Below are 56,999 nucleotides of genomic sequence, written 5' to 3' on the forward strand. Positions count from 1 at the left end.
CCGACGCCGAAGCCGACGCCGAAGCCGACGCCGAAGCCGACGCCGAAGCCGAAGCCGAAGCCGACGCCGAAGCCGAAGCCGATTCCGCCACCGCCCAGGAGCCCGCGAAACAACCCAAACCTCGCGCCGCAGCGGGCATCGAATCCGAAGTGCTCGAGGCGTTCATCGCGCAGCATTATCTCGGCAACCGGGTGCCGCCCGTCCTCGTGGTCAGCCACGCGCCGGCCACGCGCGAACTCGTCGACGTATTGATCGAGCAGGCCGGGCATAAGGTCACCGTGCTGCGTCAACCGCAAGGCCAACGACGCGCGTGGCTCGCGATGGCCGAGCAGAACGCGCGGCTCGCGCTCGCGCGGCTCTTGTCGGAGCAGGGCTCGCAGCAGGCCCGCACGCGCGCGCTCATCGACACGCTCGGCATGGAGTGCGACGACCTCGCGCATGTGCGCATCGAGTGCTTCGACATCAGCCATACGATGGGCGAGGCGACGCAGGCGTCGTGCGTCGTGTATCACCATCACAAGATGCAGTCGTCGGAATATCGCCGCTACAACATCACCGGCATCACGCCCGGCGACGACTACGCGGCGATGCGCCAGGTTCTCACGCGCCGCTACGAGAAGATGGTCGAGCAGGCCGCCGCGAATGCCGTCGACGAAGCCACCGACTTGCAAAGCGACGCGGCCGACAATCCGCCGTTGACGCAGCAGGCCGGCGAACCGGTCGCGTCGGGCGGAATCTTGCCGAGCATCGTGTTGATCGACGGCGGCAAGGGCCAGGTCGAAATCGCGCGCCAGGTGTTCGCGGAGTTGGGGCTGGACACCGGCATGCTGGTCGGCGTCGCGAAGGGCGAGGGGCGCAAGGTCGGCCTCGAAACCCTGATTTTCGCCGACGGCCGCGCGCCGCTCGAACTCGGCAAGGAAAGCGCGGCACTGATGCTGGTCGCGCAGATCCGCGACGAAGCGCACCGCTTCGCCATCACCGGAATGCGCGCGAAGCGCGGCAAGACGCGCCAGACGTCGCGGCTCGAAGAACTCGAGGGCGTGGGCGCGAAACGGCGTCAGCGGCTGCTGGCGCGCTTTGGAGGATTGCGCGGCGTGGTCGCGGCGAGCGTCGAGGACCTGGCGAGCGTCGAGGGCATTTCGCAGGCGCTCGCCGAGCAGATCTATCGGCAATTGCACTGATTGGCTGTGCGCGCTGGATGGCGTCGTTCGACTGGAAAGTGGCTGCGAAGCGGCTACGAAGCGGCTACGTCTTGCGAAACGCGCGCGGACGCCGCCCGCGAGCCTGGCGCCGATTCCCGGCGCCGACGCCTCGCTTCCGGGCCGCTTTGCTTGTGGCAGGCACGGTGACACGGCACAATTGCAACTCTCCCGTCAGACGCTGCGCCTGCCCATGCCGTTCAATTTCCCGATTTTCCTGACCTGGCTGCGGATCGTTCTCATTCCGCTCGTCGTCGGCGTGTTTTATTTGCCCGACATGATGATGAGCCCCGCGCACCGCAATCTCGCGGCGGCGACCATCTTCGTGCTGGCCGCGCTGACCGACTGGTTCGACGGCTACCTCGCGCGCAAGTGGAATCAGACGTCGGCGTTCGGCGCGTTTCTCGATCCGGTCGCCGACAAGCTGATGGTGACCGCCGCGTTGCTCGTGCTCGTGCAGCTCGCGCGAATCGACTCGGCGATTGCGCTCGTGATCGTCGGGCGGGAGATCGCCATTTCGGCGCTGCGCGAATGGATGGCGCAGATCGGCGCGTCGAAGAGCGTCGCCGTGAATTCGCTCGGCAAGTTCAAGACCGCTTGCCAGATGGTCGCGATTCCGATGCTGCTGTTCAACGGCGTGTTGCCGTTCGGCGGCGGCGTGGCGATCGACACGCGCACGTGGGGCCTGTGGCTCATCTATCTCGCGGCCTTCCTGACCATCTGGTCGATGCTCTATTACATGAAGCTCGCGTGGCCGCAAATTCGCGAGCGGGGCGGGGCCGTCTGAGTGCGTTCGCTCGCTTGCGTGGCGGTTGCATGTCGGTCGCATGCCGGCGACAGACGGAGAGACGCGGCCACGTCGTGAGTGAAATCTGTTCAGTTAAAGAGATTCGCTAAAGGGGTTGACACGTTTCGGTCGTTTCTCCATAATCTCGTTTCTCCGATGCGCGCGGTTTCAAACATCGGGTGCAGTAGAGCGTAGTACGCAGCAGTAAGCAGTCAATACGCGGGAGTAGCTCAGTTGGTAGAGCGCAACCTTGCCAAGGTTGAGGTCGCGAGTTCGAGCCTCGTCTCCCGCTCCAGATTTTTGAAGCAGCGCGTTGTAGGTTTGGCGAATTAAGTTTTGCGAAGTAAGAGTGCAAGGCGTTGCGAAGCAGTGCAATGCGGGAGTAGCTCAGTTGGTAGAGCGCAACCTTGCCAAGGTTGAGGTCGCGAGTTCGAGCCTCGTCTCCCGCTCCATACATCAGGGGAAGCAACGCTTCCCTTTTTGTTTGGTGGACTTGAAGTTTGTCCACGAGACAAATCAGCGAATCTGCAGCTAGATTCCGATCCGCTTGCGGCGCGATAGCAAAGCGGTTATGCAGCGGCCTGCAAAGCCGTTTAGGCCGGTTCGACTCCGGCTCGCGCCTCCAGTAGTTGAAGTGCAGAAAAGCCCCGCCATGTCGGGGCTTTTCTTTTTTGCGCGTTCACAATCTCTTTGCCTTGCGTGTTGATTGCGATGCGCATCGCCGGCTACGCGACACGCGCGCGATCTGGCGCACAATGCAGGTTTCGTCCTCGTCATCAACGCGCATGTATCTACACATCCCCGGCACTAACGTGCGCCTGCTTGGCTCCATGCATCTCTTTCCCGCGTCGAGCCGCAGAACGCCGCCCTGGATCGAAGAAGCCTATGACTGGGCCGAAACGCTGGTCTTTGAATCCGATCCGCCGACGATCCTGCCGTTCCTCAAAGCCGATACACAAGCCGGCGCACAAGTTCTGCAATCGCTCGTTTCCGTCGACACCTGGACTCGTCTGCAAGCCGCCTGGCCCACGGAAGGTCCGTTGGCGCCGCTCGCGGAGCTTCGTCCGTGGGCCACGCTGATCGTTGCGCCGACACTTTTCCAGCAGCTTGTCGACGGCGTCGAGCCGCGCATGCTGCGGTGGGCGAATGCGCATGGCAAACCGTATCGGTATCTGGAGACGGCGAGCGAGGTCGCCGACGCGCTCGAGTCCATTCCGCTCGACACCGTCGCCGCCGCGCTCTCGCTGCTGATGTCCGATACCGGCGAGCCGCAGCGCACGCTCGAGCGCATGCATGCTGCATGGCTCGAAGGAGATCTGCCGGCGGTGGCTCGGATCGCCGATGAATCGCCGATCTTCACGTTGCCCGCAATCCGTCACGCGATTCTCGATGCGCGCAATCGCCTGTGGGCGCAGCGCGTGCGCGACCTGTTGCCGCAAGCGCAACGAACGCTGGTGGTGGTCGGCGCGCTGCATCTATGCGGGCCGGGCAACCTTGTCGAATGCCTCGGGCGGGGCCGCACAACCTATACTCGACGACGAGTAACGACGACGAGTCACGACGACGCTTCCGGGAACTTGTCCAGATGCGCAAAATCGCACGATTGACACAGCCCGGATTGCCCGCATTGCCACTGCCTTGCGCAAGATGGTCCCAGGGGACACGCCATGCATACACCACCGATTCCCAGCAACGAAAGCACGCGGCTCGACACGCTACGCGCACTGCATATTCTCGACACGCCGCCCGAAGAGCGCTTCGACCGCCTCACCCGGCTCGCGAAGCGTCTGTTCGGCGTGCCGATCGCGCTCGTCAGTCTCGTGGACGCGAACCGGCAATGGTTCAAGTCGTGTATCGGTTTGACAGCGAGCGAGACTTCGCGCGACGTCTCTTTCTGCGCGCATGCGATCCTCGACGATGACATCCTCGCCGTGCCCGACACGCTCGCCGACGAGCGCTTCCACGACAATCCGCTCGTGACCGAGGCGCCGAATATTCGCTTCTATGCCGGCTGTCCGCTGACCGTGCCGAACGGCAGCAGGCTCGGCACGCTATGCCTGATCGACGTGAAGCCGCGCGAGCTCGACGACGAAGAGCGCGAACTGCTGCGCGATCTCGCACGCATGGCCGAGCAGGAACTCGCGGCCGTGCAACTCGCCACGCTGGACGACCTGACATTGCTATCGAACCGGCGTGGTTTTTCCGCGCTCGCGCAGCATGCGCTGAATGTCTGCAAGCGGCTCGATAGGCCCGCGTCGCTGCTGTTCTTCGATCTCAACGATTTCAAGCAGATCAACGACACGTTCGGTCACGCGGAAGGCGATCGCGCGCTGAAGACTTTTGCCGACGTGCTGCGCGGCACGCTCCGCGAGAGCGACGTGATCGGGCGGCTGGGCGGCGACGAGTTCGTCGTCCTGCTCAGCGACACGGACGCCGCCGCCACCCAGGAAGTGACCGAGCGGCTCACGCTTTCACTCGACGAGCGCAATGCGCAGGCGCAACGCGGTTACAGCATTCGCTTCAGCGTGGGCCAGATCGAGTACGACGCGGCGCGGCACGGTTCCATCGCCGAATTGCTGTCCGCTGCCGATGCCGCGATGTACAGCCACAAACAGGCGTCGAAGGCGCGGGCCGCGCGCGAGGCGTGAGTATCTTCGATGGGTTGCGCTTCGTTGCCATTGGTTGCACACCGCCGCGCGCGGCATAATTGCGCGGTCGCCGCTCTAATGCGGTCATCACGCCGCACCATCAAACGGCGCACCTTTTTCTTTTAGCAAAGCTCTCATGACTGAACCGCAGCACACTGCCGCCGCCCGCGTCGCGGCACTCGACTGGCGCTGGAAAGCGTTCGACGAACTGACGAGCGCGGAGGTCTACGCGATGCTCGCCGCGCGTAGCGCTGTCTTCGTGATCGAGCAGAACTGCCTGTATGGCGATATCGACGGACTCGATCTCGACGCGTGGCACCTGCTCGCGTTCGGTACGGCTGCGGTTGCGTCCGCGCAAGCGCTCACGGGTGCCGCGCGTCCGCCGCTCGCCGGCTATCTGCGTGTGCTTCTGCCCGATGCCGACGACGCCGATATTCGCATCGGCCGTGTGCTGACGACCGCGGCATTTCGCGGCATCGGTCTTGGCAACGCGATGCTGGATCGTGCGATCGCGCATATTCGCAAGCAGTGGCCCGGCACGCCGATTCGCCTGCATGCGCAGGCCCATCTGCAAGGTTTCTATGGCGCGTTTGGTTTCGAGCCGGTGTCAGAAATTCACGAGGAAGACGGCATTCCGCACGTGTGGATGCGCTCGGCGTGATGGAGACTCGGCTGCGATGAGCGCACGCCTGAGCGGCGTGGGATAAGTAAGACCGCGCAAGCCGCGAGCAAGGCGCAAGCCGTGCGTTAGCCGCGCATCAGCAGCAAAGCCGACCACGGCAGCGCATTATAGCCCCGCCTCAACGCTGCCCCGCGTCGCTCGTCGAAGCCGCCTTCGCGGTGAGTGTGCCGCTCGTCGGCCTGCTCGCATTGGCCACCACCACCGCACGCCGTTCACCGCGCACGCGTCCGCGAGCCGACAGATGCATCCAGTGGCGCAACGCCACCAGCGCGCCGATCACGCTCATCATCGAGCCGGGGATCCACAGCAGCAGGCCGCCGATCTGTTGATCGCGCATCGGACTAAGCCAGGTGAACGCGCGGCCGCAGATCGAATAGATCGGATACAGCTCGCGCGGCGTGAAGAAGATGAACGCGCCGAGGACGATCTGCGGCGGAATCGCGGCAATCACCACCAGCACGCGCTTGCCGGGCGACAAACGCGCGGGCGGCGCGGGACGCGGATCGAGCACGAGCCACCAGAACAGCAGGCCGTCGATCACCATGCTCCAGTTCATCACGCGATAAAGCCGCCAGTCGAGCATCGCGACAAAATGGATCGGCGACATCAGCCAGAAGTAGATCAGTCCGACGAACAACGTCACCGCGACGACCGGATGCATCACGACGTCGATCAGCTTGCGCACGAACGGCATGGCGAGCGCGGGCCGCACGAAACGCTGGCGCCAGCCGAACGGAATGCCGGCGCGCAATGCCGCGCCCGGATACGACAGCGCGATAAAGAACGGTCCGAGATGATGCAGCACCAGATGCTGCGCGCGATGCATGAAAAACTCATGCTCGAAGAAATAGTCGAGCCGCGTGTGCAACGCGACGTACAACGCCACGAGCCCGAACCAGAAGGAAATGTGCCGCGCCACCGACACCTTCGCCTTGCGCGCGCCGCGCACGAACAGGACGGCGGGCAGCAGCAGAGCGACGACGACCGTCGGCGAAAATTCCCAGGGATCGAGCCAGTACAGCAGGTCCATTGCCGCGAATCGCTCCGCTTACTTCGTTTGCGCGGGCGACTTGACCGCGAAGGGCGTATCGAGCGTCGCGCCGTCGGAGAACTTCAGCTTCAGGTGCACGGTGTCGCCCGGCGCGATCTTGTGCTTCGCGTCTTCGAGCATCACGTGATAGCCGCCGGGCGCGATCGCGACCTGTCCGTGCGCGGGCACCGTGAGCTTGTCGACCATCACCATCTTCTGCGACGAACCGTTCGAGACCGTTTGATGCAGCATCGCGTCGCCGTAATCGCTGCTCGAAATATCGACGAGATCGAGCGGCTTGTCGCCCGCATTGACGAGCGTCACGTAGCCGGCCGCCGGCAGATTGTTCGGCAGCCAGCGCACCCATGCGTCTTTGGCGGTGATCGCTTGCGCGCCGGCGGCGTGGGCGGCGCTCGCGAAGGCGAGCGAAAGGGCGAGGGCGCCGGCAACAGCGGACAGCGTTCTGGTTTTACGGATGACGTGCGTGACGTGGTTGATCTTTGTCATGGCTGAAGGTCAGGAGCGTTGATCGACGATGCGTCGCAAGTCTTGGGCGATCGCATCGGGCGTGTCGTTATCGGTCGCGAGCAGGCGCGCGCGGCCTTCTGCGTCGAATACATAGACGGCGGAACTGTGCGTGACTTCATAGCTGCCGTTCGGGTCGCGCTTTTCCATCTGATAAGCAACGCGGTAGCGCTTCGCGAGCGACTCGATCTGGCGGTCGGTGCCGGTCAGCCCTTCGGCATGCTTCGAGTCGAATGCGCCGACATAGTCGTGCAGGGCTTGCGGTGTGTCGCGCGCCGGATCGACGGTGACGAACAGGATGCGCACCTTCTGCGCGTCGGGGCCGAGTTTGTCGAGCACCTGCATCAGCCGTCCCATCGTTTCGGGGCAGACGTCCGGGCAATGCGTGTAGCCGAAATAGACGAGCGATGTGCGGCCTTTGAACGACGCGCCGGTGACGGGCCGACCGTCGTCGCCCGTCAGCGAAAAATCGAGGTCCGGCAAATGGCCGCTCACGTTCGTCAAATGCCACGGCTCCGCGCGATTGGTGCAACCGGCAAGCGCGATCATGGCGACGAGCGCGCACGCTCCGAGCGTCGACATCGATCCACGCGCGCGGCCGCCGCGACGCGATGACGCGTGAGCAGGTTGCAGCCGTCGCAGTGAGATGATCGGGAACAAAGCAGGTATCAATGACTCGATTGTAGAGCGGCGCATTGCCGCCGCGCGCCCCGCGCTAGCTCGCACTCCGCCGTGCGCAGGTCGAGGCGGACGGTTCGCGATCATGGACAAAAATCGTCGTAACGCCAAAGTCTCGTGTGGCTGCGACTGTATCGCAAAATGACGGAAGGCGTCGCTCGCAGCCCACGGGCGCACGGCTTGCGAGGCAATTTGACGCACATGGCTGAAAGCGCGCTGAAGCCGGATCGTTTCCGTTTTGAATGCAATTCCACCGGGCGCGGGAAGGTCGCGCCGTCGCACCTGGCTTTCACGCTTGCCGCGCGGCCTGGTTTCTCGAAAAATTGATGGATGCGCGGTAAGATGCGCACACTTTTCCGGCTGCACAAGGCCGAAAGGCAAATTAACCCGATGCAAGCACTTCCGGCTTCCCTGTCTCCGAGCGAGACCGCGTTTTTCTTCGATTTCGACGGCACGCTCGTCGAACTCGCGCCCACGCCGGATGGCGTGCAGGTGCAACCTCGCGTCATTGAACTGCTTGGCGAACTGCGACGTTTGACGAACGGCGCGGTCGCCGTGGTGTCGGGGCGTGGTATCGACAGCATCGACGCTTTTCTCGGCATGCCCGATCTGCCGATTGCCGGTTTGCACGGCGCCGAGCGGCGCGACGCGAACGGCGACACGCAGCGCATCGGCTTTCACGACGAGCGGCTCTTGCGCATGGAGCAGGTGCTCGCCGAAGTCGTCAACGCGAACCCCGGCATGCTGCTCGAGATCAAGGGCGCGGCGCTCGCGCTGCACTATCGCAACGCGCCCGATCGCGAGACCGCTGCGCGCGAGGCGACGGAGCGGCTGGTCGCGGATTACCCGAACTCGTATGTGCTGCAGCCGGGCAAGATGGTCTACGAAATCAAGCCGAAGGATGTGGACAAAGGCCGCGCGCTGCGTGCGTTCCTCGACGAGCCGCCGTTTGTCGGACGCAAGCCGCTTTTTGCCGGCGACGATCTCACCGACGAGAAAGGCTTCGCGGTCGTCAACGAACGCAACGGACTGTCGATCAAGGTCGGCGCGGGCGACACGACGGCGCAAGCGCGCGTGGAGTCGGTGACCGCGCTGCTCGACTGGCTCGCGACAGTGGTCGCGGCCGCGCGTGGCGCATGACGCTCGCATCGCGCGCGCTGCAACGCATACAACGCGCACGACATAGCGCGACAACAACGTATTACATCGGGGACAGCGCTTCATGAGCCGACTCATTATCGTTTCGAACCGGGTCGCGCCGATCTCGGAGGGCGGCCCGGCGGCGGGCGGTCTCGCGGTCGGCGTGTACGACGCGCTGAAGGAAACGGGCGGCATGTGGTTCGGCTGGAGCGGCGAGGTGCTGAGCTCCGGCCAGCCCCAGATCAAGCTCGAAGAGCGCGGTCCGGTGACCTTCGCGACCATCGCGCTGATGCGCCGCGATTACGACCAGTACTACCGCGGCTTCTCGAACGCCACGCTGTGGCCGGCTTTCCACTATCGGGCCGATCTGGTGCAATACGACCGGCACGATTTCGGCGGCTACTGCCGCGTGAATGCATGGCTCGCCCAACAACTCGTGCCGCTCTTGCGCGACGACGACGTGATCTGGGTCCACGACTATCACCTGATCCCGTTTGCGGAGGCGCTGCGCGCGGCGGGCGTGAAGAACCGCATCGGCTTTTTCCTGCACATTCCGTTTCCCGCTTCGCAAGTGCTGCTCGCCGTGCCGCCGCATCGCGAACTCGTGCAAGCGCTGTGTTCGTTCGATCTGCTCGGTTTCCAGACGGCGCCGGATTTGCGCGCGTTCTGCGATTACATCGTCAACGAGGCGAACGGCACGGTCGACGCGTCGTCCGACGGCCAGCTCTCGATTCATGCGTTTGGCCGCACGCTGCGCGCCGCCGCTTACCCGATCGGCGTCTATCCGGACGAGATCGCCGAACTCGCGAAAGCGGGCGAGCGCGGCAAGCCGGTGCGCACGATGAAAGCGACGCTGCATTCGCGCAAGCTCATCATGAGCGTCGATCGCCTCGATTATTCGAAGGGACTCGTCGAGAGGTTCCGCGCCTTCGAGCGTCTGCTGGAACACGCGGCGGCGCAGCGCAACAAGGTGTCGTTCCTGCAGATCGCGCCGCCCACGCGCGCCGACATGCACGCGTATCAGGACATCCGTCTGCAACTGGAAGGGGAGTCGGGCCGCATCAACGGACGTTTCGCCGAACTCGACTGGACGCCGATTCTCTACATCCACAAACAATATGAGCGCTCGGTGCTTGCCGCGCTGTTTCGCACCGCGCACGTCGGCTACGTGACGCCTCTGCGCGACGGCATGAACCTCGTCGCGAAGGAATACGTATCGGCGCAGGACCCGGAGAATCCGGGCGTGCTCGTGCTGTCGCGCTTTGCCGGCGCCGCGCAGGAACTGGACGGCGCGCTGATCGTGAATCCTGTCGATATCGACGGCATGGCGGACGCGCTCGCGACGGCGCTCGAGATGCCGCTCGCGGAGCGCCAGGCGCGTCATCGCGACATGATGGCGCAACTGCGCGAGAACAATGTCTCGGTGTGGCGCGACAACTTCATGCGCGATTTGCAGAGCGCCAATGGTGCAGCACGCACCGCAAGCGCACGGCCGCGCGCCCGAGTGGGGAAAAAAACCGCGCGCGAGATTGTGGCGAGCTAGCGGCGGGACGCGACGCGCAGCACTCGCAATGACGATGCGGTAGCGAGCTCGTAAAGCCCGGCCCACAAAGCAGAAAAGCCGCTTTTTAGCGGCTTTTCTGTTGGTGAGTGACTGCGCTTAATGCGATGTGGCGCAATGCGGCGCGCGCCTCAGATCACATGCTGTTCATCGACCTTCTTGCCGCCCACATGCAGCGTCGTGCCCTTGCCGTATTGCTTCGAAAGCAGATCGCGATAGAGGCCGGGGCGCTGGCGCAGCTCTTCGGGACTGCCGTCGTCGATGACCTTGCCCGCGCTCATCACGATGATGCGGTCGAAGTTATGCAGCGTCGACAGGCGGTGCGCGATCGCGATCACCGTGCGGCCGACCATCAGCCGGTCGAGCGCCTTCTGGATCGCTTCTTCGGAGGCGCTATCCAGCGCCGAGGTGGCTTCGTCGAGCAGCAGGATCGGCGCGTTCTTCAGGATCGCGCGTGCGATCGCGATGCGCTGACGCTGTCCGCCCGACAGCTTCACGCCGCGGTCGCCGACGATCGTGTCGAACCCTTCCGGCATCGCCTCGATGAAGTCCGTGCAGCGCGCCTCGCGCGCCGCCGCCAGCACTTCGTCGCGGCTCGCTTCGGGGCGGCCATACGCAATGTTCTCGTACACCGTGCGATGGAACAGCGAAATATCCTGCGGCACGAGCGCGATGGTGTGGCGCAGGCTGTCTTGCGTGATCGTGGCGATGTCCTGCCCGTCGATCTTGATCGCGCCGCCTTGCGTCTCGTAGAAACGCTGGAGCAGGGCGAGCACCGTCGATTTGCCCGCGCCCGACTTGCCGATCAGCCCGACGCGCTGACCCGGTTCGATATGCAGATCGAAATGATCGAGGATCGGCCGGCGGCGCGGATACGCGAACGTCACGCTTTCGAAGTCGACGCGCCCGCCTTGCGGCACGAGTTCGGTGGCGCCGTCGCGATCGGGCATGCCGTGCGGCTCGAGCAGCGTGCGCACGGCTTCGGCGAGTCGCGCGACGTGCTGCGTGACGTCCACCAGTGCGACCGCGAGATCGCGCGTGCCGTGCAGAATCGTGAACCCGAGCGAGCTGACGAGCACGATGTCGCCCGAAGTCGCCTTGCCTTGATCCCACAACAGCAGCGCCCAGCCGAGCAGACCCGCCGACAGCAGCGCGGTGATCACCGCGTGCAGCAGGCGCAGCTTCTCGAGATACAGCAGGCTCTGCTGACGCGCGTCCATCTCGGCCTTGACCGTCGCGCCGAAACGCTGCTGCTCGCGAAACGTCATGCCGAACGCGCGCACGAGGCCCATGTTGCTGATGACGTCGACGAGCTCGCCGTCCACCGAGGCCGCTCTGGTCGCGAAATGGTGATGGCGCACCGAGCCGCGGCCGGCGAGCTTGTACAGCACCACCGACAGGATCGCCGAGCACAGCATCAGGCCGCCCGCCATCAGCGGGTTCACCGCGATGATCATGAAGATCGCGCCGAGCACGGCGATGCACGGCGGCAGAACGTTCCACGCCGTGGTGTTTTCGGCGGTGTAGACGGCGTTCGAGGTCGCGGTGATCCGGCTTGCCAGCATGCCGGGCTGCTTCTCGGCGTAGTAGGTCGGCGAATGTCCGCTCAGATACTGGAAGAGGTCGCGCCGCAAGTCGCCGGTCACGGCGACGAACGTATGCGCCGCGACCCAGCCGCCGACCCGCCACAGCAGGTTATCCGCCGCGATCAGTCCGACGAGGATCGCGAACGCACCCCACAGCGGCCCCGGATGATGCCGGCCGGTGCCGAGCACGTCGATAAGATGTTTGATCGCGTACTGCGAAGCGAGCGCACAGCCCACGGCCGCTACCACGCTGCACAGCACGATCGTATGAGCGAGCGGATGGCGGCGGATAAAACGGAAAAGGAACGCAAGCGGCCTGTGCGCATAGCTCGCGAGCTTTGCGTTTTCGGCGTTGCGCTGGGCGATGGTCAAATGTTCCAATTGATCGAGAGGTCGGTGTGGTTCGGAGGTGTGCATGCAAGCCATGGGCCACGCGAAAAAGCATCGCGGCGAAGCCAATGCTTCGCATTGTAAACATGCAAAGACGATTGCGCCCTGTGTATCCGGGCTTTTGGCGCGATTGATGTCGCGATGGACGTCCGCGATCTACCTCTTGCTCGACTGACTGCGGCGGCAGTGGTTCACGCGGATCGCGGAATATTTCGGGATATAATTACAAATTGCATTCAGCCCGGCGCTGAATTCTCTTCAACGGGTGCCGGTACGCTTGTGCAAGAACTTACAAAGCACGACCGTCGAGCCGGGGCAAGCATGCACGACGGCACAGCAGCAAGCCAGTCGTTACTGTAGAACTGCCTTGCAAAACAAGGGTTTGCAAAGTGTATCGCTGCTGTAACAAAGTAAAGTCTTTGAAATGTTGTGGTGCAGCGAGAATCCCGGCATTGATAATGCATGCGCTGTAGGCCCTGCCGAAATTTCTGACAGTTTGTCAACGTCGGGCACGTCTGTGCGTTTACCGCACAGGCATGGACGGCGACCGTCGTCCGGGCTATTTAAACTGAAGCGATCCTTCGCAGGCTATCTCGAGAGAATAGGCCCGCGCCGGCGTATCCGGCCCGACTGCCCTGGCGAGCAAGCGAGTCGCTTTTACCAAACGCAGTACTTTTGCCGGTTTTTTACGAGGAGTTCTTCATATGCGAATCGCTCAAATCGCTCCGTTGCACGAGGCGGTTCCTCCCAAGCTGTACGGTGGTACGGAACGTGTGGTGTCTTATCTGACCGAAGCGCTGGTCGAGCAGGGCCACGACGTCACGCTCTTTGCGAGCGGCGATTCGCAAACCTCGGCAAAGCTCGAAGCCTTCTGGCCGCAAGCACTGCGCCTCGACCCGACCATCCGCGACGTGATGGCGCCGCACATGCTGCTGCTCGAAGAAGTACGCCGCCGCGCGGAAGAATTCGATGTGCTGCATTTCCACATCGACTACTACCCGTTCTCGCTGTTCGCGCGCCAGCCGGTGCCGTTCGTGACCACGCTGCACGGCCGTCTCGATCTGCCGGAACTTCAGCCGATCTTCAACACGTTCAATGACGTGCCGGTCGTCTCGATCTCGGACAACCAGCGCATTCCGCTGCCGCAGGCAAACTGGCTGCAAACCGTCTATCACGGTCTGCCGGAAAACGTGCTCACGCCGATCAAGAACGTCGAGCCCGGCTACCTCGCATTCCTCGGCCGCGTCTCGCCGGAGAAGGGTCTTGACCGTGCGATCCGTATCGCCGGCCAGGCAGGCATGAAGCTCAAGGTCGCGGCCAAGATCGACAAGGCCGATCGTGCCTATTACGAAGAAGTGATCAAGCCGCTGATGGCGCTCCCGCACGTCGAATACATCGGCGAAATCGGCGAAGCCGAAAAGCGTGAGTTCCTCGGCAACGCGCATGCACTGGTGTTCCCGATCGACTGGCCGGAGCCCTTCGGTCTCGTGATGATCGAAGCAATGGCTTGCGGCACGCCGGTGATCGCGTTTAACCGCGGTTCGGTGCCGGAAGTGATCGACAACGGCGTGTCGGGCTTCGTCGTCGAAGACGAAATCAGCGCGGTCGCGGCGGTCAAGCGTCTGCACACGCTGTCGCGCGAAACGGTGCGCAAGTCGTTCGAAGCGCGTTTCTCGTCGAAGGTGATGGCGCAGAACTACGTCGCGACGTACGAAGAACTGCTGCGTCGCAAGCACCGCACGGTGCTGCGCGAAGTTAACGCAAACTAAACGGCAACCAGACCGGAAGCTGCCGGTCGAAGCAAACCGGTTCGGCGGATCAAGCGTGTTACAGCGCTTCGCCGGCCACCCGCAACGCCCCGCGTGCCACGCGCTCGCGGGGCGTTGTTGCATGCGCGCCGCGTTTTTTCGCGTTTCGCGATGCAAAGCGGGTGTTTCGCGACCGCCGCAGCAGCCGCCTTTCGTAATATCCCTATAATGGCCGTGCCGCAAATTTGGCTGCGGCGCCGCCGACGACAGGAGGATGCCTTGGCGAGAACGAAAGAGACGCGAGCGAATGCCGCGCCCGGCGCCGGAACGATTTTCGCGCTGCGCGCCATCGGTCTCGTGCTTCTCGCCCGCTGGCTGTTTTCCATGTCGGCGATGGATCTGACGACGTCGCTATCGGCGATGGCGTCGTCGCCGTGGGCGTGCGTCAACCTCGTCTTCCTGTTCCTGCTGATCTTCTTGCCGGGCGCGCGCGCCGTGGCCGAGCGTCCGTTCCATCCGCTGCCGCAATGGCTGCGGCAAGCGCTGCGTCTCTTTGCGTTCCTCGGGTTTCTGTTTGCGGTCTGGGTAGTCAGCGCGTTTGCGATGAGCGCCGGCTGGCGCCGCGCCGCGCAAACCGTGGCCGCGACCAACGGCTGGCTGCTGGTCGCACCGGCGCTCTACGCGGCGGTTCTGTGGATCTGCCGGCCGCGGCCGCTCTGGCGCACCAACATCGCCGCGCGACGCTTTGCGATCGGACGCTATGCGGTGTCTCTTGACCCGCTGACACGCACGGTGAGCGTATGGGCCGAGCGTCGCAAGGTGGGGCAGTACGACGCGCGCGAGCTCTCGGTGCGCTGGGCCGACGGTGCGGGCACGCGGTCTGCGGCGCCGCCCACGCCGGTGATCGCGCTGCATGCCGCAGGCGATGCGGTGACGTCGTCTGCGCCGCGCGCGAGCGGCGCGCCGTCGCTTGCGCGGGCCGCGTTTGGCCGTCGTCCGAAAATCGAATTGCTGTGGGATTCGCCTGCGGCCGCGGGTCACAACCGGCAGACCGTGTTTCGCGCCGCGTTGACGACCGAAGGCGATCGCGTCGCGGCACGCGCGCTCGACAGCACGTTGCGGCAAGTCTGAATCTGAAGCGCGCTGTGTGCCGTCGCTCACATGCCATGACGGACGAGCGCGTTGTAAAGTAAGCCGTGGTCGATAATGAAACCAGGACGCCGCCCGCGCTTGACGGCGGGCGAGCGATAACAACGATGTGCCGTGTCGTTAGCAGGAGTCGCTATGCTGGTTCGCTGGTTACTTGCCGCTCTTCATCTGCTTGCTTATGGCTTCGCGCTTGCGTCGATCCTGCGGCGCACGTGGTCGCTGCGTCGCGCGGCGGTGCCGGCCGCGCTGCGCTCCGTGTTCCGGGCCGACACGCGGTGGGGCCTGTCCGCGCTGGTGCTGATCGTGACGGGGCTGATGCGCGTTTTCGGTTCTTACGAGAAGGGCGCCGACTACTATCTCCACGAGCCGCTCTTTCACCTCAAGATGACGCTGCTCGTCATCATCATCCTGCTTGAAGTTCCGTCGATGCTCGCCTTGATGCGCTGGCGCGCGTCGATACGAAAGGGCGAGGCGCCGGACCTGCACAACGCACGCCGCTACGCGCACTTGAGCGTGATACAGACTGTCCTGCTGGTGCTGATGGTGTTCGCCGCGACCGGCATGGCGCGCGGCATCGGCTTGCCTGCGGGCGTGGTGTAAGCCGGCGGCGCGTCAACGGAATAGGCTTTGAATAAAGGCATTTCCGTGTGACGCGCGTCATCGTCGGCGTTCTTACTTGCCGACCAGCAGGCTCGAATCGTCAGTCGTCGAACTGCGCATGCGCGCCGTTTCCTGGCGGACGGGGACGGGCGGTTCGCTCAAGCCTTTGATCAACTCCAGTGCCTGCCGCTCGAAGAGCCGCCGGTACAGGCCGTTCTCGAGACCGATCAGCGTTTCGTGGCTGCCTTCTTCGATCACCTTGCCCTTGTCGAGCACGAGCAACCGGTCGAGTGCGCGCACGGTCGACAGGCGGTGCGCGACCACGAGCGTCGTGCGGCCGAGCATCAGCCGCTCCATCGCCTGCTGGATCAGTACTTCGCTTTCGCTGTCGAGGCTCGACGTCGCTTCGTCGAGAATCAGAATGCGGGCGTCGGCGAGAAACGCGCGCGCGATTGCCACACGCTGACGCTCGCCGCCCGACAGCTTGATGCCGCGCTCGCCGACCAGCGTGTCATAACCGCCGGGCAACGCGCTGATGAAGTCGTGCGCGTTCGCAAGCCGCGCGGCTCGCTCGATGTCGGCGCGGCTCGCGTCCGGACGCGCATAGGCGATGTTCTCCGCGAGCGAGCGATGAAACAGCACCGGCTCCTGCTGCACGATCGCAATCTGGCTGCGCAACGACGCCTGCCTGACCTGCGCGATGTCCTGACCGTCGATCGTGATGCGGCCTTCCGAAACGTCGTAAAGGCGCTGGATCAGCTTGATAAAGGTCGTCTTGCCCGAGCCCGAATGGCCGACCAGCCCGACGCGTTCGCCAGGCGCAATGCGCACGGAGAAGTCGCGGTACAGCGGCGTGGCGTTCGCCCCATAGTGGAAGGTGACGTGCTCGAAGCGGATCTCGCCTTTGCCAATTGCGATCGGACCGGCGCCCGGCCGATCTTCGATACCGAGCGGCTGGCGCTCCAGCGACACGAGTTCTTCCATGTCGTTGACGGAGCGCTGCAAGTTGCGAATGTGCATGCCCACGTCGCGCAAATAGCCTTGCAGCATGAAGAACATCGTCAGCGCGAACGTGATGTCGCCGACGCTCGCCTCGCCGCGCAGCCACAGCATCAGAGCGGCGCCTAGGATGGCCGTCTGGATCGCCACCAGCATCGCGCCCTGCACGCCGCCGTTGATCGTGCCGCGAATCCACGTGCGCCGCGTGCGTTCGCGCCATTTGCCGATCACGCGCGCAAGCAGTACTTCCTCGCGCTCTTCCGCGCCGAAGGCCTTGACCACGCCGTTGCAGCTCACCGCGTCCGCGAGCGCGCCGCCCATGCGCGTGTCCCACGCATTCGCGAGGCGCGCGGCGGGCGCGACATAGCCGAGCGACAGCGCGACCGTTACCGTGATGTAGATCAGCGAGCCGATGCCGACCACCGCGCCCATCATCGGCCAGCGCCAGCCGAGCAGCAGCGTCGCGCCAACCAGCATGATCAGCGACGGAAACAGTGCGATCAGCAGCGTGTCGTTCAGCAGGTCGAGCGCCCACATGCCGCGCGTGATTTTGCGCACGGTAGAGCCCGCGAAGCTGTTCGCATGCCAGTCGGTCGAAAACCGCTGCACGCGATGAAACGCGTTGGCGGCGATCTCGCTCATCATCTTCAGCGTCAGCTTGATGATGTTGAAGTACATGCCTTGCCGCAGCAAGGTCGCGCCGAGGCCGAGCGCGCCGAGCACGCAAAACGCCGTGATGGCCGCGTGCCAGGCGCTGCCGCGCGCGGCCGGGCCGGACGCGATGGCGTCGACGAGGTGGCCGGCGAACATCGGCGTCAGCACGTCCGCCACCGCTGAGAGCATGACGAGCGCCGCAATGACGACGATGCGCCACGGCTGTTTCGCCCAGTGAATGAAGGTGAAGCCGAGGACATCCTTAAAGGCTTGTCCGCGAAAGTCGAGTTTTTTTCCGGTCATTTTTCGACAACCCCGGCGCGCATGGCGCAACGGGGTTCCAGTCAAAAGCAGGATGAAGAGATAGTCGAAGCACGCGGTTAAACCGCAATGAAGCTGCGGCAATGAAACTGCGGGCAACAAGCCTGCGGAGCGAGCGGTGGACCATCTGGAATTGCGCGGCGCGCCTGCTTCGGCTGCACCGCGGATGGCGACAGGTCAGTGACCCGTCAGCGGCGACTCAGGAAACAACTGAGAGGCAAACGCGAGCGCCGCGGGACCATGTCAGGGACGGCCATATGCACTGCAAACATGTGACGCCTCCCTGTGGTCAATGAGGTGGAGAAAGTAGACGGGGCGAATGCCCGAACACCGACTATATCAGCGCTGTTTTGCCGTCGCAATCGACGAGGTTTCGGTGTTGACGGCACGGCCGATTACGGAGCCGCAAAACCGGATGCCAATACAACGACAAGACAGCGCGCCAAAACGGAAAAGGGCTCACGCATTTCTACGTGAGCCCTTTGTCTTCGGTGATCGACGCACCAAGAATCTGGTGGGTAGTACTGGGATCGAACCAGTGACCCCTGCCGTGTGAAGGCAGTGCTCTACCGCTGAGCTAACCACCCGAAGAGATTGAGATTATCTCAGGCATTGCCGAACTCGTCCAGCACTTTTTAAGCGGCTTGCTCATCCGACACGGCCGACACGGGCGCAGGTTCGAGACGCCATACGCTCGTGCCTTTGATCGCCTTGTCGAGGCCGTCGAGAACTTCCTGATGCGCGGCGAGCTCGTCGTCGCTGGCCGCGATCACCACGAGATCCAGCGATTCGATCGCCACGCGCGGCGCATGCGCTTCGCCGCCGGCGTGCGATTCGCCGAGCATGTCGATGACGAGGCTTTCCTGGCCGCGCGTCATCGCAAGATAAACCTCGGCGAGCAGTTCCGAGTCGAGCAGCGCGCCGTGCAGCGTGCGGTGCGCGTTACTGATGCCGAAGCGATCGCAGAGCGCGTCGAGCGAATTGCGCTTGCCGGGGAACATCTGCTTGGCGCGCGCGAGCGTGTCGATGATCTCGCCGCAATACGTGCTCACGGGCGGCAGGCCGAGCAACGCGAATTCGGCGTCGAGAAAGCCGATGTCGAAGGGCGCGTTGTGAATGATCAGGTCCGCGCCCTGGATAAAGTCGCGAATCTGGTCGGCGATGTCGGCGAACTTCGGCTTGTCGCTGAGGAATTCGGTGGTCAGGCCGTGGACCGCCAACGCGCCGGGATCGCTGTCCCGTTCAGGATTGATGTAGAAGTGCAGGTTGTTGCCGGTGAGCCGCCGGTTCACCAGTTCGACGCAGCCCAGTTCGAGGATGCGGTCGCCGGTGCGGGCGTTCAGGCCGGTCGTTTCAGTATCGAGGATCAGTTGACGCATATCGGTTTTAGCTTTGCCTCAGAAGTTGCAGCCGCAAACAAGCAGCAAAAGAACGCGCGGGCCGGCGGCTTGGCGTCATAGTTCCGCGAGCGACGCGACGCCGCGGTTGGCGAGCTGATCGGCGCGCTCGTTCTCCGGGTGCCCGTTATGGCCGCGCACCCAGCGCCATTCGATTTCGTGCTGCGCGACGAGCGCGTCGAGCCGCTTCCACAAATCCGCGTTCTTGACCGGCTGCTTCGCCGCCGTGACCCAGCCTTTCTTTTTCCAGCCGTGAATCCACTCGCTGATGCCTTTCTGCACGTACTGCGAATCGGTGTGCACGACGGCCTTGCATGGACGCTTGAGCGCTTCGAGCGCGGAAATCACGCCCATCAGCTCCATGCGGTTGTTGGTCGTATTCGCTTCGCCGCCGAACAGCTCTTTTTCCTGATCGCCGAAGCGCAAAAGCGCGCCCCAGCCGCCGGGGCCGGGGTTGCCCTTGCAGGCGCCGTCCGTATAAATGTCGATGATGTTCGCTGTCATTGAGTGTGGTTGCGTGTATTCGGTGTGGCGGCGGGCGCGAGGCCCGCGGCGAGGACGGGTTTCTTCACCTTCAGCGGTCCGACGAGGCGCATGCCGCGCACGCGCTTGATCGCCTTGATCATGTAAGTCGCGCCGAAAATCGGCCACCAGCGGTCGCCGGCGGCTTCCATGAAGCCGTAGCGGGAGAGCCACTGGTCGCTGTCGAGCGGCGGACGATAGCAGCCGAAGCGCCCGCGTTCAAGGTCGAAACCAAGCAGCTTGATCCAGTCCTTAAGACGCGTGAAGGCGATCAGATCGACGGCGGCGGGCACGAACGGCCGGCCGGTCATCTTGCCGACCGATTGCCGCGCGCCCCAGAGCGACAACGAGTTGAAGCCGAGAATGATCAGTTGGCCTTCCGGCATCAGCACGCGTTCGGCTTCGCGCAGCAGGCGGTGCGGGTCGCTCGTGAATTCGAGCGTGTGCGGCATCACGATCAGGTCGACGCTCTGCGCCTCGAACGGCAGATCGAGCAGATCGCACCAGACGGCACTGCGCCCCGTTGGCGAAGGCAGCGGCGCAAACGCGCCGCGCGCCGGGCCGTGCGTCGCGCCGTGCGTCGGATTGCCCGCTCCGTTGCCGGCGTGCGCGTCCGCGCGCGGGAAGCTGTAGGGCGCGCTCGCGCCGCTGGCGGCGTCCAGCACCAGCCCGCGGCAGGGCATGCGATTTTCGCGCAAGGCGTCGAGCTGCGGCAGGCCGAGTTGCAGTGCGTGGTAGCCGAACACGTCCGACACCACACGGTCGAGCTGGGTCTGTTCCCACTCGAGCACGTAACGGCCAGGCGGCGAATCCGTCCAGGCGGGCCAGTCTATAATCGCTCGGTCAGTCATATCAAAGAATGCGTCGCCTATGAATGCGCTCGAGTACGTACCGGTCCCGGCGTTTGAAGACAATTACATCTGGGTCGTTTCCGACGGACACCACGCGGTAGTCGTCGATCCGGGCGAGGCCGCTCCGGTTCGCGCCTATCTGGCCAAACGCGGGTGGCGGCTGAGCGCTATTTTACTCACGCACCATCATCAAGACCACGTCGGCGGGGTGGCCGATCTGCTGAACGGCCAGGACGTTCCCGTCTACGGGCCCGCCGGTGAAGCGATCGAGCGTGTCACGCAGCGTCTTGAAAATGGCGATCGGGTGACGATTGCCGCGCCTGCGCTCGAACTGAGCGTGCTGGACGTGCCAGGTCATACGAGCGGCCACATCGCCTATTTTCAGGCGGCTGATCCCGGCGGCACGCCTCATGTGTTTTGCGGCGATACGCTGTTCGCTTGCGGATGCGGCCGGCTGTTCGAAGGCACGCCGCAGCAGATGCTGGCGTCGCTCGACTCGCTCGCCGCGTTGCCCGGCGAAACGCAAGTGCACTGCGCGCACGAATATACGCTCTCCAACATCCGCTTCGCGCTCGCCTGCGAGCCGGGCAACGCCGACTTGCAAGCGTGGCGCGACCAGGCGGCCGACTTGCGAGCCCGCAATCTGCCGACGCTGCCCACCACCATTGCCCACGAACGCGCGGTGAATCCTTTCCTGCGGGCCGGCAATCCCGCCGTCCAGGCAGCCCTGCAGGAGCAGTTGCACGAGAAAGTATCGGACCGGCTTGGAGCGTTCACGCTGATGCGCGAATGGAAGAACCGCTTCCGGTGACCGGGTCGGCCCTGGGGTCTTCCTCAAGCGAAGAATCGGAAGAATTCGCCAAGCCTTAGATTTGCTTGATTTTTTCGTCAATTTCCAATTGACGTAGACGTTAGGGTTTCGTACTATCGGCTGCAAATTCCAGCCCTTGTGGAAGCCGAGACGTTCATGCGATTTATCTTTAGTGCGTTGCTGGTCCTGACGCTCGCCGCCTGCGCGAGCCAGGGACCAACGACGGTCAGCCCCACCACCGCAACAAATCCCGCCAGTCAGCAAGCCGTAGCAGACGCACTTCGCAAGACAGCCACCGCCAAGGAAACCATCAACGTCGACAAAGGCTCAGTCACGCAGTTGACGAGCGCGGACGCCGACTTGTGGGGCCGTATTCGCCGTGGTTTCCAGATGCCCGACCTGCAGACCGACCTGGTCGACATGCAGGTCAACTGGTATGCGCAGCGTCCCGATTACGTGCAGCGCATGACCGAGCGCTCGCAGAAGTACCTGTACCACATCGTCGAGGAGCTCGAGGCGCGTCATATGCCGACCGAGCTCGCGTTGCTGCCGTTCATCGAGTCGGCGTACAGCCCGCAGGCGTTGTCGGTCGCGAAGGCGGCCGGCATGTGGCAGTTCATGCCGGGCACCGGCCGCACCTACAACCTCAAGCAGAACATGTGGCAGGACGAGCGCCGCGACGTGCTGGCTTCGACCAGCGCCGCGCTCGACTATCTGTCGCGTCTGCATGACATGTTCGGCGACTGGCAGCTCGCGCTCGCGGCGTACAACTGGGGCGAGGGCAACGTGCAGCGCGCCATCGCGCGTAACGAAGCGGCGGGCTTGCCGACCGACTATCTGAGCCTGCGCATGCCGAACGAGACGCGCAACTACGTGCCGAAGCTGCAGGCCGTCAAGAACATCGTGATGAACCCGCAGATGTACGGGCTCGCGCTGCCGTCCATTCCGAATCACCCGTATTTCGTGACCGTCACCACGTCGCACGATATCGACGTGGACATGGCCGCCAAGCTCGCCAATCTGCCGCTCGACGAATTCCGCTCGCTGAACCCGTCGTTCAGGAAGCCGGTCATTCTCGGCGCGACGCAGCCGCAAATCCTGCTGCCGTTCGACAATGCGAGCGCGTTCGAGCGCAATCTGAAAACGTATTCGGGTTCGCTGTCGTCGTGGACCACGTACACGGTCACCGAGCGTTCGGCGCCCGCGGCGATTGCGCAAAAAATCGGTGTCGACGCCGACACGCTGATGGAAGTGAACAAGATTCCGGTCGGCATGCGTCTTAAGCCGGGCTCCACGATCGTCGTGCCGCGCGGTTCGGACGACGACGAGGACATCAGCGCGGACGTCGCGGAAAGCGCCGTGCTCGCGATGGAGCCGGACGTCCCCGATACGCGCAAGATGCTGATCCGCGTGCGCCGCAATCAGTCGATGGCGGCTATCGCGCTGCGCTACGGTGTATCCGTCGGACAGTTGAAGGCGTGGAACCGGACGCATCGCGACAGCGTGTCGCGCGGCCAGGTCGTCGTGCTGCACGTGCCGGTCGGCCGGGCGGTCCCGAGCGAACCGGGGCCGGAGCGCATCGCGACCGACGTCGAAGGTGGCGGCGTCCAGAAGATCGGCACGCGCGTCGGCGGCTCGAAGCGCGAAGCGCGCAGCGAGAGGACGAAAGGGCGCGGACATTCGGCGGCGGTGGTGAAGGTGTCCGAGCCGGTGGCGAAGGGCGGCAAGTCGAAAGCGTCCGCGGCGCCTGCCGGCAAGGTGACGAAGGTATCGGCTTCCACTTCCAGCAAGAGCAGCAAGAGCACGAAGAAGAGCAACTGATGCAGGTTAATGCTGGTTGATGCGCCGATCCGGTTTTGACCGACGCACAACCTGCCGCAATCTGAGATGAAATGAGTTTTCGACGCCGTCGCCCTGTGGTGACGGCGTTTTTCATTGTGCGCCGTACGACAGTTGGTGCTTGCCTACCGGCCGGGGCGTGCTACTGCCGTCGGGCGCCAGGCGCGACGATGCGCGAATCTTTCCTCCGCGATTTCGATCCCGCCGCCGGGCGTCTTGACGCTATCCCGAAACGGCCGCCGCGCATAAGCCCGGCAACCGCGCAAGCCGCTCGCAGCAAGGCTTTGACCCGCCGGGCGAGCACCGCCACGCCCCCGTCCAGCCATCTCGGATTTGGAGAGAACGGCGGTTTCCGGCTATAATTCCAAGGTTTGAGCTTATCAACCCGCACCCTAGCGCCTACCTCTCCCATACCGTTCATCCGCCGCGCGCCACAGGCGTAGCAAGAAGGGCCCGCACCTCGCCGATCCGTCCACACAATGGACCCATCGTGCGCCCCTTGCGACGTCAACGGCAGTACGCGAGCGAGTCTGCGCGCGCATCCCGTGATGCTGTTCGCTGCGGCTCGCAAACCGGATAGGCAGGTCGGCAACAGGGTGTTCCCCCAAGGAGTCTCCCGTGTTGCCGTCATTTTCTCCCGCTCTGCTCGCGCTCGCCGACGGCACGGTCTTTCGTGGTTATTCGATCGGCGCCCCCGGGCATACCATCGGCGAAGTCGTGTTCAACACGGCTATCACCGGCTATCAGGAAATCCTGACTGACCCGAGCTACGCGCGCCAGATCGTCACCCTCACGTATCCGCACATCGGCAATGTCGGCGTCAACGCCGAAGACGTCGAAGCGACGAAAGTCCATGCCGCCGGGCTGATCATTCGCGATCTGCCGGTCCTCGCGTCGAACTTCCGCATGGAGCGCACGCTCAGCCAGTATCTGCAGGACGAAGGCGTGGTCGCCATCGCCGGCCTCGACACCCGCAAGCTGACCCGCGTTCTGCGCGACAAGGGCGCGCAGAACGGCGCGATTCTCGCCGGTTCGGACGACGAAGCAAAGGCCATCGAACTCGCGCGTTCGTTCCCGGGCCTCTCGGGCATGGACCTCGCGAAGGTCGTGTCGACGAAGGAAACCTACGAGTGGACGCAAACCGAATGGCGTCTCGGCAGCGGCTACGGCAAGCAGAACGCGCCGAAGTACCGCGTCGTCGCGTTCGATTACGGCGTCAAGTACAACATCCTTCGCATGCTGGCGGAGCGCGGTTGCCACGTCACCGTGCTGCCGGCGCAAGCTACCGCGGCTGATGCGCTCGCGCTCAATCCGGACGGCATCTTCCTGTCGAACGGCCCCGGCGACCCGGAGCCGTGCGACTACGCGATCAAGGCAACCAAAGAGCTGATCGAGCGCGGCATTCCGACCTTCGGCATCTGCCTCGGCCATCAGATCATGGGCCTCGCGCTCGGCGCGAAAACCGTGAAGATGAAGACCGGTCACCACGGCGCGAATCATCCGGTGAAAGACCTGGAAGACGGGCGCGTGGTCATCACGTCGCAGAACCACGGTTTTGCTGTCGATGCGAACACGCTGCCCGCCAATGCCCGCGTCACGCATGTGTCGCTCTTCGACGGCACGCTGCAAGGCTTCGCGCTCTCCGACAAGCCGGCTTTCTGCTTCCAGGGTCACCCGGAAGCATCGCCGGGCCCGCACGACATCGCGTATCTGTTCGACCGCTTTACCGGATTGATGGACGCGAAGAAGGCCGGCAAGACCGCGGCGGCGTAAGAACGCACGCCGCGGCAAGCCCGGCGGCAAGCCCGGAATCAGGCAGCCAGAAGCAAAGCGCGCGCAACGCCCACGCGGCGCGCGCCGACGGAAAGAATTCAGGAATACATTAGCGAGAGCGTTATGCCCAAGCGGACAGACATCAAGAGCATTCTCATTATCGGCGCGGGTCCGATCATCATCGGCCAGGCGTGCGAGTTCGATTACTCGGGCGCGCAGGCATGCAAGGCGCTGCGTGAGGAAGGCTACAAGGTCATCCTCGTCAACAGCAATCCGGCGACGATCATGACCGACCCGAACACGGCCGACGTGACCTACATCGAGCCGATTACGTGGGAAGTGGTCGAGCGCATCATCGCGAAGGAGCGCCCGGACGCAATCTTGCCGACCATGGGCGGCCAGACCGCGCTGAACTGCGCGCTCGATCTCCACGCGCATGGCGTGCTCACGAAGTACAACGTCGAGCTGATCGGCGCGTCGCCGGAAGCCATCGACAAGGCGGAAGACCGCCAGAAATTCAAAGACGCGATGACGAAGATCGGCCTCGGTTCGGCCAAGTCGGGCACCGCGCATTCGATGGAAGAAGCGCTGTCGGTGCAAGCGGACATCGCGGCACAAACCGGCAGCGGCGGCTATCCGGTCGTGATCCGCCCGTCGTTCACGCTCGGCGGCTCGGGCGGCGGCATCGCGTACAACCGCGAAGAATTCGAAGAGATCTGCAAGCGCGGCCTCGATCTGTCGCCCACGCGCGAGCTGCTGATCGAAGAATCGCTGCTCGGCTGGAAAGAGTACGAGATGGAAGTGGTCCGCGACAAGAAGGACAACTGCATCATCGTCTGCTCGATCGAAAATCTGGACCCGATGGGCATCCACACCGGCGACTCGATCACCGTCGCGCCGGCGCAAACGCTCACCGACAAGGAATATCAGGTGCTGCGTAACGCGTCGCTCGCGGTGCTGCGCGAAATCGGCGTGGACACGGGCGGCTCGAACGTGCAGTTCTCGATCAATCCGAAAGACGGCCGGATGATCGTGATCGAAATGAACCCGCGCGTGTCGCGTTCGTCGGCGTTGGCGTCGAAGGCCACCGGCTTCCCGATCGCCAAGGTCGCGGCCAAGCTGGCGGTCGGCTACACGCTCGACGAGCTCAAGAACGAAATCACCGGCGGCCAGACGCCGGCTTCGTTCGAACCGACTATCGACTACGTCGTCACCAAGATTCCGCGCTTTGCGTTCGAGAAATTCCGCGAAGCTGATTCGCGCCTGACCACGCAAATGAAGTCGGTCGGCGAAGTCATGGCGATTGGCCGCACCTTCCAGGAATCCTTCCAGAAGGCGCTGCGCGGTCTTGAAGTCGGCGTCGACGGTCTGGACGAAAAGACCACGAACCGCGACGAGATCATCCGCGAAATCGGCGAAGCCGGCCCGGACCGTATCTGGTACGTGGGCGACGCGTTCCGTATCGGCATGACGGCGCATGAAATTTTCGAAGAGACGTCTATCGACCCGTGGTTCCTCGCGCAGATCGAACAGGTCGTGCTGAAGGAAAAGGCGCTGGCCGGCCGCACGCTCGCGAGCCTTTCGAAGGAAGAGCTCAAGTATCTGAAGCAGAGCGGCTTCTCCGACCGGCGTCTCGCGAAGCTCGTCGGCGCGAAGCCCGCTGAAGTGCGCGCGCGCCGCATCGAGTTGAATGTGCGTCCGGTGTACAAGCGCGTCGACACGTGCGCGGCGGAGTTCGCGACGAAAACCGCGTACATGTACTCGACCTACGAGGAAGAGTGCGAAGCGAACCCGACGAACAACAAGAAGATCATGGTGCTGGGCGGCGGCCCGAACCGGATCGGCCAGGGCATCGAGTTCGACTACTGCTGCGTGCACGCCGCGCTCGCCATGCGCGAAGACGGCTACGAAACGATCATGGTCAACTGCAACCCTGAAACCGTTTCGACCGACTACGACACGTCCGACCGTCTGTACTTCGAATCGCTCACGCTTGAAGACGTGCTCGAAATCGTCGACAAGGAAAAGCCGGTCGGCGTGATCGTGCAATACGGCGGCCAGACGCCGCTGAAGCTCGCGCTCGACCTTGAAGCGAACGGAGTGCCGATCATCGGCACGTCGCCGGACATGATCGACGCCGCCGAAGACCGCGAGCGTTTCCAGAAGCTGCTGCAAGACCTCGGCCTGCGTCAGCCGCCGAACCGCACCGCGCGCGCCGAAGACGAAGCGCTGAAGCTCGCCGACGAAATCGGTTATCCGCTCGTCGTGCGTCCGTCGTACGTGCTGGGCGGCCGCGCGATGGAAATCGTCCACGAACCGCGCGATCTCGAGCGCTACATGCGCGAGGCCGTGAAGGTATCGAACGATTCGCCGGTGCTGCTCGACCGCTTCCTGAACGACGCGATCGAATGCGACGTGGACTGCATTTCGGACGGCGAGGCGGTGTTCATCGGCGGCGTGATGGAGCACATCGAACAGGCGGGCGTGCACTCGGGCGACTCCGCTTGCTCTCTGCCGCCGTACTCGCTGTCGAAGGAAACCGTGGCTGAGCTCAAGCGCCAGACCGGCGCGATGGCGAAGGCGCTGAACGTGATCGGTCTGATGAACGTGCAGTTCGCGATTCAGCAAGTGCCGCAGGCGGACGGCTCGAAAGAAGACGTCATCTACGTGCTGGAAGTGAACCCGCGCGCCTCGCGCACGGTGCCGTACGTGTCGAAGGCGACCAGCCTGCCGCTCGCCAAGATCGCGGCGCGAGCAATGGTCGGCCAGAAGCTCGCGCAGCAAGGCGTGACGAAGGAAATCGAGCCGCCGTACTTCAGCGTGAAGGAAGCGGTGTTCCCGTTCGTCAAGTTCCCGGCAGTCGATCCGGTGCTCGGACCCGAAATGCGTTCGACCGGCGAAGTGATGGGCGTGGGCCGCACGTTCGGCGAAGCGCTCTTCAAGTCGCAGCTCGCGGCGGGCTCGCGTCTGCCGGAGTCGGGCACGGTGCTGCTGACGGTGATGGACGCCGACAAGCCGAAGGCCGTCGAAGTCGCGCGCATGCTGCACGAACTCGGTTATCCGATCGTCGCCACCAAGGGTACGGCAGCCGCGATCGAAGCGGCCGGCGTGCCGGTGAAGGTCGTCAACAAGGTGAAGGACGGCCGTCCGCACATCGTCGACATGATCAAGAACGGCGAGATCGCGCTGGTCTTCACGACCGTCGACGAAACGCGCGCGGCGATTGCCGATTCGCGTTCGATCCGCATGAGCGCGCAGGCCAACAAGGTCACGTACTACACGACGATGTCGGGCGCGCGCGCGGCGGTCGAAGGCTTGCGCTACCTGAAGGACCTGGAAGTCTATGATTTACAAGGTTTGCACGCTCGCCTAAACTAAGGCTTCGAATACCTGTCCAGGATGTAAGTGCCGCGGTTAAGCGGCGTTTCGCAGGTGCTGTGGTCCGGGTTTTCCTCCGGCCGCCGGCTCCCGCGAAATGCACTTAACCGCGGTGATTTTTTTTACGGCCGTTTTTTGTTCCAAAGCGCTCCCATCTGCCGCTTTAGCGCCAGATCCCAAAAAGGGCCGGGAGGGTTTGGAGCGGCCCGGCGTTTTTTCGAGAGTTGTTTATGAGCACTATTCCATTGACCAAGCGCGGCGCAGACATGCTGCGCGACGAATTGCAGCGGCTGAAATCGGTCGAGCGCCCCGCCGTGATCAACTCGATCGCGGAAGCGCGCGCGCAGGGCGATCTGTCCGAAAACGCGGAATACGATGCCGCAAAAGAGAAGCAGGGCTTTATCGAAGGCCGCATCGCCGAAATCGAATCGAAGCTGGCGGGCGCGCAGGTGATCGACCCGTCGCAGGTTGAGGCGGACGGCCGCGTGGTGTTCGGCGCGACCGTCGAACTGGAAGACCTGGACTCGGGCGCATCGGTCAAATATCAGATCGTCGGCGACGACGAAGCGGACATCGACCATGGCCTGATCTCCATCAGCTCGCCGATTGCGCGCGCGCTGATCGGCAAGTCCGAAGGCGATGTCGCGTCCGTGCAGGCGCCAGGCGGCGTGCGCGAGTACGAAATCATCGCGGTCAGCTACGTTTGAAGGCGACTCCGGTGTCACTGATGCCGCATCGAATCTTTCGTCTGCTGACAGTTGTGTGGGTCGGCAGTCTGCTGACTATCGGCTATGCAGTCGCGCCGGTGCTGTTCACGTCGCTCGACCGGTCGACGGCGGGCGCGGTGGCGGCGCAACTGTTTCGCATTGAAGGTCTGCTTGGCGCGGTCTGCGGCATTTTGCTGCTCGGTCTCGCCAACGTGGTGATCCGACGCGGCGGCAACGCATACCGGCGCTTGCGCTGGCTGGTGGCCGGCATGCTGGTCTGTGTGCTGGTCGGTTATTTCGCGTTGCAGCCCTTCATGAACGCGATGCGCGTGGCCGCGCTGGAAGCCGGCACGGACATCGCGCATTCCGCCTATGCGGCACGCTTCGGCATGCTGCACGGCGTTTCGAGCGTGTTCTACCTGATCGAAAGCCTGCTTGGCATTGTGCTCGTGTGGAAATTGCCCGTGGGCACGGGAGCCGGCGCCGCGCAGCAGGGCGCTCGCGACGATGTGTCCGGAAAAGTAGCGGGCTAGGAAGGCTGGCGGTTGCGGCAGGCGCCGCACGCAGCGCAGGCAAGGTGCGGCTCGCGCCGCACCGTTAATCAGCCTGCCTGTTTCAATCGATTATTTCGACTGCTTATTTCGACTGCTTATTTCGACTGATGCGCGCGCTTCGCGCTGGTTTGCCGCTTCTTCGCGCGCTTGATGTTGCCGCCTTGCGTGACGCGCTCGTTGCCGCGCACCAGCACGGCTTTCGCCTTCGGCTTGCGCATGGGCACTTCGCTCGGCTTCACGACCTTGACGACGCGCGGCGCGCGGCCCTTGCCGGGGTTGGCTTCGACAGCGGCTTCGCGGGCGCTCGGCAGTGCGCCGCGTTTGCCTTTTATCGCGGGTTGCGCGGCGGCTTCGGGCTTCCAGATGACCAGCAGCTTGCCGATATGCTGGATCGGCGCGGCGTTCAGCTTGTCGCAGATCTGCTCGTAGATCGCGATGCGCTCTTCGCGTTCGTCGCCGAACACGCGGATCTTGATCAGCTGATGAGCGGCGAGGTGGACCTTGATCTCGGCGAGCACGGCGTCGGTCAAACCTTCGGCGCCGACGAGCACGACCGGTTTGAGCGCATGTGCTTGGGAGCGCAACTCGGCGCGTTGGTCGGAAGAGACTTTGAGGGCGGGCATGTGAAGTGGGAGACTCGACTAAAATGGCGGCACCTGCGCTCCCCAGTCCGTCTTTCGGCGAATTGGAGCGGAACACGATTGGGACACTGCGGCAGGCGGCGCGTCAGGACAACAGAATCGCGGATAACTGCCAGTTTTCTGGCGGGAGCCGCGCGAATTAACCGCGTATTATCCGCTAAAGCGTGACATGACGCAGCAAGAGTTCAACGTTTAATGGCAAAAAACAAGTTTAATACGGCGTGGCTGCACGACCACATCAACGATCCCTACGTGAAAATGGCGCAGCGGGAAGGCTATCGCGCCCGCGCCGCCTACAAGCTGAAGGAAATCGATGAGCAGGACAAGCTGATCCGGCCGGGGCAGGTCATCGTCGATCTCGGTTCGACGCCGGGCAGCTGGAGCCAGTACGCGCGCAACAAACTGGCAAAAGGGTCGCAGCGCGACGCGGAGCGTCAGGGCGGGATCGACGGCACGATCATCGCGCTCGACCTTCTGCCGATGGAACCGGTCGCCGACGTCCACTTCATTCAGGGCGACTTCCGCGAGGAAGCCGTGCTCGGCCAACTGGAAGAATTAGTCGGAGAGCGGCAAGTCGATCTTGTAATTTCGGATATGGCGCCCAACCTGTCGGGAGTGGCATTGGCGGATGCGGCGCGAATCGAGCATTTGTGCGATCTCGCGCTGGAATTTTCGCAAAATCACCTGAAACCGGATGGAGCCCTTTTAGTCAAATGCTTTCACGGCAGCGGTTACAGCCAGATTGTCGAAAAGTTCAAGCGCCAGTTCAAGGTGGTGGCTGCCCGCAAGCCCAAGGCTTCGCGGGACAAGTCGTCGGAAACGTTTATTTTGGGTAAGCATCTGAAAAGGCCCGCGTAGGGCGCCGCGTAGTCCCCGCCATGCTATTTCTGTGGTAGCGAAACCTTATGGCAGGGGTCTGCGGACTGGATTAGAATGCTTTCGTGGTGCCGCAAGGCAAATGTAGGCGCCCGTCTAAGTGAAGGAGTGGTGCTTTGAACAACAATATGTTTTCGAAGGCAGCAGTGTGGCTGGTTATCGCACTGGTGCTATTTACGGTGTTCAAGCAGTTCGACAAGCCCCGTGTCCAGGAAGGCGTTTCCTATTCGCAGTTCATGGACGACGCGAAGAACGGCAAAGTCAAGAACGTCATTGTCCAGGGGCGGAACCTCACGGTCACTCCAGCAGACGGCCAGAAGTACCAGATCGTGTCGCCGGGCGACATCTGGATGGTCGGCGATCTGATGAAGTACGGCGTTCAGGTAAGCGGCAAGGCTGACGACGAACCCAATGCGCTGGTTTCCGCGCTGTATTACCTCGGGCCGACGATCCTCATTATCGGTTTCTGGTTCTACATGATGCGACAGATGCAGGGAGGCGGGAAAGGCGGCGCCTTCTCGTTCGGCAAGTCGCGCGCGCGTCTGATCGACGAAAACAACAACGCAATCAATTTCACCGACGTCGCCGGTTGCGACGAAGCGAAGGAAGAAGTCTCCGAACTGGTCGATTTCCTGCGCGACCCGCAGAAGTTTCAGAAGCTCGGCGGCCGTATTCCGCGTGGCGTGCTCCTCGTCGGCCCACCGGGAACGGGTAAGACGCTGCTTGCTCGCGCCATCGCGGGCGAAGCGAAAGTGCCGTTCTTCAGCATTTCGGGTTCGGACTTCGTCGAAATGTTCGTCGGTGTCGGCGCGGCTCGTGTGCGCGACATGTTCGAGCAGGCGAAGAAGCACGCACCGTGCATCGTGTTCATCGACGAAATCGACGCGGTCGGCCGTCATCGCGGCGCCGGCATGGGCGGCGGTAACGACGAGCGCGAGCAGACGCTGAATCAGATGCTCGTCGAAATGGACGGCTTCGAGGCGAACTCGGGCGTCATCGTGATTGCCGCAACGAACCGTTCGGACGTGCTCGACAAGGCGCTGCTGCGTCCGGGCCGTTTCGACCGCCAGGTGTACGTCGGTCTGCCGGACATTCGCGGCCGCGAACACATCATGAAGGTTCACCTGCGCAAGGTGCCGATCTCGAACGACGTCGACGCAGCGGTCATCGCGCGCGGCACGCCGGGCTTTTCGGGCGCCGATCTGGCGAACCTCGTGAACGAAGCGGCATTGTTCGCGGCACGCCGCGGCAAGCGCATCGTCGAAATGACGGATTTCGAAGACGCGAAGGACAAGATCTTCATGGGTCCGGAGCGCAAGTCGGCCGTGATCCGCGAAGAGTCGAAGCGCGCTACCGCGTATCACGAGTCGGGCCACGCAGTCATCGCGAAGCTGCTGCCGAAGGCCGATCCGGTGCACAAGGTCACGATCATTCCGCGTGGCCGCGCATTGGGCGTCACGTGGCAGTTGCCGGAGCACGACAACGAAACGTACTCGAAAGACTATCTGCTTGACCGTCTTGCGATTCTGTTCGGCGGCCGCGTTGCGGAAGAGTTGTTCCTGAACCTGATCAGCACGGGCGCGTCGGACGACTTCAACAAGGCCACGCAAACCGCGCGCGCCATGGTCGCTCGCTTCGGCATGACCGACGCGTTGGGACCGATGGTCTACGTGGACGACGAAAACGACGCCACGCCGTTTGGTCGCGGCTTCACGCGGACCATTTCGGAAGCCACGCAGCAGAAGGTCGACGCGGAAATCCGCCGCGTGCTGGACGAGCAGTACAACCTCGCGAAGCGCCTGCTGGACGAAAACCGCGACAAGGTCGAGGCAATGACCGCCGCGCTGATGGAGTGGGAAACGATCGACGCCGATCAGATCAACGACATCATGGCAGGACGTCCGCCGCGCTCGCCGAAGAGCTCGCCGCCGTCGGCAAGCGACGCGTCGTCGGGCGGCAGCCCCGGTACAGAAGTCAAGCCGGGTAGCGCGACCGCGCCGGCCTGATCGGCTGGCAGTAGAAAGTGCGGGCCGGTGTGTTTCACACCGGCCCGTTTTGCATTTATCCGCCTATTCGCCTTCACGCTACGTGTCTACCGCCGCTTTCTCTCCTTCCACCATCCCCGAGCCGTTGCAGTGCGGGCGGTTCAAGCTGAGCTTCGAACGCCCGTTGGTCATGGGCATCCTGAACGTCACGCCCGATTCTTTCTCCGACGGCGGCCAGTACGCGATGCGCGCCGATGCGTTGCGCCAGGCGGAGCGCATGATGCTCGAAGGCGCGGACATCATCGACATTGGCGGCGAATCGACGCGCCCCGGCGCGCCGCCCGTGCCGCTCGACGAAGAACTCGAGCGCGTGATCCCGCTTATCGAGCAACTGCGTGGCGCCAACGTGCCGCTCTCGGTCGACACCTACAAGCCCGAAGTGATGCGGCATGCACTGAGCGCGGGCGCCGATCTGATCAACGACATCTGGGGCTTTCGCATGCCCGGTGCCGTGGATGCGGTGCGCGACAGCGACTGCGGCCTGTGCGTGATGCACATGCTGGGCGAGCCGCAGACCATGCAGCTCGGCGAGCCGGCTTACGGCGATGTCGTCGGCGAAGTCAGGCAGTTTCTGGAGGAACGCGTGGCGGTGCTTACGCAGGCGGGCATCGCGCGTGGCCGGATCAGCGTGGACCCCGGCTTTGGTTTCGGCAAGGCCGTGGTCGAGCACAATTACGCGCTGCTCGCGCGGCTGGCAGACACCGCGCCGCGGGCAGAGCCGCCGTATCCGATCCTCGCGGGCATGTCGCGCAAATCGATGATCGGCGCCGTCACCGGTCGCGCGGCGCCGGAGCGCGTCGCGGGCAGCATCGCCACGGCGGTGTTGGCTGCGGAACGCGGCGCGGCAATCCTGCGCGTGCACGACGTCGCGCAAACAGTAGACGCATTGAAAGTCTGGGCAGCTCTGCGCGACGCGGCGAATGGCGCCGGCCCGCGCGGTTGAGCCCAAAGCAAGGAGGAATATAAAAGATGGCACGTCGTTATTTCGGCACGGACGGTATTCGGGGCAAGGTCGGCGAAGGGCCTATTACGCCGGAATTTGTATTGCGGCTCGGCTATGCAGCGGGCAAGGTGCTCGTCGGCGCGGACCGCTGGGCGCGCACGGGCACGCGGCCCACGGTGCTGATCGGCAAGGACACGCGGGTGTCGGGCTACATGCTCGAGGCCGCGCTCGAGGCGGGTTTCTCGGCGGCGGGCGTCGACGTGATGCTGGCCGGCCCGATGCCGACGCCGGGCATCGCCTATCTGACGCGCGCGCTGCGGCTCGCGGCCGGCGTCGTGATCAGCGCGTCGCACAATCCGTATTACGACAACGGCATCAAGTTCTTTTCCGCCGACGGCAACAAGCTGCCGGACGACGTCGAATCGCAGATCGAAGAGCACCTCGAGTTGCCGCTCGCCTGCGCGGCGTCGGAGCAACTCGGCAAGGCGCGGCGTCTCGACGACGCAGCGGGCCGCTACATCGAGTTTTGCAAGAGCACGTTTCCGGCCGCGTTCGATTTGCGCGGGCTGAAGCTGGTGGTCGATTGCGCGCACGGCGCCGCGTATGACGTCGCGCCGCACGTCTTTCACGAGCTGGGCGCCGAGGTCATTCCGATCGGCGTCGCGCCGAACGGCTTCAATATCAACGACGGCGTCGGCGCGACCGCGCCCGATGCGCTGGTGCGCGCGGTGCGGGCGAATCACGCGGACCTCGGCATCGCGCTCGACGGCGACGCCGACCGTCTGCAGGTCGTCGACGCGGCAGGACGCCTCTACAACGGCGACGAACTGCTGTACGTGCTGGTGAAGGACCGCATCGCGACCGACGGCAAGGTGGAAGGCGCGGTCGGAACCTTGATGACCAATATGGCCGTCGAGGTCGCGTTGCAGGCGGCGGGCGTCAAGTTCGTGCGCGCGGCAGTCGGCGACCGCTACGTGCTCGAGCAGTTGCGCGAGCACGGCTGGCAGCTCGGCGCGGAGGGGTCCGGCCACATTCTGTCGCTCGACCGCCATTCGACGGGCGACGGCATCGTCTCCGCGCTTCTCGTGCTCGCCGCGATGAAGCGCAGCGAAAGAACGCTTTCCGAACTGCTCGACGGCGTCACGCTGTTCCCGCAGAAGCTGATCAACGTGCGCATGAAGCCGGACGCCGACTGGAAGGGCAGCGACGCTATCCGGCGTGCGATTGCGAGCGCGGAAGACGCGCTCAATGGCCGCGGGCGCGTGCTGATTCGCGCGTCGGGCACGGAGCCGGTGCTGCGCGTGATGGTCGAGGCGGAACACGTCGACGATGCGCTGCGCCACGCGGAAGCGATCGCGGCCGCGGTGAAGCAGGCGACGGCGTAAGCGGTCACTCACCTGCGAGCGTGGCGGCTGTGTGTCGCCCTGCTTGTCTGTAGGACCGTGGGCGTTTTCCGCCGCAGTTGCCTGACGGAACGCGCCCGCCAAACCGCATATCTGCCCTGGCTTAGGCGCGTCTACGGATCTTTCTACTCATTCGCGGTCGCCGCGCTCGGCCGGCACGCGTGCATTCGCCCACTGGCGTACCCGGAAGCCCGCAGCCGCCACACCCGCCTCTTTGCCCCGGCGCAAGAGCGCCTTCCAGCCGGACCGTCCCGTCCTGGTCGCATCCGCAAACGTTCGCGCCCCATCTTTTTCGCCTAATCTCTACAAGGCACGGCCAAACCGCCACCAAGCCACCGATCTACCCGCGCAAACGCCTTTCACATTAGTAACCCCACTGTCACACGCGTTTCACGGTTAGTCACGTTACTGTCACAAAGAGACCCTAAGCTTCGCGGTGTTCAGTTATCCGCTCACACCGCTCACACCTTGGAGGTTTCGATGAAATTGATGCAAACCGTGTTCGCTGGCGTCGCTGGCGCGTTCTTCGCGATGGCCGCAAACGCAGCAGACATCACCGGCGCGGGCAGCACCTTCGCAGCACCGATCTACACGAAGTGGGCCGACGCCTATCAGAAGTCCGGCGGCGGCAAGGTTAACTACCAGGGCATCGGCTCGTCGGGCGGCGTGAAGCAGATCATCGCCAAGACGGTCGATTTCGCCGGTTCCGACGCTCCGCTGAAGGACGACGAACTCGCGAAAGACGGCCTGTTCCAGTTCCCGACGGTGGTGGGCGGCGTGGTGCCGGTCGTCAACGTGCCGGGCGTGAAGCCGGCTGAACTGGTGCTGTCGGGCGAAGTGCTGGGCGACATCTATCTGGGCAAGATCAAGAAGTGGAACGATCCGGCGATCGTTGCACTGAACCCGAAGGTCAAGCTGCCCGACACGGACATCGCCGTGGTGCGCCGCGCCGACGGTTCGGGCACGAGCTTCATCTGGACGAACTACCTGTCGAAGGTCAACACGGAATGGAAGTCGAAGGTCGGTGAAGGTTCGACGGTCAACTGGCCGACGGGCACGGGCGGCAAGGGCAACGACGGCGTCGCGGCTTTCGTGCAACGCCTGCCGGGCGCAATCGGTTACGTCGAATGGGCGTACGCGAAGCAGAACCACATGACCTACGTCGCGCTGAAGAATTCGACGGGCACGGTGGTCGAGCCGAAGACGGACACGTTCAAGGCAGCGGCAGCGGGCGCGGACTGGTCGAAGTCGTTCTATCAGATCCTGACGAACGAGCCGGGCAAGAACGCATGGCCGATCGTCGGCGCAACCTTCGTGCTGTTGCACACGACGCAGGAAAAGGCGCCGCAAGGCAGCGAAACGCTGAAGTTCTTCGACTGGGCGTTCAAGAACGGCACGCAGGCCGCGAACGATCTGGACTACATCTCGCTGCCGGAATCGGTCGTGTCGGAAATCAAGACGCAGTGGAAGTCGAAGGTGAAGGACGCTTCGGGCAAGCCGATCGCCGAGTAAGCACCGCCCCCGCAGTAATGGGCAACCGCTTCACGTAACACATTGGCCGTCCTCGCGTGAGGACGGCCAATGGCATTGACCGGCGCCGCTTTCATCGGCCGAACCTGGCGGGCGCCAGCGTCATCAGTGCATGTACGCACCACCTGCATCATCCGCCGCGCGACATACGTCGCATGGCAACTGGAAAAGGTCCATCAGGCTCTTATGTCCGACATCCAATTAGCGTCAGGCGCAACGGGAGCGACGCCGCCAGGCAGCGCCTCGCAGCAGAAAGCGCCCAGCCGCGCCGGCGACGTGATCTTCGGCGGCCTTGCGCGCCTCGCCGCCATCGTTACGCTGTTGCTGCTCGGCGGCATCATTGTGTCGCTCGTCGTCGCTTCCATGCCGTCGATCAGGCAGTTCGGCCTCAGCTTCCTCTGGAACGCCGAATGGGACCCGCCCAGCAAGCAGTTCGGCGCGCTGGTGCCGATCTACGGCACGATCGCCACGTCGATCATTGCACTCATCATCGCGGTGCCTGTGAGCTTCGGCATCGCGCTCTTTCTGACCGAACTCTCGCCCGCGTGGCTGCGCCGGCCGCTCGGCATCGCGATCGAACTGCTGGCCGCGATTCCGTCGATCGTCTACGGCATGTGGGGTCTGCTCGTGTTCGCACCGATCTTCGCGACGTGGTTCGAGAAGCCGCTCGGCGCGGTGCTGGGCGGCATTCCGGTGATCGGCGCGCTGTTCCAGGGCGCGCCCATCGGCATCGGCATTCTGTGCGCCGGCGTGATCCTCGCGATCATGATTATTCCGTACATCGCTTCGGTGATGCGCGACGTCTTCGAAGTCACGCCCGTGCTGCTGAAGGAATCGGCGTACGGCATCGGCTGCACGACGTGGGAAGTGATGTGGAAGATCGTGCTGCCCTTCACGAAGAGCGGAGTGATCGGCGGCGTGATGCTCGGCCTCGGCCGCGCGCTCGGCGAAACGATGGCCGTGACCTTCGTGATCGGCAATACGAATCTGCTCGACAACGTGTCGCTCTTTTCGCCGGGCAACAGCATCACGTCGGCGCTCGCCAATGAATTCGCCGAAGCCGATCCGGGCCTGCATACGTCGGCGCTGATGGAGCTCGGCCTGATCCTCTTTGTGATTACCTTTATCGTGCTGGCGATTTCCAAGGTCATGCTGCTGCGTCTCGAGAAAGGGGAGGGCGCGAAATGAGCCGGACCACCTTGAACATGCCGGGTTCGAACGATGCGGCCGCGCTCGAAAAAATGCGCGTGCGTCTGCAAGGACGCCGCCGCCTGCAAAACGCGATCGCGTTGACGCTGTCGCTCGCGGCAATGGCCTTCGGTCTGCTGTGGCTGGTCTGGATTCTGTACACGACGCTGCGTCTGGGCATCGGCGGCTTGTCGGTCGAACTGTTCACGCAGTCCACGCCGCCGCCGAATACCGATGGCGGCGGTCTCGCCAACGCGATCGTCGGCAGCTTGATGCTGGTTGTGCTCGCAACATTCGTCGGCACGCCGATCGGCATTCTCGCCGGCGTCTATCTCGCGGAATACGGGCAGAAGGGCTGGCTCGCGAGCGTCACGCGCTTCATCAACGACATTCTGTTGTCGGCGCCGTCGATCGTCGTCGGTCTCTTCGTCTATGCGCTCGTCGTGGCGAAGATGGGCCACTTCAGCGGCTGGGCCGGCGTGTTCGCGCTCGCGCTGCTGCAGATTCCGATCGTGATCCGCACCACCGAAAACATGCTGAAACTCGTGCCGAACGCGCTGCGTGAAGCGGCGTTCGCACTCGGCACGCCGAAGTGGAAGATGGTGCTGTCGATCACGTTGAAGGCGTCGATTGCGGGCATCGTCACCGGCGTGCTGCTCGCGGTTGCACGCATTGCAGGCGAAACGGCGCCGCTGCTTTTCACCGCGTTGTCGAACCAGTTTTTCTCGGCGGATATGAGCCAGCCGGTGGCCAATCTGCCCGTCACGATCTACAAGTTTGCGATGAGCCCGTTCGCGCAGTGGCAATCGCTCGCGTGGGCCGGCGTCTTCCTGATCACGCTCGCGGTGCTCGGACTGAACATCCTCGCGCGCACGATCTTTTCGAACAAGTAAGGGCGGAGTGTAATCCGATGAACATGGCAGAAACTCAACTCAATCCGATCTCGCGTCCCACTGCGCCCGCCGGTTTCGATCCTGCACAAAGCGGCCAGGAGCCGTCGCCGTCGCGTCCGAAGATCGAGGTCAACGACCTGAACTTCTTCTACGGCAAGTATCACGCGCTGAAGAACATCAACCTGCAGATTCCCGAAGGAAAGGTGACCGCGTTCATCGGTCCGTCGGGCTGCGGAAAGTCGACGCTGCTGCGCACGTTCAACAAGATGTACGCGCTGTATCCCGAGCAACGCGCCGAAGGCGAGATCCTGATGGACGGCGAAAACCTGCTGACGTCCAAGCGCGATATTTCGTTGCTGCGCGCGCGCATCGGCATGGTGTTTCAGAAGCCGACGCCGTTCCCGATGTCGATCTACGACAACATCGCGTTCGGCGTGAAGATGTTCGAATCGCTGCCGCGCTCCGAGATGGACGACCGCGTCGAATGGGCGCTCACGAAGGCCGCGCTCTGGAACGAAGTGAAGGACAAGCTCGGCCAGAGCGGCTACGGTTTGTCGGGCGGCCAGCAGCAGCGTTTGTGCATCGCGCGCGGCATTGCGATCCGTCCTGAAGTGCTGCTGCTCGACGAGCCTTGCTCGGCGCTGGACCCGATTTCGACAGGCCGTATCGAAGAACTGATCGCCGAATTGAAGAGCGATTACACGGTCGTGATCGTCACGCACAACATGCAACAGGCGGCCCGCTGTTCGGACTACACTGCCTATATGTACCTGGGCGAACTGATCGAATTCGGCGACACCGAAAAGATCTTCATCAAGCCGGTCCGTAAAGAAACGGAAGACTACATTACAGGCCGCTTCGGCTAATTCGCCGGGCAAAACAACGGAGTACGACATGTCCGATAAACATTTGTCCAGCCAGTTCGACGCCGACCTGAACCTGGTTTCCTCGAAGGTGCTCGAAATGGGCGGCCTCGTCGAATCGCAGATCGTCAACGCGATGCAGGCGCTCAACGAATTCGACCTCGACATCGCCGAGCAGGTGATCGCCGCCGAAGAGCGTCTGAACAAAATGGAAGTCGAGATCGACGAGGAATGCAGCAACATCATCGCGCGCCGTCAGCCGGCCGCGCGTGACTTGCGTCTGTTGATCGCGATCTCGAAGACCATCACGAACCTCGAGCGCGCCGGCGACGAAGCCGAGAAAATCGCCAAGCGCACCAAGCGTCTGATGGAAGACGGCGCGTCGCGCACCATCAATATCGCCGAGATCAAATTGTCGGGCGAAATGGCGGTGTCGATTCTGCGCCGCGCGCTCGACGCGTTCGCGCGTCTCGACACGGTGGCCGCCGCGCAAATCGTGCGCGACGATAAAGCGATCGACGAAGAATTCCGCGCGTTCGTGCGCAAGCTGATTTCGTACATGACCGAAGATCCGCGTTCCATTTCGGTGGGCCTCGATTTTCTGTTCATTGCGAAGGCGATCGAACGGATCGGCGACCACGCGAAGAACATCGCCGAATTTATTATTTACATCGTGAAGGGCACGGACGTGCGGCACAAGTCGCGCGACGCGCTCGAACGCGAAGCGCTCAGTTAATCCAGAGATAAGGACCAGAGGTGCCGATGCCCAGCAGCATTCTCGTCATTGAAGATGAGCCCGCCATTTCCGAATTGATTTCGGTGAATCTTCAACACGCCGGACACTGCCCGATTCGCGCGTACAACGCGGAACAGGCGCAGAACCTGATCAGCGATGTACTGCCCGACCTCGTGCTGCTCGACTGGATGCTGCCCGGCAAGTCGGGCATTGCGTTCGCGCGCGACCTGCGCAACAACGAACGCACGAAGCACATTCCGATCATCATGCTGACCGCGCGCGGCGACGAGCAGGACAAGGTGCTCGGCCTCGAAATCGGCGCGGACGACTACGTCACCAAACCGTTTTCGCCGAAGGAACTGATGGCGCGCATCAAGGCGGTGCTGCGCCGCCGCGCGCCGCAATTGACCGAAGACGTGGTCGCGATCAACGGATTGAAGCTCGATCCGGCAACGCATCGCGTGGCCGCGCATGCCGAAGGCAGCGAGATCAAGCTCGATCTCGGTCCGACCGAATTCCGTCTGCTGCACTTTTTCATGACGCACCCGGAGCGCGTGCACAGCCGCACGCAACTGCTCGATCAGGTGTGGGGCGATCACGTGTTCGTCGAAGAGCGTACCGTCGACGTGCATATCAAGCGTCTGCGCGCGGCGCTCAAGCCGGCAGGTTGCGATGCTATGATCGAGACGGTCCGCGGCAGCGGCTACCGCCTGGCCAAGAGCGCCTGATCTCAGCTTGATCCTGCGCGATCTCTTGCAGCGGCGGCGCGCACGCCGTTTTCTTCGATCGTTTTAGACCATGAACATCATCTGGGCGCGCTCCGTCGTTTCGATCGTGCTGCTCGCCATCCTGTGCGTGGTGGTCGGCGCATTAGTGAACGTGAAGGCGGCATTGATCCTCGCGGTCGTCATGCTGCTTTTGCAGAGCCTCTTCGGCACTTTCCATAAAGAGCGTTTGTGGCGTTTGCTCGACGCGCCGGTGTACGGCGAAGTGCCGAGCGCCCCCGGCATCTGGGGCGAAATCTACTACCGTTTGCATAAGCTCGCGAAGCGCTGGCATGCGCAGGTGCGCCAGGTGGAGCAGCAGCATTCGCGCTTCATTCAGGCTATTCAGGCGTCGCCGAACGGCGTCGCGATGCTCGACGATCACGATCAGATCGAGTGGTGCAATGCCATTTCCGAAGAACATTTCGGGCTCGACGCGAAGCGCGATTTGCGTCAGCACATCACGCATCTGGTGCGTCAGCCGGACTTCGTGCGCTATCTGAATTCGCACCAGTACGAGCAGATGCTGATCATGCGCGGCATGGGCGAGAAGCGGCAGAACGTGCTGTCCGTGCAGGTGTTTCCTTATGGCGAGAATCGCAAGCTGGTGCTGTCGCAAGACATCACCGAACTCGAGCGCACCGACGCGATGCGCCGCGATTTCGTCGCCAACGTGTCGCATGAACTGAAGACGCCGCTTACGGTTCTGTCGGGCTTTCTCGAAACGATGCGCGAGCTGCCGTTAAGCGAAGCGGAACGCGCGCGTTATCTGGAACTGATGGAGCAGCAGGCGTCGCGCATGCGCCATATCGTGAACGATCTGCTGGTGCTCGCCAAACTCGAGGGCGACAACAAGCCGCCGAGCGATCAGATGATCGACATGCGCGCGGTATTGCGGCATCTGCGCGACGACGCCGAGAGCCTGTCGAGCGACCACCACATCATCACGTTCGAAGCGGACGAAGGGCTGACCGTGACGGGCGTCGAAACCGAACTTTTGAGCGCGTTCGGCAATCTCGTGACCAACGCGATTCGTTATACGCCCGACGGCGGCGCGATCAGAGTGAGCTGGCAGACGCAAGGCGGCGCCGCAGTGTTCTCGGTGACCGATAGCGGCCTCGGCATTCCGGCCGCGGACATTCCGCGGCTCACGGAGCGCTTTTATCGCGTGGACCGCAGCCGCTCGCGCGACACCGGCGGCACGGGCCTCGGACTCGCGATCGTCAAGCATGTGCTGCAACGGCACGACGCGCAGCTCGACGTGAAAAGCGAGGAAGGGCGGGGCAGTACGTTTAGCGTGAAGTTTCCGTTGTATCGCACGACGCGCCGGCAACCGGCGCATGCATAACAGCGCCCCTGTCAAAGACAAAGCCCGCTAAGGAAGCCCGCTAACCAAGCGGGCTTTTTTTATGCATCAGCGCACCCGCATGTGGCGGGTGCCAACACTCACGAGCAGAACTTCGCCAGCAGACTCATCTGCGCGTTGCGCGACGACTTGCCGGGCCGCCGCCGACGATAATGCCCGTCGCTTTGCATGAGCCACGCCGACTGATTGTCGCCGAGAAACGCGGAGAGCCCCTCGGCGATCACACGCCGCTTCAGCCGCCGGTTATTAACCGGAAACGACACTTCGACGCGGCGGAAGAAGTTGCGATCCATCCAGTCCGCACTCGACAGATACACCTGCTCGCGGCCGTCGTCGTAGAAATAATAGATGCGATGATGTTCGAGAAAGCGCCCGACAATCGAGCGCACCGTGATGTTCTCCGACAAACCCGGCACGCCCGGCTGCAACGAGCATACGCCGCGCACGATCAGATCGATCTTCACGCCCGCCTGCGATGCTTCGTACAACTCCGCGATCACCGTGGGTTCGAGCAACGCGTTCATCTTCGCGACGATGCGCGCCTTCTTGCCCGCACGCGCATGCTCGGCTTCGGCACGAATCGCCTCGACGAGTTTCGGATGCAGTGTGAACGGCGATTGCCACAACTCGTGCAGCTTCAGTTCGCCGCCGATGCCGGTCAGTTGCTGGAATACATGATGCACGTCCTCGCAGATCTTCTGGTCCGCTGTCATCAGGCCGAAGTCGGTATAAAGACGCGCGGTGCGCGGATGATAATTGCCGGTGCCGAGATGCACGTAACGCTTGAGCGTCGTCTTGCCGCCCACCGTCGCGCGCCGCACGATCAGCATCATCTTCGCGTGGCACTTGTGGCCGACCACGCCATAGACCACATGCGCGCCGACCGCTTCGAGTTGCGAAGCCCAGTTGATATTCGTTTCTTCGTCGAAGCGCGCAAGCAGTTCGACCACGACCGTCACTTCCTTGCCGTTGCGCGCGGCTTGCATGAGCGCGTCCATTAACGGCGAATCGGTGCCCGTGCGGTAGATGGTCTGCTTGATCGCGACCACGTTCGGATCCTTGGCCGCCTGCAACAACAGTTCGAGCACCGGCTGAAAACTCTCGTACGGATGATGCAGCAGCACGTCGCCCTGATCGATCACGTCGAACATGCTCGCGGCATTCGCGATATGCGCGGGAATAGCCGGAATGTGCGGCACGAACTTGAGGTCCGGCCGATCGACCATCTCCGGCAACTGCATCAAACGCACGAGATTAACCGGACCGTCCGCGTAATAACAGTCCTTGTTCGAGAGGCTGCTTTCGTCGAGCAGACGCCGCACGACATGCGCTGGCGTTTCCGCCGATACTTCGAGCCGCACCGCATTGCCCAGATGCCGCGCGGGCAACTCGCCCTGCAGCGCGACACGCAGATTGGTGATTTCGTCTTCATCGACGAAGAGTTCGCTATTGCGCGTGATGCGAAACTGATTGCAGCTACGCACGACGAGATTCGGAAACAGCTCGCCGACAAAGCGTTGCAGCAGCGAGCTCAGCAGAACGAAACCATGCGGATAGCCCGACAGTTCCTGCGGCATGCGCACGAGCCGCGGCAACGCGCGCGGCGCCTGCACGATGCCCATCATCGCCTGACGGCCGAAGGCGTCCTTGCCTTCCAGTTCAACGACGAAGTTCAGGCTCTTGTTGAGCACGCGCGGAAACGGATGCGCCGGATCGAGGCCGATCGGCGTGAGCACCGGCAGCAGTTCGTCGAAGAAATAATTGCGCGCCCATTCGGTCTGCGCCTCGTTCCATGCTTCGGTGCCGTGAAAATAGATGCCTTCCGCTTCGAGCGCGGTAAGCACGGTGTCGTGCAACATCGTGTACTGCCGATGCACGAGCTTTTGCGCACGCTCGACCACAAGGTCGTACACATGCTGCAGCGACATGCCGTCCGGCGACAGTGCGCCTGGGTTGTCGCGCATCTGCTCCTGCAATCCGGCCATGCGGACTTCGAAGAATTCGTCGAGATTGCTACTGGTGATGCAGATGAAACGCAGGCGTTCGAGCAAAGGAACGGCGGGGTCGGCAGCTTGCGCCAACACGCGCTCGTTGAAACCCAGAATGCCCAGCTCGCGATTCAATAAGGGGTAGCGGATGGACATCGGCAGCGAGAATGGAATTTCGGGTATAGGGGCGGAAAGACGCTCGGAAATTCTCACAATATGATGACATTGTTATGACATTCTCAATGTTATAAATTCTACGCTGTCTTCCTCGCGTGTCGTCAAGCTGACGCAGTGAGTATGGGACCATGGGGCAACCCCATTTTCGCGAGGTGGACATCGTGAGCTCCGGTACGCTTAGAATGGCGTCTTTGAACAGCGCGGCCGGTCGCAAGGCGCCCGGAGCCTCGGGCGGAGGTTCCGCCTTGCTCACATCCACCGCTGCCGCGCTCGCGCGCATGGAGTCCGCATACCCGATGGTCAATACCCCACAACTCCTTGCCGCCGTCGATCTCGGTTCGAATAGCTTCCGGCTGATCGTCGGCCGCGTCGAGGAAACCGACGCCGGCAGCCAGATCTATCAGGTCGATGCGTTGCGCGAGCCGGTGCGGCTCGCCGCCGGATTGTCGCGCGACAAAATGCTCGACCGCGCGTCGCAGGTGCGCGGCTGGGACGCGCTGAAACGCTTCGGCGAGCGGCTGCGCGACTTTCATCCCGATCACGTGCGCGCCGTCGCAACCAACACGCTGCGCATCGCGAAGAATGCCGGCGAATTCCTCGGCGAGGCGCAAGCGGCGCTCGGCTTCCCGATCGAAGTGATCGCGGGCCGCGAGGAAGCGCGGCTCATTTACGCCGGCGCTGCGCACTCCGTGCCGGCGAGTGCGGGCAAGCGGCTCGTGGTGGATATCGGCGGCGGCTCGACGGAGTTCATCATCGGTTCGCATTACACGCCGATCAAGATGGAGAGCCTGTATATCGGCTGCGTGAGCCATAGCCGCACGTTTTTCCCGGCAGGCAACGTCGACGAATACACGATGCGTCAGGCCGAACTCGCCGCGGGCCGGGAAATCCAGATCATTTCGTCCGAATACAAGAAGACCGGTTGGGAGCAGGCCATTGGTTCGTCGGGCACCGCGCGCGCGCTCGCCGAACTGGTCGAGGCAAACGGCTTCAACGATGCAGGTGTCACGCACGGCATTTCGCGCGGCGGCCTGGAGCGCCTGAAGCGCGCGCTGATCAAGGCGGAGAACGTCAACCGGCTGAAGCTCGTCGCGCTGAAGGGCGACCGCATTCCGGTGCTGGCCGGCGGTCTGTCGATCATGATCGCGGTGTTCGACGAACTGGGCGTCGATTACGTCGATACGACGGACGGCGCATTGCGTCTGGGCGTGCTCTACGACCTGCTCGGCCGTTCGCAGCACGAAGACATGCGCACGGTCACCGTCGAAGGCTTCATGCGCCGCTATGGCGTGGATCGCGCGCAGGCGGGGCGCATCGGCGAGCTTGCCGTGCGCTTCTACGATCAGTTCGACGAACCGGACGAAGAACGTCGCGTCGAGAATCGCATGTTCCTCGGCTGGGCGGCGGCGCTGCATGAGATCGGCTTGTCGATCTCGCACAGCGCGTATCACAAGCATTCGGCGTACATCGCGAGCAACGCGGACATGCCCGGCTTTTCGCGCACCGACCAGGCGCGGCTCGCGGCGCTCGTGCTCGGTCACGCGGGCAAGCTCGGCAAGCTGTCGCAAACGCGCGAGGTCGAGTGGCCGCTGCTGTTCTGCTTGCGGCTCGCGGCGCTGCTGTGCCGCCGGCGTGCGGATGTGGGTCTGCCTGGCATCTCGGTCGCGCAGGCCAACGGCGGTTATGAAGTGCGTTTACCGAATGAGTGGGTCGCTAATAATCCGTTGACCGACTACAGCCTGATCCAGGAAGCCGCGGAGTGGGAAAAGGTTGGGATTCCGTATCGAGTGGTTTATACGGACGAGTGACGCATCTGCTTTTCGTTTTGCCAGCCTTTGGCAAAGCAGCTAGAAGATGAAGAAAAGCCCGGTTTTTACCGGGCTTTTCTGTCCATGCGGAGGTTGTGCGCTCAGCGCGGCATGGCATCGCCGAGGAAGTGCCGCGCGTAACGCGCATTGATGTCGGACAGGCGGAACAGCGTCAGGAAATCGGCCGTGTTGAAGTCGGGGTCCCATGCCGGCGCACCGCAAATTTTCGCGCCGAGACGCAGATAGCCTTTGACGAGCGGCGGCGGCGCCACGTTGGCGCCGGTTTGCAGTTCGTCGACGGGCAACGGCGTGTGGGGAAACGCGCGATATTCGGGCGCGGTCAGCGCGCTGTCGCGCAGCGAGCAATACAGGTTCGCGGCGTAGTGGCCGCCGTCGACCATCGCGACGCTCGCGCAGCCGAGCATCGTCTCGTAGCCGTTGTGCTGCATGTAAGCCGCGAGGCCCGCCCACAGCGACATGATCACCGAGCCGCTGCGATAGTCGGGATGCACGCACGAGCGGCCTACTTCGACCATCTTCGCGCGCAGGTGCGTGAGACGCGAGACGTCGAACTCGCTTTCCGCATACAGACGCCCGATGCGCGCCGCCTGGTGCGGCGGCAATGCGCGATACGTGCCGACCACCTTGAGCGTGTCGAGATCGCGCACCAGCAGGTGATCGCAATACGGATCGAACGAATCCACGTCGAGACCGGCGGGACCGGAAAGGCGTGCGCCCATTTCATCGGCGAACACACGGTAACGCAGACGCTGCGCCTCGCGGAGTTCTTCGTCGGTGCGAGCCCACGTGACTCGCAGCCGATGCTGCGCGGTGACCGTCTCTTCAGCGCGGGGCAGGCGGCGGGACTCGAAGATCGAAGCGAGGGGCAGGGTGGGCGTCGGCAGTTCTCGCATTGGGCGTCCTGGTCGAAAAAAGGATGAGTCTTTTTTCGCCAATGTAGTAACGCGTGGTGACGCTCGCATGGCAAAGCTGTGACGATTGGATGACTGCCTGTAAGGGGCAGTGGAGGAATCGTGCGGGGAGGCGGTTTGTGAGGCGCTCCTTGAGGCGCATGCGCGCTTGTTTTATGTGCTGCGGTGCTGCCGCTGCGGTCTTTGCGGCTTGCGGTTTGCGGCCGCGGTTTGCGCGCGGCCTGTGAACTGGTTCAGACCAGCTCGGGCGTGATGGCCGCGTGCAGCACCGCCTGATCGTCGCCGTGGCGCTCCCGGCTCGCGATCCACCATAGGCCGGCTTTCTTGATTGGCCAGCTTGCGTCGCTGCTCGCGAGCAGTCTCGCGGCGACGTGGCCGAGCGTCGGCTGATGACCGACGATCACCACCGTTTCGGCGATGCCTTTCGGCCAGCCGGCGGCGGTCAGCACATCGAGCGCACTGGCATTCGGCGCGAGTTCGCGCACGACGCGGTACTGGTCGCTCAGCGTCTCCGCGGTCTGGATGGTGCGCACGGCGGGACTCGCGAGGATCACGGCGTCGTCGGGCAGGCGCGTGCGCAGCCACTTCGCGACGTTTTGCGCCTGCTTGCGGCCACGCGTGGTGAGCGCGCGGGCGAGATCCGTGGAGGCGTAGTCTTCGGCTTCGGCGTGACGCCAGAGAATCAGATTCATGCGGGCTCCTTTTCTCGAGTCTGAGTGCGGCGAGGGGGCGCGGAGGGGCGAGTTTGGCGGTGTGCTCTGTCCGTGTCCACTGTCGCATGCGGGTGCGGCGGGTTGCAAGGCGGGTGAGGCGGCTTGCCTTGTCACCTCGTCTCGTCTCGTTGCTCGCGTCGAGCGTTCGAATGTCTTACTAGCAGATCGCGGTCCTGAATGCCGCCGGCGGCGGACGCCCAAAAGCAAAAACCCGCGAAGCCGAAGGCTACGCGGGTTCTGTGATGCGCTTAATGCTTGATGCCAATTTCGTGGTCGGAGCGAAAGGATTCGAACCTTCGACCCTCTGATCCCAAATCAGATGCGCTACCAGGCTGCGCTACGCTCCGACGAATCCGAGATTCTACGTGGCTTTAGGTGCCAGAGTCAATCGCGAATTGCGTCGGAGCAAAGTTAGCCGCGTCATATGCGCCCGAGCACCAGCAACACGATGACGATGATCAGCACGACGCCGAGCACGCCGGTCGGGCGGTAGCCCCAACCGCTGCTATACGGCCAGGTCGGCAGCGCACCGATCAGCAGCAGGATAAGCACGATGAGCAGGATGGTTCCGATCGTCATTTGAGTTCTCCCTCTCGGCCCGAAAGGGTGCTGGGCCGCAGTCTGGTTGATCCGGCGCACATTGCTTGTCGCGACAGGCGACGCGCAACGCACGCGCTCCTTGCAGCCTGCGAATCAGCAACGCGCGTGCCCAAGGAGTTGTCGAGGAGGGGGCGAGGGGCGACGAGGGGCGACGGTAGAGCGACGAGCAAGAGCGCCGCTTGGCGCGCGCGGCCACGCGGACGAGATCACTCGACGACCAGAAGCGGATCAGACGCCAGCTCTAGCGAATGCCTTCAAGAAACAAAATCACGCGAACAAAACGACACCGTCCCGCGAGCGCGGGCTCATCTGCAAATGAACGGCGCCAGCCGCGGTTTCAATGCCGGCGACGCATCCAATGCGGCATATGCGGATGCTGATGACTTATCCAGTGATGCAGCATGCCTTCGCCATGTTCGCGTCGATAGGTTCTCGATTCGAAGATGGACAGTGCCAGCAGCACCGCGAGGCCTACTCCGAGTCCGACCAGACCGGCGATCGATTCAGCGTCCATGGCAGTCTCCTTTCACGTTCGGCTGTGACTTTATAGTAGGTCAAGCATCGCGAAATGGCAGAGCCGGCTGCGCGCGCGGCGTCATGGAATGCGCGTTGCGGGTAGACTTCCGCGCTCCCGTCGTGCACACCTTTTCGTTAGAGAGATCAGCGTCTATGTTCCGCGTTTCGATGATTGCATTGCTGCTCGCCGCCGGCGTCGCCGGCTGTGCGGATGGACCGTCCGCGCATCGCGCCGGCCCGCCGAAGGACCCCGCCGATTATCACGGCGTGCCCACCGATACCCACCCGCCCGCGATGGTGCCCGCGCCCGTCGCGCGCTGAGCCTGAGTTGAGTGTTCGTTGAGTTTGCGTCTGCGATAAAGCGAAGCGTCGATGCGGGCACACCGGCGCTTCTGACCCACGCACACTGTTTGCGCGGAATGCGAGGGCTGCAGGCATTCTAGAGCCGCGTCCCTGCGGGATATGTGTGCGCTTGTTTCAAGGCGTAACGGGGAAGGCGGCGAAGCGAGGGCCGGCCAATGGGGAGGCAACAACGAGGCAACAACGAGGCAACAACGAGGCAACAACGAGGCAACAACGAGGCAACAACGAGGCAACAACGAGGCAACGACGAGGCAACGACGAGGCAACGACGAGGCAACGACGAGGCAACGACGAGGCAACGACGAGGCAACGACGAGGCAACGACGATGCAGCCCCGATACAGCGGCGATGCAACCGCAGCGCAGAGCGTATCCGCACTTTTGTGGGCGAGGCAATGACGAAGCAACGGCGGGGCAACGAGGAAGTAGCGACGAAGCAACGTAACCCCGCTACACGCTCGCATTAGCACGACACGCCCCCGAGGAACGACCAGCGCTTCCAAACCCCAACCGCGGGCGACGGCGGAACGCAACGCCCAATCGCCAGAGAAAACGCCCCTACGCCCCCGCCCCCCCGACCCCACGCACCAGCCCCGGCAAATACCGCCCGAGCGTCACACCGCGCGCGGCCATGAAGACGAGCATCGCGGCCCACAGTCCGTGGTTGCCGTACAGCGCGAGCAGCGGCCACGACGCGCCGACGAAAACCGCGAACGACACGATCATCGACGTCATCAGTTCGCGCGTCCGCGTCGCGCCGATAAACACGCCGTCGAGCACATAACCCGCCACCGACACCACCGGCGAAAGCGCCGCCCACGGCAGATACAGCTCGGCCGTGGCGCGCACGCTGGCCTGATCGGTGAGACCTTCGACGATCCACGAACCCGCGCCCGCATACACCAGCGCGAAGCCGCACGCGCCGAGCGCCGACCACAGCGCCGTCACCTTGACCGCCTGCACGAACGCATGCCGGTCGCGCGCGCCGATCGCCGCACCGACGAGCGCCTCGGCCGCGTGCGCGAAACCATCGAGCGCATAAGCCATGAAGGTCTGAAAATTCAGCAGCAGCGCATTGGCGGCGAGCGTCGCGTCGCCTTGCCGCGCGCCGAGATGCGCAAACCATCCGAACGACAGCAGCAAACACAGCGTGCGCACGAAGATGTCGCGATTGAGCACGACGAGCCGCCGCAGCGCCGCGGCGTCGAAGAGCGCTTGGCGGTTCAGCGCAGGCAGACCGCGCGGCCTGCCGTGCCACAGCAGCGCCGCGCCGAGCACGAAGCCGAGCGCGTCCGCGGTGGCGGTGGCCGCGCCGATTCCGGCTACGCCCCAATCGAACGCATGCACGTACACGAAGACGGCGACAATGTTCACACCGTTGATGAATACCTGCGACAGCAACGCGAGCCGCACGCGCTGCGTCCCCAGCAGCCAGCCGAGCACCACGTAGTTGCCGAGCGCGAGCGGCGCCGCCCAGATGCGCGCATGGCAGTAAAGCCGCGCGTTGCGCTGCACCGCTTCGCTGCCGCCGAGCGCGCGCAGCGCGTAATCGATCAGCGGCGCTTGCAGCGCGAGCACCGCTGCGCCGATCACGGCGGCGAGCAACAGCGCGCGCACCACGTTATCGCGTAGCCCCGCATCGTCGCGGGCGCCGTGCGACTGCGCGACGAGGCCCGTCGTGCCCATGCGCAGAAAGCCGAAACCCCAGAACACGAAGTTGAAAAAGAGCCCGCCGAGCGCGACGCCGCCCAGATACGACGCGCCGTCCAGGTGTCCGGCGACGGCGGTATCGACGGCGCCGAGAATCGGCTGCGTCAGATTCGCGAGGACGATCGGAAACGCAAGCGCGAGCACGCGGCGGTGCCAGCGCACCGGCGGCGCGGACGCGGGCGCGGGCACCGGCTGCGCGGCTTCGCTCAATGGCGTTCCTGCACGCACACCCACGGCGACACGACCACGGCCCACAGGTCAGGATTGCGCGCGGCGAAGTCGGCGGCGGTTTCCGCTTGCACACGCTCGACCAGTCCGGACGACAGCCATTGCGTGACCTGCGCGGTGTCGTCGCTGGCGATGGCTTCGGCCACGCTCACCAGATCGAGGTCGCTCGCGACGCGCAGCAGCATGCCGCGCGCAAAAAAGCGTTCCAGCTCCGGCCAGCCGATTTTCGCGGTTTCGGCGAGCAGTTTGGTGTACAGAGGGCTGTGGGTCGCGTCGTTGGGAGTCATCGTAAGCGGGGTTCTGGCGGGGGTCGATACTATAAACCATCGGCGCGGGCAGCCTGCGCGGCGCGCAGCGTTCCGCGGCGCCGGGCCGTTGGGCAGTGATTCGATTCTGAACCTTCATGTCGCGCGGTTCAACGGCGCGAGCGGCTCATAAAAACCATTGCCGCGCGAACGGATTATGACTTTCGGCCGACTTGTGCCGCGACGTTCGAACGATTAACATCTGATTATTAATTATGAGCAGACGATTTTAATCAGCCGGTTCTGTCTGTCTATTTAAAGTTGGGACATTTCGCCAATTGCGAACTTCTCTGGAGGATATTCGGTCGGCACAGGCGCGGTCAATCACGCTAGTTAATAGAAATGGTGCGGTGGCGCACTAAGCGATTTTCGCGGCACTGCCCGATGAGATCACGTCCGGCGTGTCCGCTCAACATCGCTGTAAAACTTTCCTCAGCCCAATACGCGGGGCCCGGCACGAGCATTGCTCCATGCGGGTCTCGGGCGCATTAGGCAAATTGGCTTATGAATTAAAGAGCCCGTTGATCAGCAGATAAGAGCCCCGTGCACGCCTTTTATTCACCGAGTCTTGCGTTCACATAATGCGGAATCCGTGCGTCGCATCACACTGTTCGGATAATTAATATATTGCGCTTGTAAAAGCCGGTTGTTAAATTTCGTTCTGGCGCATGGTGAACCGGTCCTTTGCCGATATGCGCCGAACCCCCGTTAGCCCGGCCTCGCGCCGGGCTTTTTTTTGCCTGCTTTTTAACCGCGGTCACCGCGACGACATACGTCGCGCGGATCATTAAACTTACCTTTCCTTTCGTCGATTATGAACGGGGTAATCATTTTCGTCGCGCTGTGGCCGATTGCATTCGCGGCTTTGCTGGCCTTCGCCGCGCACATCGAACCGGGTTCAGGGCGCTGGCTGCGCCGTCGGCTGGATTCACCGCAATCGGGCGGCGCGGCCAGCGCGGCTTATTGCTTGCAGCGGACGACCATCGACCGGTTCTTCACGTTCGCGCCGAAAATGCCGCCCACGGTGCCGCCCGAGGTGGCGCCGTTATCCACATCTTTCGAAACGACGTCGTAGCCGTAATTGCCGCAGACTTCGCCCGCGCGTTTATAGCATTCGGCCCAGCTCGTGCTCGCGTCGCTGCCGCTGCAGTTGATCGCGAAGCCGGTGTCGCCGCTCGGCAAGTAGGTCATGGTGGTGGTCGTGGAACAGCCGGCCAGGCTGCCCAGTGTCAGCACGCCGACACCGATCGCCGCGGCCGTCGCCACGGACGCCAATGCGCTCTTCATTACGGATTTCCTTACAGATGACGTGGCAGACGTGACGGGTGGCCACGTCTGCCGGATTGAGCGTTTATAGCACGCAGGGTTCCCCGCGCGACCGACGCCGCGGCGCGCCTAGCGCGGCGGCAGCGCGCGCGACGGGTCGATCGAGCGGCCCTGATAACGCAGCTCGAAATGCAGCATCACGCGGTTGGTATCGGTGTCGCCGATCTCGGCGATCTTCTGGCCTTGCGTGACGGTTTCGCCTTCCTTCACGAGCAGCGCGCGATTGTGCGCGTAGGCGGTCAGATACTCGGCGTTGTGCTTGAGAATCAGCAGATTGCCGTAGCCGCGCAGTCCGTTGCCGGCATAGACGACGGTGCCGGCCGCCGCGGCGACGACGGGTGTGCCCGCCGGCGCGGCAATGTCGATGCCCTTCGAACTCGAGCCGTCGAAGCCGCGAATGACGCTGCCGCTCGTCGGCCAGATGAGCGAAATCGACGACGACGGCGCGGACGACGGCGCATTGTCGCCCGGCGCGGGACGCGGCGCGGCGGACGCACTCGCGCTGCCATTGCCGTTGCCGTTGCCGTTGCTGCGCACGGCGCCGCTCGTCGAGGCCACACCGTTGGGCGGCTCGACACGCAGCACTTGTCCGACTTCGATGCTGTCGGGGTTCGTCAGGTTGTTCCAGCGCGTGATGCTTTGCACCGATTGCCGGTGACTGCGCGCGATCTTCGACAGCGTGTCGCCCCGTTCGACGCGATAAAAACCCGGACCCACCGGCGCAGACCCGCACGCGGCGATGAGCGCCACCAACGACACGCACGCGAGTCGTTTGATCATTCTTGTTGTTTCAGGCATTGGACCTCGCAAAGCGCTGCCGCGCGCCGATCCCGATCACGCGGCAGGTGGATACAAAGCGTCCGATTCTAACGGTTTTGCGTTGCAGCATCGGAAAAGCGGCCAGGAAGGATGACGTCGCCCACCTTCTAACGACGCATGCTCCGTCCCGCTCAGGCCACAAACTCCGCCGCGCTCAGCCCAGTTTGCCTACATGGATGCGCAAAGCAGCCGCTTCGGTTTTGCCCGGCTCGAGCCAGCGCAGGCCCATGCCGTTGTGAATCGCATCGGGCAAGCCGAGCCACGGCTCGACGCAATAGAAGTCCGACTCCGGCGCTTCCGTCCAGGTCGTCACCGCATACCAGGGCACGGAGTTCGGTCGTTGGAGATCGATCGTGATGACGCGGCCGAGGCCCGGCGCGATCAGCCGCACCGGTTGCTTCGGCTCGCCGGTCAGGCAATGGAAGCGGTCGTGAATGCGCGCTTCGTCGAGCGTGTAGCGCGCTTCGCCCGGCTCGGCGGCGCTGATCGAACCGTCGGCCTGCTGGAAACGCCGCTCGGTGGGCGGCAATTCCAGCGACGTCTCGCTGCGCTGCGTGTGCGGCAGCGTGAAGTAAAAGTGATGGCCGGCGTAGTAGGGCAACGGGGCATCGCCGGTATTGGTGGTGGTGAGCGTGACGTCGAGCGTTTCCGCGTCGATCAGCGTGTACGCGGCTTCGAAGCGAAAGCCAAACGGATAGCCGCCGCGCGTCGCCTCGCTATCGGTCAGCACGAGGCGCAGGCCGGCGCCGTGCACGTCGGCGTGGGCGTCGAACGGCAGGTCGCGCGCGAAGCCGTGCATGGCCAACTCGCGCACCGTGCCCTGTGCGTCGCGCCAATAACCGATCTTGCCGTCCACGCGATGACGTCCGAGAAACGGAAACAGCAGCGGATTACCGCCGCGGATGCGCGCCGGCTGGCTCCAGTCGGCGTGTTCCGGCCAATGAATCACCTCCTCGCCGTCGATGAGCCACGAAAGCAGACGGCCGCCGGCTTGCGGCGCGAAACGGAGCACGGAGGCGTCCTGGGCGATTTCGAGAATGTCCTGCTGCGGAGAAAGAGGCATGGTCGATGGCGTGATCAGTAAGTGTTGAGCCGGCGCAAGCCCCGCCGGCCGAGACGACGATTTTGCTCTGCTTTGGCCTACGGGGAAACCCTTCTCGGGAAATTGCGAGTGTCGCGAGTTGGCGGTTGTTGCCGATAATCCGTCTCACTGCCCGGTGACTTCTACCGCCGGGCGAGATCGCTCAGGAGGCGTCATGGATCTCGCAATGGCAATGGGTGTCGCGCTCTTCGGCATGTTCACCGCAAGTACCGTCTACTTCTTCTACAAGCTCGAGCGCTGATCCGGGCGTCCGCTCGCTGCGCGACGCGCGGCTTGCGATCCGTAAGCTTCGCGCGCTTCCAGGCGCGCTGATCGCACGTCTCGCCGTCAGACGATTGAAAGGGCTGCTGCTGGTCGGCGGCCCTTTTCGTTTGCGTTTGGCTGACAACTGTATCGAGTTGTGACGCAGCGCGTCAAAATTTCCCCGAATGTGGCCGAGGCGCTTGGCGCTGACTTGCCACCCAGGCATAATCGGTGCGCTTTTTGACGCGCCGGCTGATTCATTGTGCGGCGCGCTGTCCCCGACATCTTCCTTACAAGGACTGCCGCGTGAATCTGTCGTTTCTGATCTTCCTGAGCGTGCTGCAAGGCGTGACCGAACTCTTCCCCGTGAGCAGTCTCGGGCATACGCTGCTCATTCCCGCATTGTTCGGCATGCATATCGATAAGCACGCGCCACAGTTGCTGCCGTTTCTCGTCGCGCTGCATCTCGGCACGGCGTTCGCGCTGCTGTGGTATTTCCGCGAGCGCTGGTGCGCGCTGGTGCGCGGCTTTTTCGCGTCATTCGGCGGACGCCGCAACGACGACGCGCACATGATGTGGGCGCTCATCATCGGCACGATTCCGGCGGGACTCGTCGGCCTGCTGCTGGAAAAGCGGCTCGAGCGCATCTTTCACGACCTGCGCATCGTCGCCATCGCGCTGATCGTCAACGGCGTGCTGTTGTGGGTGGGCGACCGCCTGCAGCGTTCGCGCGCGCATCAGGCGCCGGAGAAGATGACCTTCCGCCAGGCGTTTTTTGTCGGCCTCGCGCAGATCGGCGCGCTGATTCCCGGCTTCTCGCGCAGCGGTCTCACGATGATCGCCGGCAACGCGGCGGGTCTCACCGCCGAGAAGGCCGCAGAGTTCTCGTTCCTGCTCGGCACGCCGATCATTTTCGCGGCCGGGCTGCTCGAACTGCCGAAGCTCTTCCATGCGCCGGGCCAGCTTGCGGATGCACTGCTCGGCGGCGTGCTGACCGCTATCGCCGCGTATCTCAGCGTGCGTTTCCTGATGCGCTATTTCGAAGGCCGCGGACGCCTTGCTTCGTTCGGCGTGTACTGCGTGATCGCGGGCATCGTGTTCCTCGGCTGGTTCGCATTGCATCCGCAGCCGGTCTGATAATGTTAAGGATGCCCGCCGCGTTCTGGCGGGCGCGGGGCGATCGGTTATAATCCGGGCCCAGTCGTGTGCGGCGGTAGCTCAATTGGATAGAGCACAGGTCTTCTAAACCTGAGGTTGTGAGTTCGATCCTCGCCCGCCGCGCCATCGTCTGCATGAAGAATCCCATCTACCGACTATCCGGCGATGGGATTTTTTTTCGCCCGCGTTTTCGTCAACCCTTGCGCCAATAAAAAAGGGCAGCCGAAGCTGCCCG

The 56,999-nt window shown here is 63.4% G+C and carries 50 protein-coding genes and 6 tRNA genes; 35 read left to right on the forward strand and 21 right to left on the reverse strand.

What is annotated here, in order from left to right; all coding sequences use genetic code 11:
- The 8 genes from P0D87_RS21640 to P0D87_RS21675 form a co-directional block, all read left to right on the forward strand.
- On the forward strand, positions 1-1,181 hold a 1,181-nt coding region (locus P0D87_RS21640), incomplete at its 5' end, for an excinuclease ABC subunit UvrC (RefSeq protein ID WP_408637031.1).
- Positions 1,182-1,392: 211 nt separating this feature from the next.
- Entirely contained in the window at positions 1,393-1,986 is a 594-nt protein-coding gene (gene pgsA / locus P0D87_RS21645; protein WP_029967771.1) for a CDP-diacylglycerol--glycerol-3-phosphate 3-phosphatidyltransferase, read from the forward strand.
- A 219-nt stretch (positions 1,987-2,205) separates the two neighbouring features.
- Positions 2,206-2,281 (forward strand) — tRNA-Gly (locus P0D87_RS21650).
- A gap of 81 nt (positions 2,282-2,362) precedes the next feature.
- A tRNA-Gly gene (locus P0D87_RS21655) sits at positions 2,363-2,438 on the forward strand.
- A gap of 99 nt (positions 2,439-2,537) precedes the next feature.
- A tRNA-Cys gene (locus P0D87_RS21660) sits at positions 2,538-2,611 on the forward strand.
- A gap of 160 nt (positions 2,612-2,771) precedes the next feature.
- Entirely contained in the window at positions 2,772-3,593 is an 822-nt protein-coding gene (locus P0D87_RS21665) for a TraB/GumN family protein (protein ID WP_321175744.1), read from the forward strand.
- Positions 3,594-3,653: 60 nt separating this feature from the next.
- Positions 3,654-4,634: a sensor domain-containing diguanylate cyclase gene (locus P0D87_RS21670; RefSeq protein ID WP_053858548.1), complete on the forward strand. Its 981-nt coding sequence runs from the start codon at positions 3,654-3,656 to the stop codon at positions 4,632-4,634.
- Positions 4,635-4,770: 136 nt separating this feature from the next.
- A complete protein-coding gene (locus P0D87_RS21675) occupies positions 4,771-5,295 on the forward strand; it encodes a GNAT family N-acetyltransferase (protein WP_053858547.1) in 525 nt (174 codons plus the stop codon).
- Positions 5,296-5,434: 139 nt separating this feature from the next.
- On the opposite strand, the gene P0D87_RS21680 is transcribed toward P0D87_RS21675, so the two are convergent.
- Genes P0D87_RS21680 through P0D87_RS21690 form a run of 3 tightly spaced genes read right to left on the reverse strand, consistent with a single transcriptional unit; the run spans position 5,435 to position 7,453 of the window.
- On the reverse strand, positions 5,435-6,346 hold the full coding sequence (locus tag P0D87_RS21680) for a cytochrome c oxidase assembly protein (RefSeq protein WP_053858546.1): 912 nt from the start codon (positions 6,344-6,346) through the stop codon (positions 5,435-5,437).
- 18 nt (positions 6,347-6,364) lie between these two features.
- A complete protein-coding gene (locus P0D87_RS21685; protein WP_051153917.1) occupies positions 6,365-6,853 on the reverse strand; it encodes a copper chaperone PCu(A)C in 489 nt (162 codons plus the stop codon).
- 9 nt (positions 6,854-6,862) lie between these two features.
- Complete coding sequence (locus tag P0D87_RS21690) at positions 6,863-7,453, reverse strand: SCO family protein (RefSeq protein ID WP_053858545.1); 591 nt, start codon at positions 7,451-7,453, stop codon at positions 6,863-6,865.
- A 486-nt stretch (positions 7,454-7,939) separates the two neighbouring features.
- Here P0D87_RS21690 and otsB point away from each other — a divergent pair, with 486 nt between their 5' ends.
- Positions 7,940-8,689, forward strand: a complete 750-nt coding sequence (gene otsB / locus P0D87_RS21695) for a trehalose-phosphatase (RefSeq protein ID WP_029967758.1) — start codon at positions 7,940-7,942, stop codon at positions 8,687-8,689.
- An 82-nt stretch (positions 8,690-8,771) separates the two neighbouring features.
- Positions 8,772-10,232 carry an alpha,alpha-trehalose-phosphate synthase (UDP-forming) gene (gene otsA / locus P0D87_RS21700; protein ID WP_171799873.1) on the forward strand — a complete coding sequence of 487 codons (1,461 nt, stop codon included), beginning with the start codon at positions 8,772-8,774 and terminating at the stop codon, positions 10,230-10,232.
- Between the two features lie 149 nt (positions 10,233-10,381).
- Here the strand turns inward: otsA and P0D87_RS21705 are convergent, their stop codons facing one another.
- A complete protein-coding gene (locus P0D87_RS21705; protein WP_035569805.1) occupies positions 10,382-12,217 on the reverse strand; it encodes an ABC transporter ATP-binding protein in 1,836 nt (611 codons plus the stop codon).
- 713 nt (positions 12,218-12,930) lie between these two features.
- Between P0D87_RS21705 and P0D87_RS21710 the strand changes: the two genes are divergently transcribed.
- The 3 genes from P0D87_RS21710 to P0D87_RS21720 all read left to right on the forward strand — a co-directional run bounded on the left by P0D87_RS21710 (position 12,931) and on the right by P0D87_RS21720 (position 15,723).
- Positions 12,931-13,995: a glycosyltransferase family 4 protein gene (locus P0D87_RS21710; RefSeq protein WP_006051968.1), complete on the forward strand. Its 1,065-nt coding sequence runs from the start codon at positions 12,931-12,933 to the stop codon at positions 13,993-13,995.
- Positions 13,996-14,253: 258 nt separating this feature from the next.
- Complete coding sequence (locus P0D87_RS21715) at positions 14,254-15,105, forward strand: hypothetical protein (protein WP_053858542.1); 852 nt, start codon at positions 14,254-14,256, stop codon at positions 15,103-15,105.
- Between the two features lie 153 nt (positions 15,106-15,258).
- Entirely contained in the window at positions 15,259-15,723 is a 465-nt protein-coding gene (locus tag P0D87_RS21720) for a DUF2214 family protein (protein ID WP_029967752.1), read from the forward strand.
- Between the two features lie 72 nt (positions 15,724-15,795).
- On the opposite strand, the gene P0D87_RS21725 is transcribed toward P0D87_RS21720, so the two are convergent.
- The 5 genes from P0D87_RS21725 to P0D87_RS21745 form a co-directional block, all read right to left on the reverse strand.
- The gene (locus P0D87_RS21725; RefSeq protein ID WP_053858541.1) at positions 15,796-17,679 is read right to left on the reverse strand and encodes an ABC transporter ATP-binding protein; all 1,884 of its coding nucleotides are present in this window, start codon (positions 17,677-17,679) and stop codon (positions 15,796-15,798) included.
- 530 nt (positions 17,680-18,209) lie between these two features.
- A tRNA-Val gene (locus P0D87_RS21730) sits at positions 18,210-18,284 on the reverse strand.
- Positions 18,285-18,332: 48 nt separating this feature from the next.
- Complete coding sequence (dnaQ, locus tag P0D87_RS21735) at positions 18,333-19,076, reverse strand: DNA polymerase III subunit epsilon (protein WP_053858540.1); 744 nt, start codon at positions 19,074-19,076, stop codon at positions 18,333-18,335.
- Between the two features lie 75 nt (positions 19,077-19,151).
- Positions 19,152-19,598 carry a ribonuclease HI gene (gene rnhA, locus P0D87_RS21740; protein WP_006051973.1) on the reverse strand — a complete coding sequence of 149 codons (447 nt, stop codon included), beginning with the start codon at positions 19,596-19,598 and terminating at the stop codon, positions 19,152-19,154.
- Positions 19,595-20,467, reverse strand: coding sequence for a class I SAM-dependent methyltransferase (locus P0D87_RS21745; protein ID WP_006051974.1), 873 nt, complete (start codon positions 20,465-20,467; stop codon positions 19,595-19,597). Before P0D87_RS21745 ends, rnhA begins: the two co-directional genes overlap by 4 nt.
- Before the next feature lie 19 nt (positions 20,468-20,486).
- Here P0D87_RS21745 and gloB point away from each other — a divergent pair, with 19 nt between their 5' ends.
- The 6 genes from gloB (at position 20,487) to P0D87_RS21775 (ending at position 29,508) form a co-directional block, all read left to right on the forward strand.
- Positions 20,487-21,278 (forward strand): hydroxyacylglutathione hydrolase, encoded by a 792-nt coding sequence (gloB, locus tag P0D87_RS21750; RefSeq protein ID WP_006051975.1) that lies wholly within the window; start codon positions 20,487-20,489, stop codon positions 21,276-21,278.
- A gap of 156 nt (positions 21,279-21,434) precedes the next feature.
- Complete coding sequence (locus tag P0D87_RS21755) at positions 21,435-23,099, forward strand: transglycosylase SLT domain-containing protein (RefSeq protein WP_006051976.1); 1,665 nt, start codon at positions 21,435-21,437, stop codon at positions 23,097-23,099.
- 636 nt (positions 23,100-23,735) lie between these two features.
- Positions 23,736-24,890: a glutamine-hydrolyzing carbamoyl-phosphate synthase small subunit gene (carA, locus tag P0D87_RS21760; protein ID WP_053858539.1), complete on the forward strand. Its 1,155-nt coding sequence runs from the start codon at positions 23,736-23,738 to the stop codon at positions 24,888-24,890.
- Between the two features lie 123 nt (positions 24,891-25,013).
- A complete protein-coding gene (gene carB / locus P0D87_RS21765; protein ID WP_006051978.1) occupies positions 25,014-28,268 on the forward strand; it encodes a carbamoyl-phosphate synthase large subunit in 3,255 nt (1,084 codons plus the stop codon).
- 230 nt (positions 28,269-28,498) lie between these two features.
- Positions 28,499-28,975 (forward strand): transcription elongation factor GreA, encoded by a 477-nt coding sequence (greA, locus tag P0D87_RS21770; RefSeq protein ID WP_013340018.1) that lies wholly within the window; start codon positions 28,499-28,501, stop codon positions 28,973-28,975.
- 20 nt (positions 28,976-28,995) lie between these two features.
- Positions 28,996-29,508, forward strand: a complete 513-nt coding sequence (locus P0D87_RS21775; RefSeq protein ID WP_053858538.1) for a DUF4149 domain-containing protein — start codon at positions 28,996-28,998, stop codon at positions 29,506-29,508.
- Between the two features lie 116 nt (positions 29,509-29,624).
- Here P0D87_RS21775 and P0D87_RS21780 read toward each other — a convergent pair whose 3' ends face one another.
- On the reverse strand, positions 29,625-30,152 hold the full coding sequence (locus tag P0D87_RS21780) for a YhbY family RNA-binding protein (protein ID WP_006051981.1): 528 nt from the start codon (positions 30,150-30,152) through the stop codon (positions 29,625-29,627).
- A 213-nt stretch (positions 30,153-30,365) separates the two neighbouring features.
- On the opposite strand from P0D87_RS21780, the gene P0D87_RS21785 reads away from it, so the two are divergent.
- The 11 genes from P0D87_RS21785 (at position 30,366) to phoR (ending at position 42,759) form a co-directional block, all read left to right on the forward strand.
- On the forward strand, positions 30,366-31,028 hold the full coding sequence (locus P0D87_RS21785; RefSeq protein WP_006051982.1) for an RlmE family RNA methyltransferase: 663 nt from the start codon (positions 30,366-30,368) through the stop codon (positions 31,026-31,028).
- A gap of 134 nt (positions 31,029-31,162) precedes the next feature.
- Positions 31,163-33,052: an ATP-dependent zinc metalloprotease FtsH gene (ftsH, locus tag P0D87_RS21790; protein ID WP_006051983.1), complete on the forward strand. Its 1,890-nt coding sequence runs from the start codon at positions 31,163-31,165 to the stop codon at positions 33,050-33,052.
- A gap of 82 nt (positions 33,053-33,134) precedes the next feature.
- Complete coding sequence (gene folP / locus P0D87_RS21795; RefSeq protein WP_082367019.1) at positions 33,135-34,034, forward strand: dihydropteroate synthase; 900 nt, start codon at positions 33,135-33,137, stop codon at positions 34,032-34,034.
- A gap of 26 nt (positions 34,035-34,060) precedes the next feature.
- On the forward strand, positions 34,061-35,419 hold the full coding sequence (gene glmM, locus P0D87_RS21800) for a phosphoglucosamine mutase (protein ID WP_006051985.1): 1,359 nt from the start codon (positions 34,061-34,063) through the stop codon (positions 35,417-35,419).
- A gap of 498 nt (positions 35,420-35,917) precedes the next feature.
- Positions 35,918-36,949 (forward strand): phosphate ABC transporter substrate-binding protein PstS, encoded by a 1,032-nt coding sequence (pstS, locus tag P0D87_RS21805; protein ID WP_006051986.1) that lies wholly within the window; start codon positions 35,918-35,920, stop codon positions 36,947-36,949.
- 204 nt (positions 36,950-37,153) lie between these two features.
- Positions 37,154-38,155, forward strand: a complete 1,002-nt coding sequence (gene pstC, locus P0D87_RS21810) for a phosphate ABC transporter permease PstC (RefSeq protein ID WP_053858536.1) — start codon at positions 37,154-37,156, stop codon at positions 38,153-38,155.
- Positions 38,152-39,048: a phosphate ABC transporter permease PstA gene (pstA, locus tag P0D87_RS21815; RefSeq protein WP_006051988.1), complete on the forward strand. Its 897-nt coding sequence runs from the start codon at positions 38,152-38,154 to the stop codon at positions 39,046-39,048. The genes pstC and pstA overlap by 4 nt, the downstream gene beginning before the upstream one ends.
- 17 nt (positions 39,049-39,065) lie before the next feature.
- Positions 39,066-39,914, forward strand: coding sequence for a phosphate ABC transporter ATP-binding protein PstB (gene pstB, locus P0D87_RS21820; RefSeq protein WP_006051989.1), 849 nt, complete (start codon positions 39,066-39,068; stop codon positions 39,912-39,914).
- A gap of 28 nt (positions 39,915-39,942) precedes the next feature.
- Positions 39,943-40,647 carry a phosphate signaling complex protein PhoU gene (phoU, locus tag P0D87_RS21825; RefSeq protein ID WP_006051990.1) on the forward strand — a complete coding sequence of 235 codons (705 nt, stop codon included), beginning with the start codon at positions 39,943-39,945 and terminating at the stop codon, positions 40,645-40,647.
- A 26-nt stretch (positions 40,648-40,673) separates the two neighbouring features.
- On the forward strand, positions 40,674-41,375 hold the full coding sequence (gene phoB, locus P0D87_RS21830) for a phosphate regulon transcriptional regulator PhoB (protein WP_006051991.1): 702 nt from the start codon (positions 40,674-40,676) through the stop codon (positions 41,373-41,375).
- A 70-nt stretch (positions 41,376-41,445) separates the two neighbouring features.
- Entirely contained in the window at positions 41,446-42,759 is a 1,314-nt protein-coding gene (gene phoR, locus P0D87_RS21835; protein ID WP_006051992.1) for a phosphate regulon sensor histidine kinase PhoR, read from the forward strand.
- Between the two features lie 98 nt (positions 42,760-42,857).
- Here the strand turns inward: phoR and ppk1 are convergent, their stop codons facing one another.
- Entirely contained in the window at positions 42,858-44,921 is a 2,064-nt protein-coding gene (gene ppk1, locus P0D87_RS21840) for a polyphosphate kinase 1 (RefSeq protein ID WP_006051993.1), read from the reverse strand.
- Between the two features lie 203 nt (positions 44,922-45,124).
- On the opposite strand from ppk1, the gene ppx reads away from it, so the two are divergent.
- Positions 45,125-46,750: an exopolyphosphatase gene (ppx, locus tag P0D87_RS21845; protein WP_053858535.1), complete on the forward strand. Its 1,626-nt coding sequence runs from the start codon at positions 45,125-45,127 to the stop codon at positions 46,748-46,750.
- Between the two features lie 101 nt (positions 46,751-46,851).
- Here the strand turns inward: ppx and P0D87_RS21850 are convergent, their stop codons facing one another.
- The 5 genes from P0D87_RS21850 to P0D87_RS21870 form a co-directional block, all read right to left on the reverse strand.
- Positions 46,852-47,664, reverse strand: a complete 813-nt coding sequence (locus P0D87_RS21850) for a GNAT family N-acetyltransferase (protein WP_006051995.1) — start codon at positions 47,662-47,664, stop codon at positions 46,852-46,854.
- Positions 47,665-47,915: 251 nt separating this feature from the next.
- The gene (locus P0D87_RS21855; protein ID WP_006051996.1) at positions 47,916-48,374 is read right to left on the reverse strand and encodes a SixA phosphatase family protein; all 459 of its coding nucleotides are present in this window, start codon (positions 48,372-48,374) and stop codon (positions 47,916-47,918) included.
- Positions 48,375-48,665: 291 nt separating this feature from the next.
- Positions 48,666-48,742: transfer RNA gene (locus P0D87_RS21860), tRNA-Pro, on the reverse strand.
- Positions 48,743-48,815: 73 nt separating this feature from the next.
- Positions 48,816-48,974 carry a DUF3309 family protein gene (locus P0D87_RS21865; protein WP_006051997.1) on the reverse strand — a complete coding sequence of 53 codons (159 nt, stop codon included), beginning with the start codon at positions 48,972-48,974 and terminating at the stop codon, positions 48,816-48,818.
- A 358-nt stretch (positions 48,975-49,332) separates the two neighbouring features.
- Positions 49,333-49,509 (reverse strand): hypothetical protein, encoded by a 177-nt coding sequence (locus P0D87_RS21870; protein WP_006051998.1) that lies wholly within the window; start codon positions 49,507-49,509, stop codon positions 49,333-49,335.
- A 155-nt stretch (positions 49,510-49,664) separates the two neighbouring features.
- Between P0D87_RS21870 and P0D87_RS21875 the strand changes: the two genes are divergently transcribed.
- Positions 49,665-49,832 carry a hypothetical protein gene (locus tag P0D87_RS21875; protein ID WP_165919785.1) on the forward strand — a complete coding sequence of 56 codons (168 nt, stop codon included), beginning with the start codon at positions 49,665-49,667 and terminating at the stop codon, positions 49,830-49,832.
- A gap of 599 nt (positions 49,833-50,431) precedes the next feature.
- Here P0D87_RS21875 and P0D87_RS21880 read toward each other — a convergent pair.
- The 5 genes from P0D87_RS21880 to P0D87_RS21900 all read right to left on the reverse strand — a co-directional run bounded on the left by P0D87_RS21880 (position 50,432) and on the right by P0D87_RS21900 (position 55,324).
- Entirely contained in the window at positions 50,432-51,793 is a 1,362-nt protein-coding gene (locus P0D87_RS21880) for an MATE family efflux transporter (RefSeq protein ID WP_053858534.1), read from the reverse strand.
- Positions 51,790-52,098, reverse strand: coding sequence for a DUF2288 domain-containing protein (locus tag P0D87_RS21885; RefSeq protein WP_053858533.1), 309 nt, complete (start codon positions 52,096-52,098; stop codon positions 51,790-51,792). Before P0D87_RS21885 ends, P0D87_RS21880 begins: the two co-directional genes overlap by 4 nt.
- Before the next feature lie 978 nt (positions 52,099-53,076).
- Positions 53,077-53,403, reverse strand: coding sequence for a hypothetical protein (locus P0D87_RS21890; protein ID WP_006052003.1), 327 nt, complete (start codon positions 53,401-53,403; stop codon positions 53,077-53,079).
- A gap of 108 nt (positions 53,404-53,511) precedes the next feature.
- Positions 53,512-54,240, reverse strand: a complete 729-nt coding sequence (locus tag P0D87_RS21895) for a peptidoglycan DD-metalloendopeptidase family protein (protein WP_053858532.1) — start codon at positions 54,238-54,240, stop codon at positions 53,512-53,514.
- Positions 54,241-54,415: 175 nt separating this feature from the next.
- On the reverse strand, positions 54,416-55,324 hold the full coding sequence (locus tag P0D87_RS21900) for an aldose epimerase family protein (protein ID WP_053858531.1): 909 nt from the start codon (positions 55,322-55,324) through the stop codon (positions 54,416-54,418).
- Positions 55,325-55,478: 154 nt separating this feature from the next.
- On the opposite strand from P0D87_RS21900, the gene P0D87_RS21905 reads away from it, so the two are divergent.
- The 3 genes from P0D87_RS21905 (at position 55,479) to P0D87_RS21915 (ending at position 56,890) form a co-directional block, all read left to right on the forward strand.
- Positions 55,479-55,604, forward strand: a complete 126-nt coding sequence (locus tag P0D87_RS21905; protein WP_208716164.1) for a UDP pyrophosphate phosphatase — start codon at positions 55,479-55,481, stop codon at positions 55,602-55,604.
- A 308-nt stretch (positions 55,605-55,912) separates the two neighbouring features.
- Complete coding sequence (locus P0D87_RS21910; protein WP_053858530.1) at positions 55,913-56,743, forward strand: undecaprenyl-diphosphate phosphatase; 831 nt, start codon at positions 55,913-55,915, stop codon at positions 56,741-56,743.
- Positions 56,744-56,813: 70 nt separating this feature from the next.
- Positions 56,814-56,890: transfer RNA gene (locus P0D87_RS21915), tRNA-Arg, on the forward strand.
- Positions 56,891-56,999 lie beyond the last annotated feature (109 nt).

It is taken from the genome of Paraburkholderia sp. RL17-368-BIF-A, assembly GCF_046054045.1.
In the GTDB taxonomy this organism is placed as follows: Bacteria; Pseudomonadota; Gammaproteobacteria; order Burkholderiales; family Burkholderiaceae; genus Paraburkholderia; species Paraburkholderia graminis.

What these genes read in the sequence shown, in the direction of transcription:
- greA (WP_013340018.1), top strand. Translation starts at nt 28,499, where the DNA reads ATGAGCACTATTCCATTGACCAAGCGCGGCGCAGACATGCTGCGCGAC.
- pstS (WP_006051986.1), top strand. Translation starts at nt 35,918, where the DNA reads ATGAAATTGATGCAAACCGTGTTCGCTGGCGTCGCTGGCGCGTTCTTC.
- otsA (WP_171799873.1), top strand. Translation starts at nt 8,772, where the DNA reads ATGAGCCGACTCATTATCGTTTCGAACCGGGTCGCGCCGATCTCGGAG.
- P0D87_RS21875 (WP_165919785.1), top strand. Translation starts at nt 49,665, where the DNA reads ATGTTCCGCGTTTCGATGATTGCATTGCTGCTCGCCGCCGGCGTCGCC.
- otsB (WP_029967758.1), top strand. Translation starts at nt 7,940, where the DNA reads ATGCAAGCACTTCCGGCTTCCCTGTCTCCGAGCGAGACCGCGTTTTTC.
- phoU (WP_006051990.1), top strand. Translation starts at nt 39,943, where the DNA reads ATGTCCGATAAACATTTGTCCAGCCAGTTCGACGCCGACCTGAACCTG.
- P0D87_RS21870 (WP_006051998.1), bottom strand. Translation starts at nt 49,509, where the DNA reads ATGGACGCTGAATCGATCGCCGGTCTGGTCGGACTCGGAGTAGGCCTC.
- P0D87_RS21745 (WP_006051974.1), bottom strand. Translation starts at nt 20,467, where the DNA reads ATGACTGACCGAGCGATTATAGACTGGCCCGCCTGGACGGATTCGCCG.
- P0D87_RS21775 (WP_053858538.1), top strand. Translation starts at nt 28,996, where the DNA reads ATGCCGCATCGAATCTTTCGTCTGCTGACAGTTGTGTGGGTCGGCAGT.
- gloB (WP_006051975.1), top strand. Translation starts at nt 20,487, where the DNA reads ATGAATGCGCTCGAGTACGTACCGGTCCCGGCGTTTGAAGACAATTAC.
- rnhA (WP_006051973.1), bottom strand. Translation starts at nt 19,598, where the DNA reads ATGACAGCGAACATCATCGACATTTATACGGACGGCGCCTGCAAGGGC.
- ppk1 (WP_006051993.1), bottom strand. Translation starts at nt 44,921, where the DNA reads ATGTCCATCCGCTACCCCTTATTGAATCGCGAGCTGGGCATTCTGGGT.
- P0D87_RS21850 (WP_006051995.1), bottom strand. Translation starts at nt 47,664, where the DNA reads ATGCGAGAACTGCCGACGCCCACCCTGCCCCTCGCTTCGATCTTCGAG.
- P0D87_RS21675 (WP_053858547.1), top strand. Translation starts at nt 4,771, where the DNA reads ATGACTGAACCGCAGCACACTGCCGCCGCCCGCGTCGCGGCACTCGAC.
- P0D87_RS21895 (WP_053858532.1), bottom strand. Translation starts at nt 54,240, where the DNA reads ATGCCTGAAACAACAAGAATGATCAAACGACTCGCGTGCGTGTCGTTG.
- P0D87_RS21710 (WP_006051968.1), top strand. Translation starts at nt 12,931, where the DNA reads ATGCGAATCGCTCAAATCGCTCCGTTGCACGAGGCGGTTCCTCCCAAG.
- P0D87_RS21680 (WP_053858546.1), bottom strand. Translation starts at nt 6,346, where the DNA reads ATGGACCTGCTGTACTGGCTCGATCCCTGGGAATTTTCGCCGACGGTC.
- P0D87_RS21685 (WP_051153917.1), bottom strand. Translation starts at nt 6,853, where the DNA reads ATGACAAAGATCAACCACGTCACGCACGTCATCCGTAAAACCAGAACG.
- P0D87_RS21665 (WP_321175744.1), top strand. Translation starts at nt 2,772, where the DNA reads ATGTATCTACACATCCCCGGCACTAACGTGCGCCTGCTTGGCTCCATG.
- P0D87_RS21780 (WP_006051981.1), bottom strand. Translation starts at nt 30,152, where the DNA reads ATGCCCGCCCTCAAAGTCTCTTCCGACCAACGCGCCGAGTTGCGCTCC.
- P0D87_RS21855 (WP_006051996.1), bottom strand. Translation starts at nt 48,374, where the DNA reads ATGAATCTGATTCTCTGGCGTCACGCCGAAGCCGAAGACTACGCCTCC.
- P0D87_RS21720 (WP_029967752.1), top strand. Translation starts at nt 15,259, where the DNA reads ATGCTGGTTCGCTGGTTACTTGCCGCTCTTCATCTGCTTGCTTATGGC.
- P0D87_RS21900 (WP_053858531.1), bottom strand. Translation starts at nt 55,324, where the DNA reads ATGCCTCTTTCTCCGCAGCAGGACATTCTCGAAATCGCCCAGGACGCC.
- carB (WP_006051978.1), top strand. Translation starts at nt 25,014, where the DNA reads ATGCCCAAGCGGACAGACATCAAGAGCATTCTCATTATCGGCGCGGGT.
- glmM (WP_006051985.1), top strand. Translation starts at nt 34,061, where the DNA reads ATGGCACGTCGTTATTTCGGCACGGACGGTATTCGGGGCAAGGTCGGC.
- P0D87_RS21725 (WP_053858541.1), bottom strand. Translation starts at nt 17,679, where the DNA reads ATGACCGGAAAAAAACTCGACTTTCGCGGACAAGCCTTTAAGGATGTC.
- pstB (WP_006051989.1), top strand. Translation starts at nt 39,066, where the DNA reads ATGAACATGGCAGAAACTCAACTCAATCCGATCTCGCGTCCCACTGCG.
- phoB (WP_006051991.1), top strand. Translation starts at nt 40,674, where the DNA reads ATGCCCAGCAGCATTCTCGTCATTGAAGATGAGCCCGCCATTTCCGAA.
- pstA (WP_006051988.1), top strand. Translation starts at nt 38,152, where the DNA reads ATGAGCCGGACCACCTTGAACATGCCGGGTTCGAACGATGCGGCCGCG.
- P0D87_RS21670 (WP_053858548.1), top strand. Translation starts at nt 3,654, where the DNA reads ATGCATACACCACCGATTCCCAGCAACGAAAGCACGCGGCTCGACACG.
- P0D87_RS21755 (WP_006051976.1), top strand. Translation starts at nt 21,435, where the DNA reads ATGCGATTTATCTTTAGTGCGTTGCTGGTCCTGACGCTCGCCGCCTGC.
- ppx (WP_053858535.1), top strand. Translation starts at nt 45,125, where the DNA reads ATGGCGTCTTTGAACAGCGCGGCCGGTCGCAAGGCGCCCGGAGCCTCG.
- P0D87_RS21885 (WP_053858533.1), bottom strand. Translation starts at nt 52,098, where the DNA reads ATGACTCCCAACGACGCGACCCACAGCCCTCTGTACACCAAACTGCTC.
- phoR (WP_006051992.1), top strand. Translation starts at nt 41,446, where the DNA reads ATGAACATCATCTGGGCGCGCTCCGTCGTTTCGATCGTGCTGCTCGCC.
- P0D87_RS21690 (WP_053858545.1), bottom strand. Translation starts at nt 7,453, where the DNA reads ATGTCGACGCTCGGAGCGTGCGCGCTCGTCGCCATGATCGCGCTTGCC.
- P0D87_RS21890 (WP_006052003.1), bottom strand. Translation starts at nt 53,403, where the DNA reads ATGAAGAGCGCATTGGCGTCCGTGGCGACGGCCGCGGCGATCGGTGTC.
- P0D87_RS21785 (WP_006051982.1), top strand. Translation starts at nt 30,366, where the DNA reads ATGGCAAAAAACAAGTTTAATACGGCGTGGCTGCACGACCACATCAAC.
- dnaQ (WP_053858540.1), bottom strand. Translation starts at nt 19,076, where the DNA reads ATGCGTCAACTGATCCTCGATACTGAAACGACCGGCCTGAACGCCCGC.
- pgsA (WP_029967771.1), top strand. Translation starts at nt 1,393, where the DNA reads ATGCCGTTCAATTTCCCGATTTTCCTGACCTGGCTGCGGATCGTTCTC.
- pstC (WP_053858536.1), top strand. Translation starts at nt 37,154, where the DNA reads ATGTCCGACATCCAATTAGCGTCAGGCGCAACGGGAGCGACGCCGCCA.
- P0D87_RS21865 (WP_006051997.1), bottom strand. Translation starts at nt 48,974, where the DNA reads ATGACGATCGGAACCATCCTGCTCATCGTGCTTATCCTGCTGCTGATC.